Below are 56,042 nucleotides of genomic sequence, written 5' to 3'. Positions count from 1 at the left end.
TAAAGCTTCGTGTGCACCGCGATCGCCTGCCCGTAATAGTCCAGCAGCAGCGGATACTGGTCCTCGACGTCCACCTCGGTCCAGTCGATGCCCACACGTTCAAAGCCCAGCCGCAGCATCGGCCGCCCCCCGCGCAAGGCGGTCCCGGAATCCGTGGCCATCACCAGCGGATCGCCATGCCCCAGCGCGCGGAAACACGCATTGGCCGAGGCGAGGAGATCCGCCGCCGTGTCGGCCAGCGTCCCGTCCAGATCGAAGACCACCGTGCGCATTGAAACCTCCGGAAAGAGAGTGTGACCGGTCCGCCCCTTGCGGCGATCTGCCCAAGGGGTAAAACCACCCGCACAAGAAGACCAGAGGGACACATGGCCGGCACATCGCTTATCATCCTTGCCGCGGGGCTCGGCTCGCGCATGAATTCGGATCTGCCGAAGGTGCTGCACCCACTGGCGGGGGCCCCGATGCTGCATCACGCGATGCAGGCGGGCCGCGCGCTGGACCCGGTCCGCACCGTCATCGTGGCGGGCCACGGCGCGGCGGAGGTCGAAAAGGCCGCCCGCGTTTATGACCCGGATGTGGAGGTCGTGCTGCAAGCCGAACAGCTGGGCACCGGCCATGCGGTCCGGCAGGCGGCGGGCCTTCTGACCGGCCAATCGGGCGACGCGGTCGTGCTGTATGGCGACACCCCCTTCATCCGGGCGGAAACGCTGGAAGCGATGCAGGCCGCCCGCGCCCGCCACGCCGTTGTCGTCCTCGGCTTCCGGCACGAAGGGCCGGGCCGCTACGGCCGCCTTGTCACGCAAGGTGAGGCGTTGGAGCGGATCGTCGAATACAAGGACGCGACTGCCGAAGAACGCGCCATAACCCTGTGCAATTCGGGCGTGATCTGCGCCCAGACCTCGGTCCTGCTGGATCTGGTCGCGGCGGTCGGCAACGACAACGCGTCGGGCGAATACTACCTGACCGACATCGTGCAGATCGCCCGCGAACGCGGCCTGACCGCCGGCGTCGTCATCTGCGACGAGGCCGAGACGCTGGGCATCAACACCCGCGCCGAACTCAGCCAGGCCGAGGCCGCCTTCCAGGCCCGCGCCCGGGCCGAGGCGCTGGAGAATGGCGTGACCCTGACCGCGCCCGAAACCGTCTTCCTGGCGCTGGACACGGTGATCGGCCGCGACGCGGTGATCGGGCCGAACGTGGTCTTCGGCCCCCGCGTCACGATCGAAAGCGGGGCCGAGGTGCGGGCCTTCTGCCATCTGGAAGGGTGCCACATCTCGCGCGGGGCCACGGTCGGCCCCTTCGCCCGCCTGCGCCCCGGCGCCGAACTGGCCGAGGATGTGCATGTCGGCAACTTCGTCGAGATCAAGAACGCCGTGCTGGACGAAGGCGTGAAGGTCGGCCACCTGACCTATCTGGGCGACGCCCATGTGGGCGAGAAGACGAACATCGGCGCGGGCACCATCACCTGCAACTATGACGGCGTGAACAAGCACCACACGGAAATCGGCCCCCGCGTCTTCATCGGGTCGAACACCATGCTGGTCGCGCCCGTCACCGTGGGCCGCGACGCCATGACCGGATCGGGGTCCGTCATCACCGAGGATGTGCCGGCGGAGGCGCTGGCCATCGGACGTGCCCGTCAGGTGACCAAGCCCGGCATGGCCGTCCGCCTGATGGACCTGTTCCTGTCCAAGAAGAAGAAAGTCTGACAGATGTGCGGAATCATTGGCATTCTTGGAAAGAACGAAGTCGCCCCCCAGCTGGTGGAGGCGCTGAAGCGGCTGGAATATCGCGGCTATGATTCCGCCGGGATCGCCACGGTGGACGGCACGGCGCTGGACCGCCGCCGCGCGGTGGGCAAGCTGGTGAACCTGTCGGACCTGCTGGTGCACGATCCGCTGCGCGGCAAGTCCGGGATCGGCCACACCCGCTGGGCCACGCACGGCGCGGCGACGGTGGACAACGCCCACCCCCACAAGGCGGGCCGCGTCGCCGTCGTGCACAACGGCATCGTGGAGAACTTCCGCGAGTTGCGCGAGGAGCTGGCCGCCGACGGCTACACCACGACCAGCCAGACCGACACCGAGGTCGTGGCCCTTCTGGCCGCCCGCGCCATGGACCGCGGCGCCGCCCCCCGCGACGCGGCCTTCGCCACGGTGGACCGGCTGCACGGGGCCTTCGCCCTCGCCTTCCTGTTTGACGGCGAGGATGACCTGATGATCGGCGCGCGCAAGGGCTCCCCCCTCGCAGTGGGTCATGGGGATGGGGAGATGTTTCTCGGCTCCGACGCGATCGCGCTGGCGCCCTTCACCAACCGCATCACCTATCTGGAGGAAGGCGACCGCGTCGTCCTGACCCGCGCGGGGGCCGAGATCACGGACGCCGCCGGCCGCCACGCCAACCGCGCGCTGGCCCGGATAGAGGTGGGGGCGACCCAGATCGACAAGGGGGGCTTCCGGCACTTCATGGCGAAGGAGATCGCGGAGCAACCCGCCGTCCTCGCCGACGCGCTGACCCATTACGTCCGCGACGGGCAGCTTCAGGTGCCGCTGGACTTTTCCGACATGGACCGCCTGACGCTGGTCGCCTGCGGCACCGCCCATTACGCCTGCCATGTCGCGAAATACTGGTTCGAACAGATCGCCCGCCTGCCCGTCGAGATCGACATCGCGTCGGAGTTCCGCTACCGCGATCCCGTCCTGACGGACCGCCAATGGGCCGTCTTCGTCAGCCAGTCGGGCGAAACGGCCGACACGCTGGCCGCCCTGCGCCACGCCTCGGGTCAGGTGGGGAAAACGGTGGCCGTGGTGAACGTCGCCACCTCCTCCATCGCGCGGGACGTGGACGTGGCCCTGCCCATCCTCGCGGGGGTGGAGGTGGGCGTCGCCTCCACCAAGGCGTTCTCGTGCCAGCTTCTGGTGCTTCTGCTGATGGCGCTGAAGGCCGCGCATGACCGGGGGCGGATAGACGACGCGGCCTTGTCCGCGCATCTGGCCGATCTGGCCACCCTGCCCGGCCTGATGAACCAGACCCTGACCGTGGCCGATCCCATCGCCGCGCTGGCCGACCGCCTGGCCGAAGCGCAGGACATCCTGTTCCTCGGCCGCGGCCCGATCTACCCGCTCGCCCTCGAAGGCGCGCTGAAGATGAAGGAGCTGAGCTACATCCACGCCGAGGGCTACGCCTCGGGCGAGTTGAAACACGGCCCCATCGCCCTGATCGACGCGCATGTGCCGGTGATCGTGCTGGCCCCGCGCGACGCGCTGTTTGAAAAGACCGTGTCCAACATGCAGGAGGTGATGGCCCGCCACGGCCGCGTCCTCCTCATCTCGGACGAGACGGGGCTGCGCGAGGCGGGGGAGGATTGCTGGCGCACCTTGCGGATGCCGGACGTCCCCGCCTTGCTGGCCCCGCTGGTTTATGCCATTCCCGCGCAACTTCTGGCCTATCACACGGCCGTCGCGAAAGGGACCGATGTGGATCAACCGCGCAATCTTGCCAAATCGGTGACGGTCGAATGACCCCGCTGGACGCCTTGCGCGCCGCAGGCAGCCCCGACCGCGCCGCCGAAGCCGCCGCCCGGCACGAAACGGACCGCGAATACCTCGGCACCCCTCTTCCCGCGATCGACGCGCTGGTGGCCGAATGGCGGGCCGAACTGTCGGTGGAGGAGCGGGTCGCCCTTGCCGGCTCCCTTTGGCACAGCAACGTGCACGAGGCGCGGATCGCCGCCGCCCGCCTGCTGCTGCAAGCCCGCCTGCGCCCGGACGAGGCCGCGTGGCGGCTGGTGCAGGACTGGATCGGGCAGCTGGACAACTGGGCCATCGCCGACGCCGTGGGCAAGGCCGCCGAAAAGCGCGTCATGGCCGATCTGGCCCGGCTGGAGGAGGTGGCGCAGTGGCTGCCCTCCGAAAACCCCTGGGCCCGCCGCAGCGCGCTGATCGCCACGAACCCCATGGCCAAGAAGAACAACACCAAGCCCGAGGAGCAGGACGCAAGGGAAGAGGTGCTGGACTGGATGGTGGACCTGCTGGCCGACCGCGACTGGCATGTGCAGAAGGCCATCGCCACCTGGCTGCGGGATCTGGCCAAGCACGATCCCGAACGGGTGCGCGCCTTCCTGGCCGAACATGGCGAGGTGATGCGCGGTTTCACCCGCAAGGACGTGGCCAAGGCTGTATAACGCAAAAGGCGCCCCGCGGGGCGCCTTTCTGATTTCAGAAGTGGATCGCGCGGCCGTAGGCGTCCAGCACAGATTCGTGCATCATCTCGGACAACGTGGGGTGCGGGAAGACGGTGTTCATCAGGTCTTCCTCGGTCGTTTCCAGCGTCCGGCCGATGACATAGCCCTGGATCAGCTCCGTCACCTCGGCCCCGATCATGTGGGCACCCAGCAACTCGCCCGTCTTGGCGTCGAAGACGGTTTTCACGAAGCCTTCGGCCTCTCCCAACGCGATGGCCTTGCCGTTGCCGATGAACGGGAATTTGCCGACCCGCACCTCGTAACCCGCCTCTTTCGCGCGCGCCTCGGTCAGGCCAACCGACGCCACCTGGGGCGAGCAATAGGTGCAGCCCGCGATCGTGCCCGGCTTGATCGGGTGGGCATGCTTGCCCGCGATCAGTTCGGCGACCATCACGCCTTCATGGCTGGCCTTGTGCGCCAGCCAGGGCGCGCCTGCGATGTCGCCGATGGCATAGAGCCCCTCAACGCCCGTGCGGCAATATTCGTCCACCAGCACATGCGTCCGCTCGATCTTGACGCCCAACTCTTCCAGCCCCAGCCCCTCGACATTGCCGACGATGCCCACGGCCGAGATGACGGTGTCGAATTCCTGCGTCGTGGTCTTGCCGCCGGCTTCCAGATAGGCCGTGACCTTGCCGTTCGCCTTGTCCAGCTTCTTCACGGTCGTCTTTTCAAGGATCTTCATCCCCTGCTTCTCGAACGCCTTCTTGGCAAAGGCGGACACCTCGGCATCCTCCACCGGCAGGACGCGGTCCATCACCTCCACCACGGTCGTGTCGGCGCCCATGGTGTTGAAGAAGGACGCGAATTCGATCCCGATGGCGCCCGACCCGATGACGAGCAGCTTTTTCGGCATCCGTTTCGGTTCCAGCGCGTGGCGATAGGTCCAGACCAGATCGCCGTCCGCTTCCAGCCCCGGAAGGGTGCGGGCGCGGGCGCCGGTGGCCAGGACGATATTCTTCGCGGTCAGCTCCTTGCCGTCCACAAGGACCTTGCCCTTGCCGGCCAGTTTCGCCTCGCCCATCACAACGGTGATCTTGTTCTTCTTCATCAGGTGCCCGATGCCCGAGGACAGCTGCTTCGACACCCCGCGCGAACGTTTGACCACCGCGTCCAGATCGAAGTCCAGCCCGTCAGCCTTCAGTCCGAACTCCTTGGCGCGGTGCATCAGGTGGAACACCTCGGCCGAGCGCAGAAGCGCCTTCGTGGGAATGCAGCCCCAGTTCAGGCAGATCCCGCCCAGATTCTCACGCTCGATGATCGCGACCTTCAGGCCCAGCTGGGCGCCGCGGATGGCAGCCACATAGCCGCCAGGTCCCGCGCCGATCACGATCATGTCGAAATTGTCGGCCATCTGACTCTCCGATGAAAACTGGTTTAATATTAAACCATCAGTCCGCGACGCGCAACGCGGGGGTTGTGCGGAACCGTTCGACGAAGCCGGCATAGCCCCCGTCGTCCAGAAAGGCCTGCTCCTCGGGCGTGTTTTCCCGGCCGAGGGCTGCGTTCCGGTCGGGGAACCGGCCGAACTTGTGGATGATCGCCTGATGTGCCTCGGCGTGCAAAAGGTTGTCGGCCCCCGTTTCGGGCATCCGTTCGCGGAACAGGTGGACCGACAGCGACTGGTCGTCGGGATATTCCGAATGTTCGAACGGCAGGTAGAAGAACTGCCGTTCCGGCTCGGGCGCGCCCATGTCCCAGCCGTGGTCCAAGGCCCGCCGCGCGGCGGCCCGCGCCTGCCCGTCGGTCGCGAAGGCCCGCGCCTTGCCCCGCCACAGGTTGCGGGAAAACTGGTCGCACACCAGAAGATAGGCCAGCGTTCCCGCCGGTCCCGTGACCCAATGTTCCAGCCCGCCCTGCAAGGCGGCTTCCCACAGGTCCCCGAACCTTTCCCGGATCTCCAGATCCAGTTCCGGATCGGCGACATACCAGAAGTCGGGCGACACTTCGTCCAGCCAGAATTCGAGCACGCTTTGCGGATCGTCCATGGTTTCTCCTCCTCGGCTCAGGGTGACAGAGCGGGGCTTGCGTGGCAACCTAGCGCGGTTCCACCGTCGCGGCAGTGTCCTGCCCCGCCTCCTCCATCAGGACGCCGACGGCCACGGGGGCCGCCATGGGGGCCATGGCCGCGAACGTCCCCGTCTCCTCGGGGTTGGGGGCGTTGCGCTGGGTCATCCGATAGGCGGCATAGGCGGCGATGCAGGTCATCAGCGTCAGGATGAACACGAAGAACCCCTGCGGGCCGATTTTGTTCATCATCCAGCCCGTGATCAGCGGCCCGGTCGACGCGCCAAGCCCGTTCATCAGCAAAAGGCCCGCGCTGGCGCCCGCCATCTGCTCCTTGGCAAGGAAGTCGTTCGTGTGGGCGATCAGCAGCGCGTAAAGCGGGTTCGCGACCCCGCCCAGCAGCATGGCGGCCGGCACCAGCACCCAAATGGTGATGGGCAGAAAGGTCGTGACCAGCATCGCCACCGCCCCGAAGGCCGAGACGACGCAGATCACCAGCCGCCGGTCCATCCGGTCCGACAGCCAGCCGATCGGATACTGGAAGATCAGCCCGCCCAGATACATCGACCCGATGAAGAGGGAGATTTCGGCCACGCTGAGGCCGACGATCGTGCCCCAGACGGAGGCCATCCCGAACATCGCCGAAAAGATCCCGCCCGACAGGAACATGCCGACCACCCCCAGCGGCGATACTTCATACAGGCGGCGGAAGGGCAGACGTTCCGTCGTCTCGAACGTGGGGGCCTGCGTCACGGTCAGCAGGATCGGCAGGAACGACACGGACACCAGCACCGAGGGCAGCACGAACATGGCAAAGCCCGCCGGATCCCCGACGTTCAGCAGCAGCTGCGAGGTGATGATCCCCAGCATCTGCACAATCATGTAAAGCGACAGGGCCTGGCCCCGCGTTTCGTTGGTGGAGGTGTTGTTCAGCCAGCTTTCCGCCGCGATGTAGACGCCCGAGAAGCTGAACCCGATGGCCACCCGCATCAGCGACCACAGCATCCAGTCCGGCAGCACCGGAAAGCACACCAGCACCGCCGAGATGATGGAGCCCAGCGCCGCGAAGACCCGCACATGCCCCACCCGCTGGATCATCTCGGGCACCGCGCGCGACCCGAACACGAAGCCGAGGTAGTAGCAGGCCATCACGACCGACATCTGAAGGGTGGAAAACCCCTCGATCCCGCCGCGGATGCCCAAAAGCGAGCTTTGCAGGCCATTGCCCACCAGCAACAGCAGAACACCGACCAGAAGCGGCCAGGTGGAGGTCAGGACGGACAGCATGGGCACCTCAGCGGGCAGGGATCAGCAGGGACGCGTCCCCGTAGGAGAAGAAACGATAGCCTTCGGCCACGGCATGACCATAGATGCGGCGCACGGTATCCTCGCCCATCAGGGCCGACACCAGCATCAGCAGGGTGGATTTCGGCAGATGGAAGTTCGTCATCAGCGCGTCCGTCACCTGGAAGCGGTAGCCGGGATAGATGAAGATGTCCGTTTCCCCCCGCCACGGCTGAAGCGTGCCGGAGGCCGCCGCGCTTTCGATCAGGCGCAGGGCGGTGGTGCCGACCGGGATCACCCGCCCGCCGGCCGCGCGGGTGGCGTTGACCTCGCTCGCGGCCTCTTCCGTCACCTCGCCCCATTCGGCGTGCATCTTGTGGGTGGTCACATCCTCCACCTTCACGGGCAGGAAGGTGCCCGCGCCCACATGCAGCGTCACCTCGGTGAAGGTGACGCCCTTGGCGCGCAGGGCCTCCAGCAGGGGGGCGTCGAAGTGCAGGCTGGCGGTCGGGGCCGCCACGGCGCCGGAATGGCGGGCGAAGACGGTCTGGTAATCGTCGTTGTCCTGCGCGTCGGGCGCGCGTTTCGCGGCGATGTAGGGCGGCAGCGGCATCGCCCCCGCCTCGGCCAGCGCCGCGTCGAAATCGTCGGTGTCGAAGGCCAGCACCACCTCCGTTTCCGTCTTGGCGGCGACGGTGGCGGACAGGCGGTCGGAAAAGCGGATCACCTCCCCTTCGGCCAGCTTGCGCAGTGGCTTGGCAAAGGCGCGCCAGCCCTGGGCGCCGGGCTCCAGCAGCGTCACCTCGATCTTCGCCACCGCATCGCCCTGCCCGGTCGGACGGGTGCGCGTGCCGGTCAGGCGCGCCGGGATGACCTTGGTGTTGTTCAGAACCAGCCGGTCGCCGGGTTGGAAGATTTCAACTAGATCGCGGACATGCCGGTCGCGGATCGTGTCGCCTTCGGCCAGCAGCAGGCGCGCCGACGTGCGGGGCTTGGCCGGACGGGTGGCGATCAGCTCCTCGGGCAGGTGGAAGTCGAAATCGGACAGTTTCATTCGGCAAGCCTTGGTGCGGGGCCCCGGAACAGGTCGCGCATCGCGCCGGGGGCCAGAAGGGTCAGGGGGTTCACCCCGATCTCGGGGTCGTCGACGGTGCCGCGCAGGGTGTAGGCCGCGCCGAACACCCCCTCCCCGTCGTGGGAGCCGGCGCCGTTCAGGAACCAGACCGGCGACACGACGCCCTGAAGGAAGAACCGTTGGTCGGCCATGCGGTACACCCCTTCGGCCGTCACGCCAAGGGAGGGGCTGGTCGCCTCGCCGCGATGCACCTCGATCGCGTCGGGGGTCAGGCGGAAGGCCGCGGTGGCCTGATCGAAGAGGATGCCGCCATTGGCCAACTGGTCCGCCGCCCCGATACCGGACAAGGCGTTCACCACGCCGGCAGCCAGAGGAAGGTCGTTGATCCGCATCCCCTGCGCCACCGCCTGCCCGTCATATTCGCCCTTGGCCGCCCGCGGCGTCAGGCGCAGGTCGACGGCGCCGCCCGCGGCCTTTGAAAAGATGCCTGCCGATTGCAGCACGCCGCCCGCATCCTGCGACACCAGATGTACGGCGGTGCCGTGGGCGGCCGGCCCCACATCGCCGCTGACCGGGGTGCCGCCGTTGACGCGGCCGGTGAAGCGGCCCTGGAAGCCGCCGGCCGTGGCAAAGGTGCCGTCCATGTCGGTCAGGGTCAGCGTGTCGGTCACCCGCAACGTGTCAAGACGGGCGTCGATCGGGGTGTTGCCGCTGTCGCCGTCGCCCTCGCCGCCCCCATCCCCAAGGTCCAACCTGCGCAGGTCCACCGTCCCGCCCGTCACGGCCACGGCGGGCGTCGTCTGCCCCGCCCGGGCCGTCAGCACCACGGGCGCGTCCAGCCAACCGTTCAGCCGCACGCGGGACAGGCGCACATCCCGTAATCCGCCCTCGGCCGTCAGCCGCACCGCGCCCGTCGCGTCCAGCCCGCCGCCTTCGACATGCAGGCGGTGCACCTCGGGCACGTCGCCCAGCGTGGCCTGCACCTCCAGCGCGCCGGTGGCGTTGGCGGGCTTGGACCAGCCAATGGCCGCCAGCCCCGCCCCGATGCCTTTCAGGTCCGACGTCAGATGCAGTTCCGGCGCGCCGCCCTTCGGCAGGTCCACATGGAACGTCCCCGGTGCCCGACCCGAAATCAGGCCCTTCGGCAACCCGATGCGGAAGGCGTCCACCGCCCCCTGCGACAGGGTGGCGGTTCCGTCCACGGTGGGCGTGCCGCCCTTCAGCGGCAAGCGATAGGTCGCGCGGAAGGGCACGGTTTCCAGCTCCCCCTCCCCGCCCACGGTCAGGGCGTCGGGGTTGGCCGTCAGGCGCAGTTCGGGGGCGGTCAGGTGCTTCCCCTCGATCAGCGTGCTGGATGTGAAATCGGTGATCCGCCCCTGCACGTCGAATCCCACGTCGTCCGGGTCCAGATCCGGCACCACGGGCACGGTCAGAAGCGTCTGCACCTGCGCGCGACCGGTGCCGATGTCGGGCGACCGCCCTGCCCGCGACAGGAACCGGAACGGAGGCTCGTCCAGCAGCGACAAGGCGGCGGTCACGCTGCTGTCGGTCTTCAGGTTGATGTTCACGTGGATCGGCCGGTCGCGCAGGTCGGGCACCACCAGCGTCGAGCCGTCGGCCGTCACCGGGCCGCCCAGGGGCGGCGTGACATGGCCCCGCGCCAGCTTCATCGCGTAGCGTTCCGCGTGGATGGAGGCGTAGCCCTCCCCGCCCTCGATCGGCGGCAGGGTGCGCAGGAACCGCACGTCGCCGCCCTGGAAGCCATAGTTCAGGGACACCCGCGGTTCCTGCCCCGGGGCGATGCGGATGGCGGCGCGGACGTTGCGCAGATCGCCTTCCAGCACGTTCTCGTCCAGCCATTCGCGGGTGCGCGGCACCAGCCGCACGGGCCACAGCGCCAGAAGCTGGTCGCGCCGGATGCGGTTCAGGCTGGGATCGAAGGACAGCCGCCAGCCGCCTTCATCCGCGCTGACACGGCCATGGCCGCGCAGGATGCGGTCGCCTTCCACAAGCGCCAGCTGCCCGATCTCCACCGTGAAGGGGTCCAGACGCAGCCGCGCGTCCAGCATCCCCGAGGAGAAGCGGACCGGCTCGATGAACTGGCCCTTCAGGTCCACCGCGATGTCCTGAAAGCGCAGCTGCCCCAGGATCGTTTCGGGGATGCCGGCCTTCAGGTCGCGCAGATAGGCCTTGCCATCGGCCGTCACCCGCAGCATCGGCCCCTGCACGTTCAGCCGGTTCAGCGTCACGGTGCGCGCGGCGGGATCATAGGCCAGCGCCATGGCGGCGCTGTCGAAGGGGATTGGCTCCATACCCTCGCGCGGGGCAAGGGCGCCGGGGCCCAGATCCAGCGCGGCGTCAAAGCCGGTCAGCGTCCCCTCGCCGTCGACCGAGGCCGCCATGGTGCCCGCCACCTCGGCCCGCAGGACGTTCAGGGGGGCCAGCGGGGCCGCCTGCGCGGCGATGTCGGGCGCGGCGACGCCGTCCACCCGCACCTTGATCGCGGTGGTGCCGCTGGCGGGATCGACGGCAAGGCCGATGCCCACGCGCCCGGTGGAGGTTCCGTCCACATCGGCCGACAGCTCCGCCTGAAGGACGTTCTCGGGCCGGCGCAACGTCAGCGTCCCGTCGGCCAGTTCCCACACGCGGCCGGCGCGGGCGTCGTCGATGGTGACCCCCACGTTGCGCACGTCGATGAAGCGCAAGGCCTCGGCCACGGGAAGCGTCAGGATGCGGCGGATCTCGTCCAGCGCCTGCGCGTAGCTTTGGATCGGGGACTCCGAGGCCGCGACGCCGAAGGCCAGATCGAAGCTGCCATCCTCGCGACGGCGCACGTTCAGGCGGGCGCCGTCCAGGGTGATCGCCCGCGCGGCGGGCAGCGGTTCGGCCAGGGTCGGGTGGTTGAACGTCACGCGCGCGGCGGGCAGCACCATCATCGGGCTGCCGCCACGGTCCGACACGCGGATGTCGCTGATCTCGATCCGCGGGCGGAACGCACGGTCCAAGGCGATGGACACGCCCCCCACCTGCACCCGCGTGCCCACCGTTCCGGCGCGGCGCAGCGTCAGGTCGATCTGGGTCTGTGCCAAATCCAGCACCGCACGCGGCAAGGGAAGCGGCTGGCCCGACAGCGCAAGAAACCCGGCCACTGCCAGCGGCAGGCCGACCACGGGCACGGCCACCCATGCCACGATCCGCCACGCCTGTCCCCGCCTGCCTGCCACGCCTACCCCGATGCCTTTGATCTTGCGCTTGCCCCGATCCGCGGCAAAACACAACAGGACATAGATGCAGGAGAGGCCATGACCCGCCAAGCCCCGGATTTCACCCTTCCCTCCACCGACGGCGAAATCACGCTGTCGAAGATGGGCGGCAAGGTCGTGCTGTATTTCTATCCCCGCGACGACACGCCCGGCTGCACGCTGGAAGCGCTCGACTTCGACCGGCTGGCGGCGGAGTTCGCGGCGGCGGGCACGAGGGTCATCGGGATTTCGCGCGACACCCTCGCCTCGCACCAGAAGTTCTGCACGAAACACGGGCTGGGGATCACCCTTGCCTCCGACACCGGAGAGGTGACCGAGGCCTATGACGTCTGGGTCGAAAAGACCCTCTATGGCAAGAAAAGCATGGGGATCGAACGGTCGACCTTCCTGATCGATGCCGAAGGGCGGATCCTGCAGGAATGGCGCAAGGTCAAGGTCGCGGGCCACGCCGAGGCCGTTCTGGCCGCCGCGCAGGCCGTTTGATCGGCGGGATTTCGCCGAAATGGGCGGGGTTCCGCCACCCGATCCTGACAAGTTTCCAAATTGGTTGCCCCCCCATCGCCCTTGGTCTTATTCAGTCAGCGGACAGGATCTGGCGAGGGTCAGGCAGGATCATCCGTCGCGCACCGCATTGATCGTTCAGGATCACGCGGCGCCCGGTCCGGGCAACTAAGGAACCGAGACATCGTGCTGAAACGCATCTCCTACCGGCTCAACACGTCGCTGGAACACTGGCTGCCCGAGCAGCGCCTTTACTTGAAGTCCGACACCAACACGCGTTTCGTGCGCATCCGCCCCGCGACGCAGCTGGCCGCCCTGACGGGCAGCGTGGCGCTGGTGGGATGGGTGATGGTCGCCTCGGCCATGGTGTTCATGGACGGCATGGCCACGGGCCCGGGCAAGGTGGCGACGGCACGGCAACAGGCACTGTACGAGGATCGTCTGAACACGATCTCCTCGGACCGTGACACCCGGGCCGAGGAAGCGGCGACCGCGCAGCAGCGTTTCTCCCTCGCGTTGAACGAGGTGTCGGAGATGCAGTCCCGTCTTCTGGAGGCCGAGGATCGTCGCCGCGAACTGGAAAGCGGCCTGGCCGCCGTTCAGGACACGCTGCGCAAGACGCTGTCCGAACGCGACGAAGCCCGCGCCGAGGCACAGCGCATGATCGCCTCGCTGAACGATCAGGACGGCGGGACCGAGGCGACGGACACGCTTCAGATGATGACGGCCGCGCTGGACGACATCGCCCGGGAACGCGACGAGCTGGAACGGACCGCCCAGCAGGCCGGCGCCGAGACGGAAGAGATCCAGACCGCCAAGGCCGCGCTGGAAGCCCGCAATGACGCGATCTTCAGCCAGCTGGAAGACGCCGTGCAGATGTCCATGGAACCGCTGGACAAGATGTTCCGCGCCGCCGGCCTGAACACCGACGACCTGCTGCGCCAGGTACGCCGGGGTTACGGCGGTCAGGGAGGCCCGCTGGAGCCGGTGAGCCTCTCGACCATGAACGGCCGCACCTCCTCCGAAGAAAATCGCGCCAACGCCATCCTCGACGGGCTGGAGCGGATGAACATGTACCGCATCGCCGCCACGCATGTGCCCCTGGCCATGCCGGTGGAGGCCCGCTTCCGCTACTCCTCCCCCTTCGGATACCGCAACGATCCGAAGGGCCGCGGGCGCCGCTTCCACGCCGGTGTCGACATGGCGGCCCCCGTGGGCACGCCCATCCTGGCACCCGGGGACGGCGTCGTGATCCGCGCCGGTGTCGTCAGCGGTTACGGCAACATGATCGAGATCCGCCATGATTTCGGCATCGAAACCCGCTATGGCCACCTGTCCAAGATTCGGGTCAAAGTCGGCGATAAGGTGTCGCGCGGCGACCTGATCGGTGATATGGGATCGACAGGCCGGTCGACCGGCAGCCACCTTCATTACGAAGTGCGTGTCGGCGACAAGGTTGTGAACCCCATGACCTTCATCAAGGCGGGAAGAGATGTTTTCTAAGAGCAGAGTGAATGAGCCGGGTCCCAAGCACGAGGGTGATGCCCAAAGCTGGACCGAGACGAAGTCCGACACCGCCGCCCCCCGCGGGAAAGCGTCGCCGTCAGTGCTGTCGTCCGACCTGACGGTGGTCGGCAACCTGAAAACGACCGGTGACATTCAGGTCGAAGGCACGGTCGAAGGCGACATCCGCGCCCATCTGCTGACGGTCGGCGAAAGCGCCACCATCCGGGGCGAGATCGTGGCCGACGACATCGTCGTGAACGGCCGCGTCATCGGCCGCGTGCGTGGTTTGAAAGTGCGCCTGACCTCCACCGCGCGCGTGGAAGGCGACATCATCCACAAGACGATCGCGATCGAATCGGGCGCCCATTTCGAAGGATCCGTCCAGCGTCAGGACGATCCGCTGCAGCAGGGCAAGAAGGCGATCTCCCCGCCTCAGCCTCAGCCGCAGGTGGCGCCGCCCAAGCCTGCCGTCGACACGCAAGCCTGACCAAAGCGCCCCCCGGGGCGCTTTTTGCTGGCGGCGTTCACCTTCCGGCAAGGCAGCGGCGCGAAGATGCCACCGCGCCGGGGAAGGATCCGCAATGGGCATCAACTATTTCATGAAGACGAGCATCGTGGAGTTCACGCGTCAGGAGTTCCTGGACGTCGTGATCGCACTCGGTGATCCGACGGGCCGTACGGAGGCCGAGGACAGTCGGTAAATCGCACATTTCGACAGGTTGGTGAAACCGGATCCCGAGGCCGGGACATCCTTTTCTACCCCCAACCGGGCCGGGATTCCGAAGATGCCATGGTCGAGGAGGTCGAAACCTTTCGCCGTGAGAACGGCCTACCCGGTTTCCGGGACGCCTGACGTCGCCGGAACTCCCAAGGGCTGCGCGCCACCCTGCCTTCGGGTCGGGCATCGGGTGCCCTCTCCGCCCTGTGAGGGACCCTACTCCGCGTTCGCTTCGGCCCGGCTCTTGCCCGCCACGTCCTGCGCCAGCGTTGCCGCCATGAACAGGTCCAGATCGCCGTTCAGCACGCCCTGGGTGTCGGAGGTTTCCACGCTCGTCCGCAGGTCCTTCACCATCTGGTAGGGTTGAAGGACGTAGGACCGGATCTGGTTGCCCCAACCCGCATCACCCTTGGATTCATGCTGCGCGTTGATCGCGGCGTTCCGGCGGTCCAGCTCCATCTGGTACAGGCGCGACTTCAGCGCGGCCATGCAGTTGGCGCGGTTCTGGTGCTGCGACTTCTCGGAGGACGTCACCACGATGCCTGTCGGCAGGTGGGTGATCCGCACGGCGGAGTCGGTGGTGTTCACGTGCTGCCCGCCCGCGCCCGAGGACCGGTAGGTGTCGATGCGGATGTCGCGATCGGGGATCTCGATCTCGATGTTGTCGTCCACGACCGGATACACCCAGACGGACGAAAACGACGTGTGCCGCCGCGCCGCCGAGTCGTAGGGCGAGATGCGGACCAGCCGGTGCACGCCCGATTCCGACTTCAGCCAGCCATAGGCGTTCTTGCCCGAGATCTTGTAGGATACGGACTTGATCCCCGCCTCCTCGCCCTCGGACAGGGACTGCGTCTCGACCTTGTAGCCCTTCTTCTCGGCCCAGCGGACATACATGCGCGCCAGCATGGACGCCCAGTCGCAGCTTTCGGTGCCGCCCGCGCCCGCGTTCACCTCAAGGAAGGTGTCATTGCCGTCGGCCTCGCCGTCCAGCAAGGCTTCCAGCTCCTTCGCACGGGCCAGCGTCACCAGCTCGCGGATCGCGTTCTCGGCCTCGGTGACGATCTCCTCGTCGCCCTCGGCCTCGCCCAGCTCGATCAGTTCGACGTTGTCGCGCAGCCCCGCCTCGATCAGGTCGTAGGTGGAGATCTGGTCCATCAGCGCCTGACGTTCGCGCATCAGCTTCTGCGCCTTGTCAGGATCGTTCCAGATGTCCCCCGCCTCGATCATGGCGTTGAACTCCTCCAGCCGGTGCGGGGCCGTTTCGCGGTCCATCCGTTGCGCCAGCAGTCCCAGCGTCTTGCGGATCGTCTCGGCGTGGTGCTGGATCTCGGTGCGCATCGTCATCCTCGGGGGTTGGTTCGGTTCGCGGTCATACCCGCTGGATCGTGTCACGGCAAGCGGGGCGGCCTAGTAGAGGCCGCCCGAACTGAGGGTGCCGAAATCGGCGTTGTTCTTCGGAATGACCCGCTGCTGGCCGGTGGAGGTGGTGACCGTCTGCGTGTCGTCCGTCTCTCCCGGGGCGAACAGGGGAAGGTTCGCGCCCATGGCAAAGCCGCCATCGACCGCGCTGCCCCATTGCGGGATCACGCCATCGCGGAAGTATTCCGAAATCACGTTCGGCCCCGACGCGTCCGGCCCCACCGGCGCCCCCGAGAAGCGGTCCACCTTCTGGAAGTAACCACCCGGGGGCACCTTGAATTCGGTCCCGCCGAAGCGCTGCACGGCCTTTTCCATGAAGGCCTGAAACACGGGCACGCACAGCGTCCCGCCATAGGCCGACCGGCCCAGCGACCGCGGCTGGTCATAGCCCATGTAGCACCCCGCCACGATGTTGGAGGTGAAGCCGATGAACCACACGTCCTTGGCGTCGTTGGTCGTGCCGGTCTTGCCCGCGACGGGCACCGGCAGGTTCACGCCCGTGGCCGATCCGCGCTGCACCACCCCGCGCATCATCGACACCAGCTGGTAATCGGTGATCGGGTCCAGCACCTGCTCGCTCTGCCCCTCGATCTGCGGGGCAGCGCCGCTGGGCAGGGAGGCGAGCCCGCAGTTCACGCAGTTGCGCTGGTCGTGGCGGTAGATGGTGCGGCCGAAACGGTCCTGCACCCGGTCCACCAGCGTCGGCTCCACCCGTTTGCCGCCATTGGCGAACATCGCATAGGCCGTGATCATCTTCATCAGAGTCGTTTCCTGCGCCCCGAGGGAGTTCGCGAGGAACTGGCGCATCGGGTCATAGACGCCGAAGCGTTCGGCGTATTGTGCGACGGTGTCCATGCCCACCGTCTGGGCCAGGCGCACCGTCATCAGGTTGCGCGACTGCTCGATTCCCATGCGCATCGGCGCGGGTCCCAGCCATTTCCCCGAGGAGTTCTTGGGCGTCCACAGCCCTTGCGGGGTGTTCAGCTCGATCGGGGCGTCAACCACCGTCGTGGCGGGCGTCATGCCCCGGTCAAGTGCTGCGGCATAGACAAAGGGCTTGAAGGACGAACCCGGCTGCCGCTGCGCCTGCGTGGCGCGGTTGAAGCTGCTGTCCTGATAGGAATAGCCGCCCTGCATGGCCAGAACGCGCCCGGTGTTCACGTCCATCGCCATGAAGCCGCCCTGCACCTCGGGCACCTGCCGCAGGGACCAGCCGTCGCCCGTCCGCTTCACCAGAACCACGTCGCCCGGCGCCACAAGGTCCGAGGCCCCGTCGGCTCGTGGCCCCAGCTTGCCATTGGCGTCCAGCTTGCGCGCCCAGGTGACGTCACTGGCCGGTACGGTGCCGGTGGCGGTTTCACCCTGAATGCCTAGGGTGGCGGAAGACCCCGCCTCCAGCACCACGGCCACGTTCCATTCGGGGATGTCGCGCGGCACGTCGGCCTGCGCCAGCGCGGGGCGCCACGAGTCCTCGCTTTCCAGAACGTCGGCGGGAAGGGTCACGCGGGTGCCGCGCCAGACGCCGTTGCTGCGGTCCAGCTTTTCCAGCCCTTCGCGCAGCGCCTCGGCGGCCAGCGCCTGCAATTCGGGATCCACGGTCGCGCGGATGGTCAGGCCACCGCCGAAGAACTGCTCCTGCCCGAATTCCTGGCTCAGCTGGCGGCGGATCTCGTCGGTGAAATAGCTGCGCGGCGGCAGCGTTTCGCGATAGGGTTCGTAATCGCCGTTCTGCACGGATCGCAGCGGCTCCGCAGCAGAGGCGGTCATCGTCGCCTCGTCGATATAGCCGTTGTCCTTCATCTCGCGCAGGACATAGTTGCGGCGGTTCGTCAGATGCTCCTTGTCGGCCACGGGCGACAGGCTGGGCGCCTGCGGCATGGAGGCGAGGAAGGCCGCTTCCGCCGGCGTCAGGTCCGACAGCGCCTTGTTGAAATAGGTCTGCGCCGCCGCCGCCACCCCGTAGGAGTTCCGGCCGAGGAAGATCTCGTTCAGGTACAGCTCAAGGACCTTGTCCTTGGACAGCGCGGCATCGAGGCGCGTTGCAAGGATGATCTCCTTGATCTTCCGTTCCGCCGTCCGGTCCGACGACAGAAGGAAGTTCTTGGCCACCTGCTGCGTGATGGTGGATGCACCACGCACGTTCTTGCCGCCGGATTTCACGGCCTCGACCGCGGCGGCAACCATGCCGCGCGGGTCATAGCCGTGATGGATGTAGTAGTTCTTGTCCTCGGCCGAGATGAAGGCGTGCTTCACGAGATCGGGGATCTCCTCGGCCGGGACGAAGATGCGGCGTTCCTGCGCGAACTCGTCGATCACCGACCCTTCGCCGTTGTAGATGCGGCTGATGGTGGGCGGGGTGTACTGGGCCAGGCTGTCATGACTGGGCAGATCGCGCGAATACATCCAGAAGATGGTCGCGATCGTCAGCGCGCCGAAGATGGCGGCCAACGTGATCAGCGTGAAGATGGCCCCCAGGACGGAACCGATGAACCTGAACAATGGAAACGCCCCTCGCGACAGTGCAGAGGCGTATATACTCCGGGAGGGCGGCAAGGTCAAAACGCGCTTGCCCTGCCCGTGTGACAAACGCGCGATCTACCGCCGCAGGCCGGGGCGGATCGCGGCGTCCTTGGCCGCCCACATCTTCAGCCCGTCGCGGATCGCCGCCGCCATCCGCGCCCGCCACGCCGCGTCCCGCAGGTTCGCGCGGTCGGCGGCCGAGGACAGGAACCCCAGCTCCACCAGCGCGGAAGGCATGTCGGGCGCCTTCAGCACGGCGAAGTCGGCCGCCTGACGGGGGTGACGGTGCATGTCGATCCGCTGCGCCTTCATCGCGCTTTCCAGCGACCGCGCCAGCCGTTCCGTGCGGGGCGCGGTTTCCACGCGCGCCATGTCCATCAGCACGCCCGCCACGGTGTCGTCGTTGTGCGTCAGGTCCACCCCGGCCAGAATGTCCGTCCGGTCGTGCCAGGCCGCCATGATCTGCGCGGCACGGTCCGTGGCATGATCCGCGAGGGTGTAAAGCGTGGCGCCCGTCGCCTCCCCTTCCCGGACGGCGTCGGCGTGAAGGGACAGGAACACGTCGGCCCCCGCCTGCCGCGCCAGGGTCAGGCGCGTTTCCAAGGGCACGAAACGGTCATCCTCACGCGTCAGGGCCACGCGGAACCCCTGATCCGCCACAAGAAGGCGCTTCAGCTCCTGCGCGAAGGACAGCGTCAGGGCCTTTTCGGTCAGCCCGTCATGCTGGGCCCCGGGGTCGATCCCGCCATGACCGGGGTCCAGCATCACCAGGAGCGGCCCGTCGCCTTCCGGCACGGGGGGCGGCGGTTCCTTGGGCAAGGTCCATTCCTCCGGCTCGGGGCGAAGGGCAGCGACGCGAAAGGCGGCCTCGTCCGCCGGTTCCAGCGCGACCTGAACCGTCGCGTCATCGCGCACCCGCATCTCGGCCGCCGTGATGGCATAGGGGCCGCCCAGCGTCAGGACGATGCGCGACCAGCCGGGGCGGATCGCCCCCGCCTCCACCGCCGTGACGCGCTTGCGGGGGGCGAAGGGCACCTCCGCGATGCTGGTGTCGCGGAAATCCAGCACAAGCCGCGGCGGATCGGCCAGCATCCGGGCACGCCACGGGGCCGGTCCGCTCAGGATCAGCGACACCTCCACCCCGCCGCCCCAGCCTTCGCGCAGGGATCCGCGTTCCAGCTGCGCCTCGGCCAGCGCGATCGTGCCGAAGCCCAGCCACAGGGCCAGCGCCAGCCACACCCGCCTTGAAACCTGCATCCCCTGCCCCCAAACTTGTCCCAAGCCCCTGTTCGCCACATCCGGCGCCAAGGTCAACACTTGCCATTCCGGCGCGTCCGGTGTTCCCTGCCGCGCGACATTCAGGAGATCCCGATGAAACGCCTTGCACTTGCCGCGCTTGCCACGACGATCGCCCTGCCCGCCCTGGCCCAGGACATGACCGACGCCGAGCGTCAGGTCTTCCGCTCCGAAGTCCGCTCCTATCTGATGGAGCATCCGGAGGTGCTGATGGAAGCGATCCAGGTGCTGGACCAGCGCCAACAGCAACAGCAGGCGACCGCGGATGAGGATCTGGTCAGCCAGAACGCCGACGCGATCTTCCACAGCGGCGCGGACTGGGTGGGCGGCAACCCGCAGGGCGACGTCACGGTGGTGGAGTTCATGGACTACCGCTGCGGCTATTGCCGTCAGGCCTCGGCCGAGGTGGACAGCCTCGTGGCCAAGGACGGCAACATCCGCTTCGTGCTGAAGGAGCTCCCGATCCTGGGCGAGCAGTCGGTGCTGGCCTCGCGCTTCGCGCTGGCGGTGAAGATGACGGCGGGGGACGAGGCCTACAAGAAGGTTCACGACCAGTTCTACGCCCTGCGCGGCGACGTGAACGAAGCGGCGCTGAAGCGCATCGCGGGCGATCTGAAACTGGACTGGGCGACCGTGCAGCCGAAGATGGACAGCGCCGAGGTGAGCAAGGTCATCGCCGACAACCACGCGCTCGCCCAGACGCTGCAGATCCAAGGCACCCCCACCTTCGTCATCGATCAGACGATGCTGCGCGGCTATGTCCCCGAAACAGGAATGGCGCAGGTCGTGGCCGACCAGCGCAAGGGATGAAGGCCCGGCGGCGGGTGCTTATTCCGCCGCCTGAACCGCGTCGCCGGCGGCCTTTTCGGCCTCGATCTGGGCGGCCTTCTTTTCGACCTCTTCCACGATGTGTTCGATCATCTGGTCGTTGGACATCCGGTGGCTTTGCTTGCCTGCCAGATAGACCATGCCGTTCCCCGCCCCGCCGCCGGTGAAGCCGATATCGGTCATCAGCGCCTCACCGGGCCCGTTCACGACGCAGCCGATGATCGACAGGCTCATGGACGTGGTGACATGGGCCAGACGATCCTCCAGCGCGGCGACGGTCTTGATGACGTCGAACCCCTGACGCGCGCAGGAGGGGCAGGAGATGATCGTGACCCCGCGATGGCGCAAGCCCAGCGACTTCAGGATCTCGTACCCGATCTTCACCTCTTCCACCGGATCGGCCGACAGGGACACGCGGATCGTGTCGCCGATCCCCATCCACAGCAGGTTGCCAAGGCCGATGGCGGATTTCACCGTGCCCGACACGAGGCCGCCGGCTTCGGTGATGCCAAGGTGGATCGGCGCGTCCGTGGCTTCGGCGATCTGCTGATAGGCCGCCGCGGCCAGAAACACGTCCGAGGCCTTCACGCTGATCTTGAATTCGTGGAAGTCGTTGTCCTGCAGGATCTTGATGTGATCCATGCCGGATTCCAGCATCGCCTCGGGGCACGGCTCGGCGTACTTCTCCAGCAGGTGGCGTTCCAGCGAACCTGCGTTCACGCCGATGCGGATGGAGCAGCCGTAGTCCTTGGCGGCCTTGATGACCTCCTTCACGCGCTTTTCATCCCCGATGTTGCCGGGGTTGATGCGCAGGCAGGCCGCGCCCGCGATCGCGGATTCGATGGCGCGCTTGTAGTGGAAGTGGATGTCGGCGACGATCGGGACCGGGCTTTCGGCGACGATGTGCTTCAGCGCGGCCGACGATTCCTCGTCCGGGACGGACACGCGCACGATGTCGGCGCCGGCTGCGGCGGCGGCCTGGATCTGCGCGATGGTCGCCCGCACGTCATGCGTCAGGGTGTTGGTCATGGTCTGCACCGAGATCGGCGCATCGCCCCCCACCGGCACATTTCCCACCATGATCTGCCGCGACTTGCGACGGTAGATGTTGCGCCAGGGACGGACGTGATTCAAGGACATGGAAAACTCCGCTCTGCCTCAGCGCCCAACATAGGCGCAGGGCCGCACGGGGGCAACCGTCACTCGGTCGCCTGTGCGGTCAGAATGCGGGCCAGATCGGCGTCCTGATCCAGAACCGCCGCCGCGAACGTTCCCGTCAGGGCGTCCGAGGACAGCTCGATGTTCTTGACGACGCGTGCGCCTTCGGCCGCCGGACCATAGGTCTTGCCGTTCACCGCGAAATAGACCGAACCGGAATTGCCCGCCCGAAGGCGTGCCGGTTCTTCCATCTGCGGAACCTCGTACCGTTCGCCGGCGCCAAGGATCTTTTCGAACAGCACGGTGCCATCGGCCGATTGCACGCGCACCCATGCCGGACGCACGGCAAGGATTTCCACCGCCGGGGCCTGCGCCGCGATGACCTGCGGCGGTTCGGCGGCCGGAAGGGCCGGCCCGAACGGCTCGGCCGCGGCAAGCTGGGTCTGACGCGGATCGATGGCAGCAATCGGACCGTCGCGCGCCACCAGAACCGGCACGTCCAGCGCCTGATCGCGCGGACGGTACAGCCGTGTCATCAGGTCGGTCTTGGGAACGTCACCGGCCGCGGGAAGGACATCGGTCGCCACGTCCGTCGCGACGCCCTGCAGCGGGTCCATCTCGGCCACCACCTCGGGCGCGTGGTCGACGGGGGCCAGCTGCACGCGCTGCACTTCCTTCAGGACGGACCATCCGCCGTAACCGATGCCGCCGATCAGCAGCGCCAGAACCAGCACCGACCCGACGGCCCGCAGGTCGATCTGCGAGGCGAAGCTGCGGTTGCGCGGCAGGAACCTGGGATTGGGATCGGCCAGAGGATCCTTGGTGCGGACCGGCACCGGACGCTTGGGCGAGGCCTCCGTGGCCATGCCGTGATGCAGCGTGAAATTCGCTTCCAGACAGAACTTCTGATAGGCCGCTTCCGGATCCATCCCCAGATAGCGGGCATAGGACCGGATGTAGCCCGCGATGAAGCCCTGGCTTTCGAAAGCCGTCAGGTCGCAATTTTCGATGGCGGCGATGTAGGTGGCCTTGATGCGCAACTCCCGTTGCACATCCAGAAGGGATTTTCCGAGCGTGGCACGTTCGCCCCGCATCAAATCGCCAAGACGCAGTTCGAAATCGTCAAACCCCTTGGGTTTGTCGCCGTCCACCGTCGAAGGGGAGGTCCTCCGCCAGATCATTATTGTCTTCGTCCTGCCCCAGAGATGACCGAGTCGTTCGTTCCGACTCAGCGCGCGCCTTGCCGGATGGAATTATCACAGCGCAGAGAGCATTGCATCTGCGGATATCTTCAGGCTGACATCTCGGCACGATTTAGCGCACAGTGATTCCAAAGCGAGTCCATCGCCCGAATAAGTGCGTCCATCTGGCGCGGACCATGCACCGGGGACGGCGTGAAGCGCAGCCGTTCCGTGCCGCGCGGCACCGTGGGGAAGTTGATCGGCTGGACATAGATGCCGTGATCTTCCAGCAGCATGTCCGACAGCATCTTGCAGTGCACCGGATTGCCCACATGCACCGGCACGATATGGCTGCCGTGGTCGATGATCGGCAGACCCAGGCCTTTCAGGCGCATCTTCAGGACGCGGGCCTGCGTCTGGTGCGCCTCGCGCAGCGCGTTGTCGGCCTTCAGGTGACGGATCGACGCCGCCGCCCCGGCCGCCACGGCGGGCGGGATGGACGTGGTGAAGATGAACCCCGGCGCATAGGAGCGGACGGCGTCCAGCATCTTCGCGGTGCCCGCGATATAGCCGCCGAAGACGCCGAAGGCCTTGCCCAGCGTTCCGTTGATGATGTCGATGCGGTCCATCAGCCCGTCGCGTTCGGCCACGCCCGCACCGCGGGGGCCGTACATGCCGACGGCGTGCACCTCGTCCAGATAGGTCAGCGCGCCGAACTCGTCCGCCAGATCGCAGATTTCGGCGATGGGGCCGAAATCGCCGTCCATGGAATAGATCGATTCGAACGCGATCAGGATCGGACGGCCGCGCAGGCCTTCCAGGATCTCGCGCAGGTGGGCCACGTCGTTGTGGCGGAACACGACCTTTTCGCCGCGCCCGTTGCGGATGCCCTGGATCATCGACGCGTGGTTCAGCTCGTCCGAAACGATCACCAGGCCCGGGAACAGCTTCGGCAGCGTTTGCAGCGTCGCGTCGTTGGCCATGTAGGCGGAGGTGAAGACGAGGGCCGCTTCCTTGCCGTGCAGGTCCGCGATCTCGGCCTCAAGCTCCTTGTGATACAGCGTCGTGCCCGAGATGTTGCGCGTGCCGCCCGATCCCGCGCCGGTGGCGTCCAGCGCCTTGTGCATCGCCCCCAGCACGGCCGGATGCTGGCCCATGCCCAGATAGTCGTTGCCGCACCACACGGTGATGTCCTGCTCCGACCCGTCTGGCCGACGGCGCACCGCGTGCGGGAACGCGCCCTGCCGGCGTTCGATGTCGATGAAGGTGCGGTAGCGCCCTTCTTCGTGCAGCCGGTTCAGGGCCGTGTCGAGTGCAAGATCGTAATTCATCAACCATCTCCCTTGCGCCCTTTTGCGGGGGCTGGGTCATGGGCGGGCCGGGGTCCGTCCGATTCAACTGTGACCGTTTATTACGCGCAGGTCACGGGGGAAACTGGACAATATGACATACCCGACCCGACGGGACGTCAGTTCTGGATCAGGATCTGGCAGCCCGCACCGCAGGCCTGAACCGCGTCGGCCGCGGCGCTGCCGCCCTTGGCCAGACCCCATTCGCCCGTGGTCGGAGAGATGGCGAAGGCCTTGGGCGCGTTGCCCCGGAAATCGTCCACAAAGGCCTGCGTGGCGGCTTGCGACAGCTGCACCGGCTGCGGCTGCCATCCGGCGGGGCGGATATAGCCCACGATCTCGCACGCGCGGGGGGCCTTGCGCTTGGCGTTGCAGTCGCGCAGCGCGGCGACCGAGGCGGTGTCCGTGTTGTGGTAGTTCGCGGCTGCGACCGTGGCCTGCACCATGATCCCTTCGTCCGGGGAAATGGCGATCGCCCCGTAATAGGCCTGCTGCGCGCCCACTTGGCGCAGAAGCGCCGCCTGATCGGCGGGCAGGTAATCCTTGGGCAGGATCTCCACCTCGGCATCCGCTTTCGGATACAGCATGCCGCGCAGTTCGCGCAGCCCCATCGTCTGCGCAGATGCGGCGGTGGCCAGAAGCGTGGCGGCCAGAACCCAGTATTTCATCGTGAACCTCCGGTTTTGCGGCAAACATAGCGCAGGGGTGCGGGTCTGGACAGGGGCCGCCCGGCTGATAGGCTGCGCCCCACCAAGAAGGAGAACGCCATGTCGCTGCCATCGGTGCTGGACACCATCGACCATTCGCTGCCCGAGGCGACGGACCGCCTGCTGGAGCTGCTGCGCATCCCGTCGATTTCCACCGATCCCGCCTTCAAGGCCGATTGCGACCGCGCCGCCGACTGGCTGGTGGAGGATCTGAAGACCATCGGCTTCGACGCCGCCAAGCGCATGACTCCCGGGCACCCCATGGTCGTGGCCCATGCGGGCACGACGGGCCCGCACATCCTGTTCTATGGCCATTACGACGTGCAGCCGGTCGATCCGCTGAACCTGTGGGACCGCGACCCCTTCGATCCGCAAGTGCAGGACACCGCCAAGGGCCGCGTCATCCGCGGTCGCGGCTCGGCCGATGACAAGGGCCAGCTGATGACCTTCATCGAGGCTTGCCGCGCGTGGAAGACCGTCCATGGCACCCTGCCCGGCCGCATCACCATCTTCCTTGAAGGTGAGGAGGAGTCCGGCTCCCCGTCCCTCATCCCGTTCATGCAGGAGAATGCGGAGGAACTGCGCTCCGACATCGCGCTGATCTGCGACACGGGCATGTTCGATTCCAAGACGCCGGCCATCGTGACCATGCTGCGCGGCTTGTCGAAATGCGAGCTGACGGTCCACGCGGCCAACAAGGACCTGCATTCGGGCATGTTCGGCGGACCGGCGATGAACCCGATCCGGGTGCTGACGAAGATCCTCGGCACCCTGCACGACGATCAGGGGCGCGTCACGATCCCCGGCTTCTACGACGATGTGGAGGAGTTGCCGGACGCGGTGCGCCAGCAATGGCAGAACCTCGCCTTCGACCATGCGGCCTTCCTGGGTGACGTGGACCTGTCGGTGCCCGCCGGCGAACAGGACCGCACCCCGCTGGAACAGATCTGGTCCCGTCCCACGGCCGAAATCAACGGCATCTGGGGCGGCTATACCGGCGCGGGCTTCAAAACCGTGCTGCCGGCCGAGGCGCATGCCAAGATCAGCTTCCGCCTCGTGTCGAAGATGGACCCGGACAAGATCAACAACGCGTTCGAGGCGTGGTTCAAGGCCCAGCTTCCCGCCGATTGTTCTGTGGAATTCAAGGACGTCAACGGATCGCCCGCCAGCGTGATGTCCATCGACGATCCGGCCTTCGAGAAGGCCCGCAAGGCCCTGTCCGAGGAATGGGGCACGGAGGCCGCCTATGTCGGCGCCGGCGGGTCGATCCCGATCGCGGGGTATTTCAAGGACATCCTCGGCATGGACGCGATGCTGATCGGCTTTGGCCGCGACGACGACCAGATGCATTCCCCGAACGAGAAGTACGACGTGGAAAGCTTCCACAAGGGCATCCGGTCCTGGGCGCGGATTCTGGACAAGCTGATGTGACATCAACGGGGGCTTCGGCCCCCTTTTCCTGATCTGGAAAAGCGAAAAGGCGGCTCCTTGCGGAGCCGCCTTTTTCGTGGAATGGCGCGGTTGACGGGGCTCGAACCCGCGACCCCCGGCGTGACAGGCCGGTACTCTAACCAACTGAGCTACAACCGCATTCCAACGGCAACGGGCATTTCGGGTGAAAGTGGCGCGGTTGACGGGGCTCGAACCCGCGACCCCCGGCGTGACAGGCCGGTACTCTAACCAACTGAGCTACAACCGCAACTTTCACCGTCCGGACCCGCCGAACGTGAGGTGCGTATTACGCAGACCCGCGCGCCCCGTCAAGCGCTGATCCGCGGAAATTTCACGTCCCGCAGAAGGTTCTGTAGCGGCCGAACCCTTCGGAGGCCGGAAGGGCAAGGTTTTCAAGGCCCTCCCGCTCGGTGAAGGGATCGGACACGGCGTCCAGCAACCGCTCGAACGGGGCCATGTCGCCGTGATGGGCGGCGGCGAGCGCTTCCTCCACCTTCTCGTTCCGCGGAATGTAGAGGGGGTTCACCGCATCCATGCGCGTTGCCGCATCCGGCGCAAGGCGCGCGCGCCAGCGGGGCAGCCAGCTTTCCAGCCAATGATCCTTGAACAACTGCGCGCGCAGCGGCGTGTCATCCTGGATGCACTGCGACAGGCGGCGGAAGCACAGCGTCCAGTCCGCGCCCTCGATTCCATCCAGAAACTCCTCGGCCAGGGCGCGGTCGGCCGGCTCCGCCCCGTCCAGCCCCAGCTTCGCCCTCATCCCCGTCAGCCAGGCGTCCTGATAGGTGCCGGCCACGCCTTCGAGGATCTGGGTCGCCCGGTCCACCGCGCGGGTTTCGTCGGCGTCGATCAGGGGCAGAAGCGTTTCGGCCAGACGGGCAAGGTTCCAGCCCAGAATCAGCGGCTGGTTGGCATAGGCATAGCGGCCCTGCCGGTCGATGGAGGAATAGACCGTTCCCGGCGCATAGCCTTCCATGAAGGCGCAGGGCCCGTAATCGATCGTTTCGCCCGAGATGGTCATGTTGTCGGTGTTCATCACGCCATGCACGAACCCGACCAGCATCCATTGCGCGATCAGGCGCGCCTGCGCGGCGGCCACGTCGGCAAAGAACCCTTCGTAATCGCCCGCACGATGGGGATAGTGCCGCGCAATGGCATAGTCGGCCAAACGCTTCACCCCCTCCGCGTCGCCCTGCGCGGCCAGATACTGGAAGGACCCGACCCGCAGATGGCTGGACGCGACGCGCACCAGAACCGCGCCCGGCAGGGGACCATCCTCGCGCAGTACCTCCTCCCCCGTGGTCAGGACGGCCAGGGCACGGGTGGTGGGAATGCCCATGGCGTGCATCGCCTCGGCCACGATGTATTCGCGCAGGACGGGGCCCAGCGCGGCCTTGCCATCCGCGCCGCGCGAAAATGGCGTGCGACCCGACCCTTTCAGCGCGATGTCGTGCAGCCGCCCGTCCGGGCCCGTCACCTCGCCCAGCAGCAGGGCGCGACCGTCCCCAAGGCGGGGGGAAAAGCCGCCGAACTGGTGCCCCGCATAGGCCTGCGCCACCGGACGCGCCCCTTCGGGCAGCTCCAGCCCGGCCAGAAGCGTGGCGGGAAGGTCGGCGGGAAGGCCCAGCTCCTGCGCCAGCGCGCGGTTCAGCCGCAGCACCTGCGGGTGGGGCAGCGGATCGGCCTTCCAGTCGAGGAACATCCCCGGAAGGGCCGAGGCGAAGTCGTGGCGAAGCGGGATCATGATGGACACCTCCTGCATCCGGATATGGGGACGAGCCCTTGCGATGACCAGTACAAAGGCCTTTCGGGAACCAAAAGCGGGCCCAAAGCATTCACGCACCAGTCACGGGTGCATGACCCGGCGCGTGTCACAGGAGAACCACCATGAAACGTCCCCTTTTCCTCATCATCTCTGCCTTTGCGATCGCGGCGACCGTTTCGGCTTGCGGCAACACGCGCGGCCAGCGGGTGGCCACCGGCGCCCTGGGCGGCGCCGTCGCGGGTGAAGTGCTGGGCGGCGAACCGGTCGCCGGCGCTCTGATCGGCGGCGGCATCGGCGCTGTGAACTAAGCCTTTCCCGAGCATCGGAAAACGGCGCGGAGATCTCCGCGCCGTTTTTCGTTGCGCTTGACACTTCCGCAGCGCTTGGCCCTTAATCCCCGCGACTTGATCGCACGGGTTGCCAGACGCCGACATGACTTCCGACATCGCCTTCATAAGAAGTCATCGTTTCGGCGAGGTTGAGGATCGGCTGGCCACCCAGCTGGAAATCGCGTTCGGCGCGGGGAACGTCGCCCTTTGCGTGGATGAAAGCCGCGGGTCCGTCGACACCGGGCGCTGGCCCAAGGCCAGGCTGACCCGCGACCGCGCGGAAGGCATGGTGGGCGGCACCGTTCCCGATGACTGGGGCTGGCGGATGGGCGATCTGTGCCACATCGCCATCGCCGAGGATTTCGGCCCCCGCCGCCACCAATGGCTGATCGAAAGCGACGTGCATGTTCCGGCGGGACAGGAAGACGCGATCTTCGGACGGCTGAACGCCATCACCGCCGATTTCATGGCCTGCGCCCTACGCCCGAAAAAGGTGAAGCCGATGGCGGTCGGGGTGGCCACGGCCCTCCCCTCGGCCGGCTGGGGCTGCATCTTCGCGCTGAACCGGCTGAGCGGCCGGCACGTCCCGGCGGTGCGGCAACTGCGCCGCGACATCCGCGCCGCGATCGCGGCGGGCGCCAAGGTCCAGACCCCCAATGACGAGGCTGTGCTGGCCAATCTGGGGGTGGCGCTGGACTGGACGATGGTGGACCTGTGGGCCGCCATGCCCGACATGTTCAGCCACCGCTGGTTCGACACCAATCCCCCCTCCCTGCGGAGGGAGCTTGACGCGCAGACCGGCTCGCTGCGGGTCAGCCATCCGGTGCTGGAGGTGGATCAGGTGTTCCGCCGGCTGGAAGCCCCGCGGACCGAGGGCCATCCCCAGGCCTACAAGGTGTCGCGTCTGGGCCGCATCCTGGCCGCCATGACGCCCGAGGAAAAGGCCCGCGTGATGAAGCACCTGCAACCCGCGTCCGACACCGGCCTGTAAGGAGCGCGCGGCAATGTCCCCACCCGAGATTGCCAAGGCCCTTCCCACGGACTTCTTCGTTCCCGGCCTGGACGCCGGTTTCGCCCTGCTGCGGCCGGAGGATCTGACCCCGTGCCTGATCCCGCCCTTGCAGGCCGAAGGGCTGACGCTGGTCACCGACTTGGAACAGCGGTTGCGGACCTTCGGCGAATGGAACGACGTCCTTAAGACGCGCAGTTGGGCGCAGGGTGTCGCGTTTCCGACGGTTCTGGGCGTGGCCGATGATGTCGGGGTGATGAGCAATCATCTGACGGTGTGCGGCAAATATTACGTAAGTTCGGCCGGGGGCACGCGCGTGCGGAACCGCTATGCCGCCGCCGGCCCCACCCTCGACGGCGTGCCCCCCGACAAGGCGCTGATCACCTATTTCGAGGACTGCGCCGCCCGCAACACGGCCCCGCTGCCGGTGACGACCGAAGATGTCCGCCACCTTCCCTTCGTGATCGAGGTGAAGAACTTCGGCAACTTCTATCACTTCACGAAGGAATCGTTCCCCCTTCTGACGCTGGTGGAACGGTACGGGCTGACCGGCCCGATCCTTTTTGCCACCGGTTCGCGGGCGACGGCCTCGGGCTTCGTGCAGGACCTGATCGACACGTGGTTCCCCGAACTCGCCCACCGGATCGAGATCCGGCGCGGCTGGCAAAGTTTCGGCCGCGCGCTGGTGGCGCTGGACACGGGGCACTTCCGGTATCAGGCCGCGCTTGTTCCGGGGATCGAGGCGGCGAACGACCCGCCGATCCCGCGGGACGCCAACCGGCGCGGCGTGTATGCCGCCGCCTCCAACAGCTACGAGGAACCGGTGGACGCCCTGCGCCGGCACGTTCATGCCATCATCGGACCGCCGGAACGGCGGCGGCGGCTTTACGTCAAGCGCCGCTCCCAACGCGTGCGCGGCGTGCTGGGGGAGGAACGGCTGCTGGACCGCCTTGCCCCCCTGGGCTTCGAGACCGTGTTCTTCGAGGACATGACGGTTCGAGAACAGGCCCGCACCGTCGCCTCGGCGGACTGCCTGGTGACGCTGCACGGGGCGGGGATGACGAACATGCTGTTCGTGCCGCCCGGTTGCCTGGCGGTGGAGTTGTCGAATCGCCAGACGCTGCTGGCGCGTTACGGGGACTTCAACCCGCTGGCCCTGTCCGCAGGGGCGGTGTACCTGCACGCCTTCATGGATCACGACTTTCCCGACCCGACCGTTCTGCCCGTCTATTCCAAGCATGGGTTGCGCGGGGTCAGCATGACGGATTTCGCGGTGGACGTTCTCGCCTCCCGCATCCACGCGCATCTGGCGCCCGACGCCGCCGACCGCGCGCGGGAGGAGTGCCGCGCCCTGAACGCCGACGGGCGGACGGACCTTCTGCAGGACGCCCTGACGCGGCACGAGACGCTGATCTTCCACGATGCCGACACGCATGTCTGGCACGCCAACTGCGCGCAAACGCCGGAAGACACGCTGGTGCATCTGCGACGGGGCCTGCATCTGGCCCCCCACCGGCTTCCGCTGCTGAAGCGGGCGATGACGGTCGCGCGCAAGGCGGGGGACAACGCGATGTTCCTGGAGGCGCTGGCCTCGTTCCTGCAGGCGGCGCCGCGCCGGGCCAACGCCTTTCTGGCCGAAAAAGGATGGAGCGCGGAAGGCATCGCCTCCTGACGCTCAGCCCAGCATGGGGCGTGCGATCTTGTAGGGATGGGTGGCGGACAGTTCCGCCCCGGCGCGGCCCGACGTCCAGGACGCCCAGCCTTCCAGCCGCTGGCGGTCCGCGTCGGAAATCGCCGTCCGGCAAATGACGACCTGCTGCGCCAGAAAGCCCGACACGGTGGTCGTCTGGCTGGTCAGGTTCGCGCCGAACGAAGACCCGCCCTCGATCGTTTCCACGCCGGTGATGGAATGCGTGCCGCTCAACTCTCCGTCGATGAAGAAGCGGCCCTGAAGGCTTCCCGCCGCGCCGGACATCTGGTGGATCACCGTGCGTTCCGTGCCGGACCAGCTGGCCGACGACGCGATGTCGATCTGGTAGAAGGAGATGCCGATCTCGGTGTTCTTGGCGCGCACCTGAAGGGTGCGCGACTGGCCCTTGGCCTGCCCGCCCCAGCCTACGATGCCCCCATATTGCGTGTCCGCCCCCTGCGAATGCCCCGCCACCAGAAGGGTGTGCGGCGTCTGTCCCGTCGGCAGGCCCGTGCTGGCGCCGGTCATGAACTGCCCCGCCGTCAGGACAAGCCCACCCACCCCGTTGCGGGCCGCCGCGTTGAACACCGGCCGCGCCGACGCCGTCGCCTGCGTCCAGGCCAGCCCGCCGATGCGGTCGGTCCAGCGCTGCACCCGGCGGTCGGCGTCCAGGGTCATGGTGGCGGGATCGGACGCGTCGAACCAGGCCGCGATCCCGTCCAGCTGGGCGGGCGTCCAAGGCACGGCCCGCGCCGTCGACAGAAAGGACGATGTGGTCAGCCCAACATGAATCCCGAGCATTGATGCCTCCATTTTCCAGATGCGCGGAAGGTATGGGGGAAAGCGTTAAGGCGGCATGGGATAGGGGATCGGCGGCCTAACCCTTTGTTCATCATTTTCTGCTTGAACGCTGGACGATCCGAACGCAAAACGCCCAATCCTGCGGCGGGCGATCCGGGGCCGGCGACCCATGAAATCTTGATTGTACGATTCCAGACACTTGCGGGACTTTGACCCGCTTATCGCTTGCCAAGTGGTGGACAACCATCATTCTAAGAATATTTCACCCTGTCCTAAGCAAAGTTTTTCCAACGGATGAAGCCCGATCTGAACATATTTGCGGAAACGGACGTGCAGCGCCAGTTGGGCGGCCTGTGCTGGCGGATGAAGAACGACCGCGTGCAGATCCTGCTGATCACCAGCCGAGAAACCGGACGCTGGGTTCTTCCGAAGGGGTGGCCCATGGTCGACCGGTCCGATGAAAAGGCGGTCGCGATCGAAGCGTGGGAGGAAGCGGGCGTGACCGGCCGCGTGGGTCCCTGGATCGGTCACTACCAGTACGACAAGGTCCAGTACCGGGCCACGGACCGGCAGGTCGTTTTGCCCTGCCGCGTCGACGTTCATGCGGTGCGCGTCACGGACCTGTCCAAACGCTATCCCGAACGGAAACAGCGCCGTCGCAAATGGTTCGATCTTGCCGTCGCCGCGCAGAAGGTGCACGAACCGGATCTGGCAGTCCTTATCGCCGGTTTCGTTCCGCCGGGACACTAGGGCTGCGCGCCGTCGCAGGGGTGTGGGATGATCCGTTACGCACTGAAATGCCCGCAAGGGCACGGGTTTGAAAGCTGGTTCCAGTCAGCCGCGGCCTTTGACGCGCTGAAAGCGGCAGGCCATGTCGCTTGCCCCGAATGCGGCGATGCCAAGGTGGAAAAGTCGCTGATGGCCCCGTCAATTGGAACGGCCTCGAAGGCGCCGCCTTCCGACCGGGAAAAGGTCATCGCGGATCTGCGACGGCATGTGGAAGCGAATTCCGATTACGTCGGCATGAACTTCGCCGCCGAAGCCCGCCGGATGCACGACGGCGATGCCCCCTCGCGCTCCATTCACGGAGAGGCGCGGCTGGATGAGGCGCGCCAGCTGATCGAGGAGGGCATCCCCGTCGCCCCCCTTCCCTTCGTGCCGACGCGCCGCACGAATTGATCAGATCCAGTAAGGCGCCACGCCGTAATAGCCGTAGAAGGTCGTGGCCCAGTCGCGGTTATCCTGCCAGCCATCTGTGCGGGCGGGCGCGCCTTCCAGCTGATCTTTCGTCAGGTCGGTGATGAACCCGTTGCGTTCGGTGTCATAGCGCAGCTTCTGCCACGGCACGGGGTGATGGCCTTCCCCAAGGCCCAGAAAGCCGCCAAAGCCCAGCACGGCGTAGGCGACGGTTCCGCTTTTCTTGTCGATCATCAGGTGGTCGATCTGCCCCAGATGATCGCCGGTTGGGCTGTAGACGGCCGTGCCATTCACGTCACGGCTGGAAATGGTGGTGCTGGCCATGATGTCCTCCGTTGGTTGTCCAGATCAACCAAACGGCCCCCGCCCCGGTTCCCCTACGGCCCCAGCTTGTCGCGGCGGGCGCGGACGCGGACGCGCAAACCCTCGGGGGCGTAATCGACCTCCGACTCTCCATCTCCGGCCAAGCCCATGGACACGATGCGCGAGCCGAACCCCTTGCGGGAGGGCCGGGTGACGGTCGGGCCGCCCGTTTCGCTCCAGGACAGGCACACGTTCTCGCCCTCCAGCGTCCAGTCGATCCGCACCTGCCCTTCGGGCACCGAAAGCGCGCCGTATTTCATCGCGTTCGTGGTCAGCTCGTGCAGCAGCATCGAGGCGGTCATCGCCGCATCGGCCCCCAGCGCCACGCGCGGGCCAGTCGCCACCATCCGCTTGTCGCCGCCCGCCAACTGGATGGAGGCACCCACCACCGCAGCCAGATCCGTCGCCTGCCAGCGTTCATGCGCCAGGAGGTCATACGCCGCCCCGACCGCCACGAGACGTGAGGAGAAGCTTTTCAGCGCTTCCCGGTCCTGCCCGCCAAAGGTCTGCCGCGCGATGGCGGTGATCATGGCAAAGGTGTTCTTCAGCCGGTGGCCCAATTCGCGGTTCATGATGCGCCGGTCGTCCACCGCGCGCAGTTGCACGATCGTGGACTGGATGCGGTCGGCCACGTTACGGATGAAGGTGGCGTCGTGATCGCTCAGCGCGCGGGGCCAGTCGTAATGCACAAATCCCAGCAGAACGAGCCGTCCGTTCTGAAGGATAGGCACATTGATCAGAACGCGAACCCCGATGGCCGTCAGCGCCTTGGAGTGATGGGCCGTGCGCGAATCGGTCTGAACATCCGGGATGATAACCAGCTCCCCACGCTTCAGATCGTCGACAAAGGTGCCGTAATGCCGCAACTGGTGCAGCCCCGCCAACGAGGTGACGCCCGGCGCGCGCCATTCCGGATGCACCACCACCGCTTCCCGTTCCGGATCGACGATGCCGAACCCCGCGCGCGTGGCCCCAAGCGTTTCGGCCATGATGGCGGACCCCGCCTCCACCACCTCCTCCTGCGAGGTGAGGCCCTGCAGACGGTCGCCCAGCCGGATCAGCGCCGTCGCATGATCCGCCGACACGCGCAGCAGGGCATTTTGGGCCTCGATCTCGGCCATCCAGCGGCGGGCCCGTTCGCGCGCGCGGATCTGCGACACAACCTGTTCGGCCAGCGCCGACAGCGCCTGCGCCTGATCGGGGGTCAGCCCATCGGGGCGCGGGACCGTGTCGATCACGCACAGCGTGCCGATCGGAACGCCGTCCAGGATCAGCGGCGCCCCGGCGTAAAACCGCAGATGCGGGCTTTGGGTCACCAGCGTGTTGTGACGCGTCCGGGCATCCTGCGTCAGATCCGGGATCACCAGCAGGTTGCCCGCAACGACCGCGTGGAAGCATACCGACTGGTCCAGCGGCGTTTCCTGCGGATCAAAACCCGACCGCGCCTTGAACCATTGCCGGTCCTTGTGAACGAGGCTGATCAGCGACACGGGGGCCTGGCAAAGCGACCGCGCCACGATGACGATGTTGTCGAATTCCGGTTCGGCGGGCGTGTCCAGAATCCCGAGGGCGTTCAAGACGTCGAGGCGGTCCGTGACGCTGGGCAAAAATGGCAACTCCGCAAGGCAACAGGAACATTTCTTGCCCGGCTTCGTTGGCCCGACGCAAGCGAAAAAGGAAATGGCATGACGCTAGATAATCTGTTCCCACCCCTCGTCCATCCCCTTGGGGCGTGCGCCTGATGCGGTATTCCCTGCTGGCCGCGGCCGCCGTCGTCATCCTCATCCTGGTCTACGTCCTCTGATCTTGCGGCGCGGGGAACGGGCCGCTAACCCGGCAGCGTCCAGACAGGAGCTGCCGCAATGACCAACCGTCCCCGCCTTCGCGATCTTGGCATCATCCTCGGCCGCCACGCCCCCGGCCCCCTGAATGCGATCACGGACGTATCCGGGGTGTGGGTCGGCCATTCCACCGTGATCGAAGGCGACCGCATCCGCACCGGCGCGACGGCGATCCTTCCCCACGGCGGAAACCTGTTCCAGAACAAGGCACCCGCCGCGCTGGCCGTTCTGAACGGCTTCGGCAAGCTGGTCGGCGCCACCCAGATCCAAGAGCTGGGGGAGATCGAGGCCCCGATCCTGCTGACCAACACCCTTGCCACCGGCCGCGCGATCGAGGCGTCGCTAAACTGGACCCTGTCGCAGCCGGACAACGAACGCGTCACCTCGGTCAACGCCGTGGTGGGGGAAACGAATGACAGCCGCCTGAACGACATCCGCGCGGGGCGCCCCACGGTGGAGGAGATCACGGCCGCCCTGACCGCCGCCACGACCGGCCCGGTTCCGGAAGGCGCGGTGGGTGCGGGCACCGGAACCGTCGCCTTCGGCTTGAAGGGCGGCATCGGCACGTCGTCGCGCGTGGTGGAGGGGTGGACGATCGGCGTTCTGGTGCAAAGCAACTTCGGCGGATTGCTGAAGATCGACGGGCGGGCCGTCGCCTCGGACCCGAAACATGATCGCGACGGATCCATCATGATCGTGATCGCGACGGACGCGCCCTTGTCGGACCGCAACCTGCGGCGGCTGGCCGAACGCGCCTTCGGCGGACTAGCCCGCACGGGGGCGGCCCTGTCCAACGGCTCGGGCGATTACGCGCTGGCCTTTTCCACGGCCGAGGCGCTGCGCCGGACGCCCGAACGCCGCGCCGCCCTGACCGCTTGGCTGGAACTCTCGAATGACGCGATGTCGCCGCTGTTCGAAGCCACGATCGAGGCGACGGAGGAAGCGATCATCCACTCCCTCCTCGCCGCCGCAACGACCACCGGCTGGAACACGGCCGAGGCACGGGCGGCCACCATCCCCGCCTTGTCCGTGCCCCTGCCCTTTCTTCAGTCGTAATGCACCTTCAGCCCGCCGAAGGATTGGCTGACGGGCATCAGTTCCAGCGAGTTGACGTTCACATGGGGCGGCAGGTTGCCGATCCACCACATCGTTTCGGCCAGATCCTCGGACGTCAGGGGGTTCGCACCGGAATACAGCTTGTCATGCGCCTCGGCGCTGCCCTTGGTGCGGACCAGCGTGAACTCGCTGGTGGCCATGCCCGGCTCCAGCGACGTCACGCGCACGCCCTTGCCATGCAGGTCGGCGCGCAGGTTCAGGCTGAACTGCTTCACGAAGGCCTTGGTCGCGCCATAGACGTTGCCGCCCGCATAAGGCCAGCGTCCCGCGACGGAGGACAGGTTGATGATCCCGCCCCGCCGTTCGATCAGCGTGGGCAGCAGCGCCTGCGTGATGGCGACAAGGCCCTTGGTGTTCGTGTCGATCATGGTGAACCAGTCGTCCACTTCGACGTCCGGCACGGGGTTGATGCCCAAAGCCAGACCGGCGTTGTTGATCAGCAGGTCGATCCCGGCAAACTCGGCGGGCAAACGGCCGAGGGCGACGCGCATGGCCGCCACATCCGTCACGTCTAACACGACGCCGTGAAAGCCCGCGCCCAGCTCGTCCGACAACTCCTCCAGCCGTTCGGCGCGGCGGCCCGTGCCCACGACCTTCCAGCCGCCCGCGACGAAGCGGCGGGCCGTCTCACGGCCGAACCCGGCGGTGGCGCCCGTGATCAGAACGGTTTTCATCATGCTCTCCTTCTTGCGTCGGCGGCAGCGTAGGGTGGGGGTCCCGAAGCCGCAAAGCCTTTTTCGGGCCATGGGGGCTGTTGACAGGGTGCGCGGGCTGCCCCACTGATCCAGACGCGAAAGGTTTCCTTGCCAATGTCCGCCACATCCTCCGATCCCGCCTACGGCCAGGGCCTGTCCGACCGGCAGCGCCGCGTGGTCTTCGGCTTCCTCATGCTGTGCATGTTCATCTCCACGCTCGACAACCAGATCGTGTCGACCGCCCTGCCCACCATCATCCGCGAATTCGGCGGGATGGAGCGGTTCAGCTGGGTCGGTTCGGCCTATCTGCTGGCGACGGCCGCGATCATGCCGATCTATGGCAAGCTGGGCGATCTGTTCGGGCGCAAATACGTCATGATGACGGCGGTCGCGATCTTCGCGGCGGGCTCCCTCGCCTGCGCGGCGGCGGGGTCCATGAACCAGCTGATCGCGGCGCGCGTGCTGCAGGGCCTGGGCGGCGGCGGGATCATGGTGTCGATCTTCGCCATCAACAGCGACCTGTTCGAGCCGCGCGAACGTGCGAAATACCAAAGTTTCGCCAGCCTCGTCCTCATGGCGTCGGGCAGCATCGGGCCCACCGTGGGCGGCGTGCTGACCGATCACCTGGGCTGGCGGTCGATCTTCTTCGTGAACCTGCCCATTGCCCTGATCGCGCTGATTGGGCTTTACACGCTGCTCCCGCGCATCCGCCCCGACCGCCGCCCCGTCATCGACTGGGCGGGCGCCGCCACGCTGGCCGTGGCGATCACCGCGCTGGTCGTCTGGGCCGACAGCGGGCAGATCTTCGGTTCGTTCCGCGTACCGGCAGCGCTGGTGCCCCCGGTTGTCGCGATCATCGCCGCCCTCCTCTGGATCCAGATCGAGCGTCGGGCACCCGAGCCGATCCTGCCGCTGAGCCTGTTCCGCGACTCCGTTTATCCGCGCCTGCTGATCGTATCCATGACCTCGGGCGGGATTGCCATCGGGATGGTGAACTTCCACGCGCTGTTCCTGCAGATGACCACGGGCCTGTCGCCGGCCCATGCGGGCCTGTTCTTCATCGCCATCACCGGCGGGATCGCGACCGGATCGCTTGCGGCCGGGCGGCTGATCGCGCGCACCGGCGTCTACAAGCCCTTCCTGGTCACCGGAACCGCCGTCAGCGTCGTAATGCTGCTGCTGTTGTCGCGCATGGGCAGCGGCACCCCGCTGTGGGCCATCGCGCTGGTGCTGCTGGGCCAGGGCATCGCGATCGGGCTGGGCCAGCAGGCCCCCATCCTGGGCGTGCAGCTTTCGGCCCCGCGGCGGGATGTGGGCGCGGCCACGGGATCGGTTACGCTGACGCGGATGGGGGGTGCGGCCATCGCCATCTCCGTTTACGGGGCGGTGCTGGCGTCGGGCATGGATCCCCTGCAGCAGGCCACGCCCGAAGACTGGTCCCACGCCTTTTCCCGCGTCTATCTGGGCGCGGCGGCGATGGCGGTGGTTGGCCTGATCGCGGCCCTGTCGCTGCGCACCGTCCGCATGGATCAGGCGCCCGTGCGGGCCCCGCGCGACAGGTAACGCGCCAGCGTCGGCGCGGTCAGCACCACGAACAGGAACCGCCCGACCTGCATGGTCATCACGAAGGGCACGTCCACGTCCATGCCCGGAGAGGAGGCGATGATCGCCACCGTGTCCGCGCCGCCCGGGCTGGTCGCCAGAAGGGCGGTCAGAAGATCGATCCCCGCCACGATGTGCAGGACATAGCCGAAGGCCGCGCAGGCCGCGATCAGCGTCAGGATGGAGGCGAGCGTGCGCGGGAAGGCGCGTGCGGCGTGGCGCACCACCTCGGGGGTGAAGCGCAGGCCGACGCCGAAGCCGACCACGGCATAACACAGCGCCAGAAGCGCGGGCGGCAGCACCAGCGGCAGCCCAACGGCCTTCATCGTGACCCCGGCCAGCATCGACAGGACCAGCGGCCCGCCGGGAACCCGCACAAAGCGGCCCAGCACCACCACCCCGACCGCCACGGCCAGCGTCAGCGCCACCGGCCCCAAGGGCGTCGGTGGAAAGAAGTCATGCGCGGGGGCGGACGGGTCCAACCCCATCGTGCGCGCCAGGATCGTGGCCAGCAGCGCGCAGCAGGCGACCCGCAGATATTGCATGAAGGCCACCAGCCGCATGTCGGCGCCATGGGCTTCGGACATCAGGACCATGGCCGCCGCCGCCCCGGGGGAGGAGCCCCAGATCGCCGTCGTGCCGGGAAACAGCTTCGCCCGCGTCATGAAATAGCCAAGGATGCCCGCGGCCACGACGCTGAACAGGATGCCCGACACGAAGACGGGCCATTCGGTCCGCAACTCCCCCACCAGGTCCAGCGGAATGCTGGCGGCCATCATCAGACCGATGATGACCTGCGCGCCACGAAACGCCCCCTGCGGCACCCGCACCACACCGCCGCAGATCGCGAAAAAGATCGCGGACAGCATGGGGCCCAAAAGCAGGGCCGCGGGAAAACGCAGCATCTCGAACAGGATGACCGCCACGAAGGCCAAGGCGATCAGTCCCGCCCAGCGCCAAGGCGTGGGCCAGTGATCGAAGGTGATGCGGCCGTTCATCCGAGGATCCTTTTGTCATAAGCCCGTGGGCCGCCCCACCCGTTACGGCAGGGCGGCCCCGTCTTGTCAACCAAGACGGCCCGTCAGGCGGTCGTGGAAGGCGGCGCTGCGGGCGTCCAGCCCTTCGAAGGTCACCTCCGTCCCGTGCTCGGCATAGCGGGTGCGGATGGAATCCAGCGCCGCCACTGTTGAGGCGTCCCAGATCTGCGCCCGGCTCAGGTCGATGGTGACGCGGGCCGGATCGCCGGCGTAATCGAACTGCTCGAACAGGTCGTTGGAGGAGCCGAAGAAGAGCGGCCCCTCCACCTCGTACCGCGCGCCGTCCGAAAGGCGCCGGACGTCGATCACGTGGGCCACCCGGCGGGCGAAGAACATCACGGCCAGAACCACGCCGCCGATCACGCCGATGGCGAGGTTGTGGGTGACGACCGTCAGCACCACCGTGGCCGCCATGACCAAGGTTTCCGGCAGCGGCATCAGCCGCAGCGTCCCCGGCCGGACCGAGTGCCAGTCCATCGTCTGAACCGCCACCACCATCATGACGCCGGCCAGCGCCACCATCGGGATCCGCGCCATCACGGCCGACAGGCCCGTGACCAGCAGCAGAAGCACCAGCCCCGCCACGATCGTGGACACGCGGCTGCGCCCGCCCCCGATCTTCACGTTGACCACCGTCTGCCCGATCATCGCGCAGCCCGCGATCCCGCCATAAAAGCCCGCTGCGATGTTGGCGACGCCCAGCGCCCAGGACTCCTGCCCCTTGTGCGAACGCGTGTCCGTGATTTCGTCCACCAACTTGGCCGTCAGGAGCGATTCCAACAGGCCCACGAAGGCCACCGACAAGGCGGGTGCCCAGATGATCGCCAGCGTTTCCATGGTCAGGGGCACCGTCAGTTCGGTCAGGCCCGGAAGGCCCGGCGCCATCTCCCCTTCCCCGCCGACATTGGGGACATCGATGCCTGCGAAGACGGCGATGGCGGTGACCAGAACGATCGCCACCAGCGCCGAAGGCACGGCCGTGGTGACACGCGGCAGAACCAGCACGATCGCCAGCGTCAATGCCAGCAGCGCATAGACGGCGGGCGATCCGCCCAGGACGTGCGGCACCTGCGCCATGAAGATCAGGATGCCCAGCGCGTTCACGAAGCCGATCATCACCGAACGCGGGATGAAGCGCATCAGCCGCGCAAGTCCCGCCAGCCCGAAGGCGATCTGGATCGCGCCGGCCAGCAGGATCGTGGGCAGGATGTATCCGACGCCGTAACGGTGCACCATCGGGCCGATCACCAGCGCGATCGATCCGGCGGCCGCCGTCACCATAGCGGGGCGCCCGCCGATGACGGACATGATCAGGCACATCACCACCGATGCGACCAGCGCCGTCTTGGGATCCACGCCCGAGATGAACGAGAACGAGATCACCTCGGGCACAAGGGCCAGCGCGGTGACGATGCCCGCCAGCGTTTCCCGTGTCAGGATGGCGGGCGAGCGGAGAACGGACAGCGCCGACGGCGAGTCCTGGCCCCGGTGGGGGGCGGTTGCGGTCTGTGTCATGGGTCTTTCGAATCCTCTACGACAATGGCCCGGTCTGCCCTTGCGAGGGGTCGGCGTTCCTGCGACCATCGACCGGATGGGCCGCCGCACATGGGGGAAGCTGCCGGTCACGCAGATGCGATGATATGTCATCCCTGCGCGACGACAGAAAAATCTGTAACAATCGTATGGTTCTGGGAGGGACCATCATTTGGGAACGTGAAACATGACCGCATACCCACGCATCCGCGCAGGCATCCTGGCGCTGGCCGGCGTTCTGAACATTGCGGCCTTTCCGGCGGTCGCCCAAGGGCCCGCCGCGCCGGCCGCGCTTCAGGCGGGTGTGGTCACCCTTCATCGTGAGGCAGTCCCCGTTACCGTTCCGCTGACCGGCCAGGCCGCAGCCCGAAGCGAAGCGGAAATCCGTCCGCTGGTGGACGGAATCGTCACCGACATCCTTTATCAGCCGGGGGGCGAAGTAAAGATGGGCGCGCCCTTGTTCCGGATCGACCCCCGCAGCTATCAGGCCGAACTGGATTCGGCCCGCGCGGATCTGGAAAGTGCGCAGGCCGCCCTGCCCGCCGCGCAAGCCACTGTGAAACGCTATGAAGGACTGGTCGGCACCGGAGTCACGCAGGCCGATCTGGACACGGCCCGCGCCCAATTGCTGCAGGACCAGGCTGCCGTCAGCCGGGCCGAGGCGGCGGTGGACACCGCGCAGATCAACCTTGAACGCACCACCATCACCAGTCCGATCGACGGGGTGGCGGGCATTCCCGAAGCCTCCGTCGGCGATCTTGTCACCTCGGGGCAGACCGAGGGGTTGACCACCGTGACGGCGCTGAACCCGATCTACGTGGACCTTTCGGCCGCCAGTTCCCAGATGCTTCAGGCGCGCACCCGCATCGCCAATGGCGACATGGACCCGGGCGACCAGCTTCACATCTCCATCCGGCTGGAGAATGGGGAGGTGTATGACGGCACGGGCACCGTGATCGCCATTTCCTCCACCGTGTCCACCACGACCGGCACGATCCGCATCCGGGTGGAATTCGACAATCCCGACCGGCTGATCCTGCCCGGCATGTTCGTCCGCGCCTCGGTCACGCTGGGAACGGCGGATGCCTTCCTGATCCCGCAGCTGGCCGCCACGCTGGAACCCGACGGCACGATCAGCGTGTGGACGGTGGACGCCGAAGGCAAGGCCGCGCAGGCCAACGTCGTCCCCGTGGGCAGTAGCGACAACGCCTGGATCGTGACGCAGGGGCTGGACGATGCGCCGCAGGTCATTGTCGACAATCTGGAAGCCGTCAGCGCGGGCGCCACGATCACGCCGGTTCCGGTGCAGGTCGGCGCCGGTGGCATCATCGAAGCCGCGGCGAACTGATGGCCCGCTTCTTCATCCACCGTCCCGTCTTCGCCTGGGTCCTGGCCATCGTCACGATGCTGTTCGGCGTTCTGGGCATCACCACCCTGCCCATCTCGCAATACCCCGAGGTGTCGCCGCCCACGGTCCGCATCTCGGCCAGCTACACCGGCGCCTCGGCCGAAGCCGTGCAGAACTCCGTCACCACGGTGATCGAGGATGCGATGACCGGCCTTGACGGGCTTCTCTACATGACCTCCTCCTCCTCGCGGGGGAGTTCGTCGGTCACGATGGTCTTCGATGACAGCGTGGACGGCGACGACGCGCAGGTGGACGTGCAGAACCAGCTGCAACGCGTCACCAGCCAGCTGCCCGACGTGGTGCAGGACGATGGCGTGACGGTGCGCCAGTCCACCACTTCGATCCTGATGGTGGGCGCGCTGGTGTCGCGGGACAACACCTACAACGCGCTGCAACTGGCCGACATGCTGGAAGAAACCGTCGAAGGCCCCGTGCAGCGGACGCCCGGCGTGTCGGGGATCAACGTCTTCGGGTCGGGCTATGCGATGCGGGTCTGGCTGGATCCCGACCGGCTGGTGCAATACCAGCTGACGCCGGCCGACGTGACCAGTGCCGTGTCGGCGCAGAACAGCACCGTCACGGTCGGGTCGCTGGGCGACCAGCCCGTGAACGACGGCCAGCAGTTCACCGCCGAGATCACGGCCCAAAGCCAGCTGACCACGGTGGACGAATTCCGCAACATCCTGCTGAAGACCGGCGAGGATGGCGCCGCCGTCCGTCTGGGCGACGTGGCGCGGGTAGAGATCGGGCAAGAGGAATACGGCCGCGACAGCCGCTTCAGCGGGTCGAACGCGGCGGGCTTCGGGGTGAACCTGCAAACGGGCGCGAACGCGGTGGAAACCGCCGCCGCCGTTCGCGCCACGCTGGAAGGTCTGGCCAACGCCTTCCCCGAGGGCGTGGAGATCGCCTATGCCTACGACACCTCCCCCTTCGTGGAACTGTCGATCGAAAAGGTCGAACACACGCTGATCGAAGCCATCGTGCTGGTCTTCATCGTGATGTTCGTCTTCCTGCAGAACTGGCGCGCCACGCTGATCCCGACGCTGGCCGTGCCGGTGGTGCTTCTGGGCACCTTCGGCGTGCTGTCGGTGCTGGGCTATTCCATCAACACGCTGACCATGTTCGCGATGGTGCTGGCCATCGGCCTTCTGGTCGACGACGCCATCGTGGTCGTGGAAAACGTCGAACGCGTGATGGAGGAGGATGGCCTTGGCCCGGTGGAGGCGACAGAGAAATCCATGGGCCAGATCACCAGCGCGCTGGTGGGCATCGGCCTGATCCTGTCGGTGGTGTTCCTGCCGATGGCCTTCTTCGGCGGGTCCACGGGCATCATCTACCGCCAGTTCTCCATCACCATCATCTCGGCCATGGTGCTGTCGGTGCTGGTGGCGCTGATCCTGACGCCCGCCTTGTGCGCCACCCTTCTGAAGCCGCGCAAGCATGGCGAGGGGATCGCCCCCGCCCGCTGGTTCAACCGCAACTTCGACCGCTTCACCCACGGCTATGTCGGCATCAACCGCCGCCTTCTGCGCCGTCCCTTCCTTGCGCTGGCGGGGCTGGTGGCGGTGGTGGGCCTGATCTGGGTCATGTTCACGAACATCCCGTCCTCCTTCCTTCCGCAAGAGGATCAGGGATCGCTGATGGTGCGCGTGCGCCTGCCCGACGGATCGACCAGCGCCCAGACCAACGCCATCATGAAAACCGCCGAGGACTACCTGCTGAACGAGGAAGGCGACGCCATCGCCAGCACCTTCGCCGCCCTTGGCTTCGGCTTTGGCGGCAATTCGCAGAACAGCGGCATGATCTTCGTCAGGATGAAGGAGTTCGACCTTCGGGCCGGCAATGCCGATCTTGGGGCTGCGGCCGTTTCGCAACGCGCCAACGCGCATTTCCGCAAGACGCTGCGGGGCGGCACCGTTCAGGTCATGCAACCCCCGGCCATTCCGGGCATGGGCAACAGCGCCGGCTTTTCCATGTACCTGATCGACCAGTCCGGTCAGGGGCTGGCCGCCTTGCGCAAAGCCGCGAACACGCTGGTCGCCAATGCCGAAGCCGACGGCCAGGTCACCAACCTTCAGGGGAACGAGGATCAGGACAAGACCGCCATGCGCATCGACATCGACGCGCAGAAGGCCGAAAGCTACGGGCTGACGCTGACGGACGTGAACGCCATGCTCAGCGTCATCTTCTCGGGGCGCAACGTCAACGACTTCGAGATGGGGAGCGAACTTCGCCCCGTGATCGTGCAGGGCGACGCCCCGTTCCGCATGCAGCCCGACGACGTGCACCGCTGGCACGCCCGCAACGCGGACGGAGAGATGGTGCCCTTCCCGTCCTTCGCCTCGCTCAGCTGGGAAACGGTGCCCGCCTCGCTGTCCCGCTATGGCGGCAGTTCCGCGATCCAGATCCAGGGCGCGCCGGTGCCGGGCGTGTCGTCCGGCGAGGCGATGACCCGGATGGAGGAACTGGTGGCCGAACTTCCCGGCGGCTACGGTTCCGCCTGGACGGGGCTTTCGTATCAGGAACGGCTGTCGGGGTCGCAGGCGCCGTTCCTGTACGCCATTTCCGTGCTGGTGGTGTTCCTGTGCTTGGCCGCGCTGTATGAAAGCTGGACGATCCCGATCTCCGTCATGCTGGCGGTGCCGGTGGGGGTTCTGGGCGCGTTGGGGGCGGCCCTGCTGATGGGGCAATCCAACGACGTCTACTTCAAGGTGGGCCTGCTGACGACCATCGGGCTTGCGGCAAAGAACGCCATCCTGATCGTGGAATTCGCGGTCGACCTGCAAAAGCAGGGCAAGGGGCTGGTGGAGGCGACGCTGGAAGCCGCCCGTCAGCGCCTGCGCCCGATCCTGATGACCTCGTTCGCGTTCATTCTGGGCGTGGTGCCGCTGGCCACCGCCACCGGGGCCGGCGCCGGGGCGCAGAACGCCATCGGCATCGGGGTGCTGGGGGGCATGACCTCGGCCACCGTGCTGGGCATCTTCCTCGTGCCCGCCTTCTTTGTCTGCATCCGCCGAATTTCGACCCGCAAAGGAAAACCGCAATGACCCGCCCCCTTCTTGTTCTGCTGATGCTGTCCACGGCGGGCTGCGCGGTCGGCCCGGATTATATCGCGCCGCAGATCCAGATGACCTCCACCTTCGCCGAAGGCAGCGCGGGACCGATCGGGGAAGTGGCGTCGCGGCGCTGGTGGACCGGTTACAGCGATCCGGTGCTGAACGATCTGGTGGCGCGCGGGCTGGGGCAGAACCTGAACCTCGCGGCCTCGAACGAGCGGATCGCGGCGGCGAACGCGGCCCTGCGCCAGACGGGCCTGTCGGCCGCCGTGAACGGCAGCGCCACCTTCAGCAGCGACCGCAGCGGCAGCGACATCCAGCCCGTGACCACCCAGTCCGGCACCACCCTGAACGCCGAATTCGTGATCGACCTGTTCGGCGGCGTGCGCCGGGCCCGTCAGGCGGCGCTGGCCAATCTGGGCGCGGCAGAGGCCGATGTGGGCGTGACGCGGCTGGCCTACCTGACCTCCATCCTCGGGGCCTATATCGACGCGCGCTATTACCAGAACGCGCTGGAACTGACGCGCAAGACCATCGCCAGCCGCCAGCGCACGCTGGAGATCACGCAGAACCAGCGCGCCTCGGGCGCCGCGACGGAGCTGGACGAGGTTCAGGTCCAGGCCCTTCTGGACAGCGCGCAGGCCGATCTGCCGGGGCTGGAGGCGAACTTCCTGTCCAACGTCTATGCCGTGGCCACGCTTCTGGCCGAACCCGCACAGCCCTTGGTGGCGCGGATGCAGCGGGGTGCGCCCCAACCCTATCCGCGCGATTCCGTCGGCATCGGCATCCCGGCCGATCTGGTGCGCAACCGCCCCGACGTGCGGCAGGCCGAACGGCAGTTCGCGCAAGCCGTGGCGCAGGTCGGCGTGGCCACGGCGCAGCTTTACCCCTCGGTCACGCTGTCAGGCTCCGTGTCCGAAGGCGGCAACAACAACTGGAGCTTCGGGCCTTCAATCGCGCAGGCGATCCTGAACCAGCCGCAGCTGCGCGCGGCGCGACAGGAAGCCGCGTCCGAGGCGCGCCAGTCCGAGATCGCGTGGCGCCAGACCGTTTTGGACGCGGTGGAGGATGTGCAATCGGCCAACAGCACCTTCCGCCGCGACGGGCGGCGCGTGGCGCTTCTGAACCGGTCGGTGAATTCCTACCAGCGGGCGCTGGACCTGTCACAACAGAACTTCGAGGCCGGGGCCCTGTCGCTGCTGGACCTTCTGGACACGGACCGGTCGCTGGCCTCGGCGCGGCTCAGCCTCGCCTCGGCGCTGCGGGATCAGGCGGTGGATTGGGCGACCTTGCAGATCGCGCTGGGGGCCGGCGCCTATCCGGCCCCCTGATCACTTCGGCATCGCGCCGCAGAACCCGCCCGAGGTCGGCAGCCCCGACCCGAAGGCCAGCGCCGCCGGCGCGTGATAAGGGTTCGGCGGCGCGCCCGTGGCGTCCAGCGCCACGACGCCCAGAATGAAGGCCAGTGCGAGGCCCGCCGTCAGGTGCCGCGTCATGCCCGACCCTCCAGCCCCAGAAGCGGGCGCAGGCGGACGCCCACCATGCTGCCCGCGAAACCGGCCACGAACCACGCCCAGCCGTGCAGACTGCCGGTGGAGATGCCGGAGAAGAACGCCCCCACGTTGCAGCCGAAGGCAAGGCGCGAGGAGTAGCCGAGCAGCAGCCCCGCCACCACCGTCGCGATCCACGCGCGGGCCGGCAGCTTCGGCAAGGGCTGCGACAGCCCGCCCCGCTTCCACGCCGCGATCAGGAACGCCCCGCCGATGATCCCGAAGTTGGTGAGCGAGGTGATGTCGGTCAGCACGCTTTGCCCCACGCGGGCCGCGTTGCCCGGTGCCGACCAGAAGGCGGAACCCGACAGGTCCGCGCCCAGCGCCGTTGCCCCCTTGGCCACCCACAGCCCCAGACCGTAGACGACGCCCCAGGGCTGCCCGGCCACGGCGAGGTTCGCCAGCGCCAGCGCCGCCAGCAGCGCCGCCGCCACGATCAGCCGCGCCGGAACGCGGCGGGTGCCGGGCGCGGCGACAGCCAGCGCCACGACCGCCACCAGCGCCAGCAGCCCCAGCGTGACGGCCAGCCCGAAGGTCCCGTGCAGCACCAGGATCGGCAACGATCCAAGGTCCGTCCACCAGACAAGGTTCAGCGCGCCGAAGAAGCTGCCGATGCAGAAGAAGGGCAGCGCCAGAAGGCTGACGGGGTTGCCGCTGCCCGCGTTCACCAGCGTGCCCGACCCGCAGCCCAGCACGATCTGCATGGCCGCGCCGAAAACGAAGGCCCCGCCCACCATGGCAAAGCCGATGGGCGCCTGCGCGCCCGAAAGTTCGGCGCCATGCGTGCTCAGCATCGGAAAGGCCACGATCGCCACAAGGGCGATGGCCAGAAGCTGCGCCAGAAGGCCCGCAGGCTCCCTCCGCAGGATCATCGCGCGCCACGGGCCGGCAAAGCCGAAGCGCAGCCCTTCCAGCACAAAGCCGATGCCAAGGCCGATGGCCAGCAACAGCCCGTAGCGCACGCCCCCGGCCAGCGTCACCGCCGCCACGGCCCCCAGCGCACCCAGAACCAGAAGCCCCCGTTTCGCACCCACGCCCACAGGCGCGGCAGCCGTCATCGCCGTCATCAGTTGCCGCCCTTGATCTGCCGCAGAAGGTTGTCCATCACGCTGGGCACGTTCGCCATCTCCCCCTCGCCATGGCTGTAGCCGACGATGGAGTCGGGATAGAGCTTCACGTTCGGAAGGCCCGCCAGTTCGGACAAGGCAAACCATTCGGTCGCCGCCCAGTGGCCGGTGTTGCAGAAGGCCACAACCTCGGCCTGCTGATCCAGGCCCAGCTTGGCCGCGACGGTCTTGGCGCTGTTCGCGTCACCCATGCGCGGTGTGCCGTCGAACCAGACGGAATGCGGCACGTTTTCCGCACCCGGCAGTGTGCCCGGACGGTCGGCCGCCGGGTGCGACTGCTGCCCTTCGAAGAAGGCGGGCGGGCGGGCATCGATCAGCGCGGCGGGCTTGTCGCCGGCGACCACCTTGTCGACCTCCCCTTCCGTCGCCAGCCACTGGTCCGAGAAGGTGATGTCCACGTCCGACGGCTCCGGGGCCACCGCCTCGGTCTGCACCGGAAGGCCAGCGTCGCGCCACGCGTTCATGCCGCCGTTCAGGATCGCCAGCTGGCTGACGCCCGAGGATTTGAGCGTCCAGTACACCCGGGCCGCCGCGCCGAAGTCGCTTTCGTCCTTGCCTTGATGCACCACCAGAACGGGGCGGTCCAGCGTCACGCCCAGGGACCGCAGGGTGGCCTCCAGCTTGCCTTCGGGAACGAGCTCGCCCGGATTGTCGGCCGCGCCGCGGAACAGCGCATAGGGTGCGGGCACCGCGCCCTGGATATGGCCCTTGTCATAGCCCGCGTCACGGATGTCGAGGATCAGGGGATGTCCTGCCTCCGCCACCTCTCCGGGCGCAAGAAGCGGGCCGAAGGGGGCAGCGGATGCGGCGGCGGCCCAGCCGGTGAAGGCAAGGGCGGAAAGAAGAAACGTCTTCATGGGGATGTCCCGTCTGGTGGGTCGTCCTTCATGTCGTCCCTTTGCCGCCGGATCGCAAGTGCCGCCGTATCAAGGCGGTGCGGAGGGAGATGGCTGGCGTTTCAGGTGCCTTTCCCCATTCCGAACGATCCGAAGGATTCCCCGCCGGAAGCGGAAAGATGTTCCGCCGCTTGCGGATTTCACCTGCGAATGTCCCTTTTCCGAATTTGCCTTGCGGCGGGTCCGCCTTCTGCATAGCTTTGATCCGAACGCTTGTTGGGGTGTCCCGTCACGGGGCTGAGAGGTGCTTGGCATCGACCCATCGAACCTGATCCGGGTCATGCCGGCGGAGGGAACGAGTGGACCATCGACGCCGTCCCCCCGGGACGGGTCCGTCATGTGCCAGCCCCCATCCGTCATGCCCCTTTCGCGGAGGAGACGCATGACCAAGGCCGCACTGACCATTGCCGGTTCCGACAGCGGCGGCGGGGCCGGCATCCAGGCCGACCTGAAGGCCTTTTCGGCCCTGGGCGTCTATGGCGCCAGCGTCCTGACCGCGATCACGGCACAGAACACCCGCACGGTCGCGGCCGTGGAAACGGTCAGTCCCGCGATGATCCTGGCCCAGTTGCACACCGTGCTGGACGACATCGACATCGCTGCGATCAAGATCGGCATGGTCGGCGGGCCGGAGGCGATCGAGGCGCTGGCCCCCGCCTTGCCCGACCTGCCGCTGGTGCTGGATCCGGTGATGATCGCGAAATCGGGCGCGGCCCTGCTGCCCGACCGGGCGGTGGCGGCGCTGATCGCCGGCCTTCTGCCCCGCGCCACCCTTCTGACCCCGAACCTGCCCGAAGCCGCGCGGCTGCTGAACACCACCGTGGCCCGGTCCGAGGCGGAGATGCTGGAGCAGGCCCATGCCCTGCGCGCCCTTGGCCCCCGCTGGGTGCTGATGAAGGGCGGCCATGCCGAAGGACCCGTCTGCACCGACCTTCTGGTGGGGGATGGCGTGCTGCGCCTGACCGCGCCGCGCATCGCCACACGCAACACGCATGGCACCGGCTGTTCCCTGTCCGCCGCCATTGCGGCGGGGCTGGCGCAGGGGATGGACATGGAAGCGGCCGTTTCCCGCGCGCATCGCTGGCTGCAGGGCGCCATCGCCGCCGCCGACCGTCTGGGCATCGGCCAAGGGCATGGCCCCGTCCACCATTTCCACGAGGTGTGGGCATGATCACCATCCTTGGCGCGGGCGTCATGGGGCTGACCATCGCCACCGAACTGACCGCCCGCGGCGTGCCCGTCCGCATCGCCGGGCGCGCGGCGGGGCCGGAGGCGTGTTCGTGGTATGCGGGCGGCATGCTCGCCCCGTTCTGCGAGGGGGAAGCCGCCGAGGAGCCGGTGATCCGCCACGGCCAGAGCGCCGCTGGCTGGTGGGAGGCACAGGGCGTGCCGGTGGCGCGAAATGGGACGCTGGTCCTCAGCCCCGCACGCGACCGGGCGGAACTGGCCCGCTTTGCCCGCCGCACCACCCACCACCGGGACATCGTGCCGGAGGAGGTGGAGCCCGACCTTGACCGTTTTCCGCGCGGCCTGTTCTTCGAGGAGGAAGCGCATCTGACGCCCCGTGTCGCCTTGGCCACCTTGTCGTCGAACCTCTCGGCGGCGGGGGTCGCCTTCGGGGCCGAACCGCTGGGCCGCCTCATCGACACGCGGGGCCTGGCCGCGCGCGACCGGCTGCCCGACCTGCGCGGCGTGCGGGGGGAGATGCTGGTGATCCGCTGCCCGGACGTCACCCTTTCGCGCCCGGTCCGGCTGCTGCATCCGCGCATTCCGCTTTACATCGTGCCGCGCGGCGACGGCGTCTACATGCTGGGGGCCACGACTGTTGAATCCGACCGCCGCGGCCCCGTCACCGCCCGCGCGGTGCTGGAGATGCTGTCGGCGGCCTATGCCCTCCACCCCGCCTTTGCCGAGGCCGAGGTTCTGGAACTGGGCGCCGAGGCCCGCCCCGCCTTTCCCGACAACCTGCCCCGCATCCGCCGCATCGGCGACACGATCCACGCCAACGGCCTGTATCGCCACGGTTTCCTTCTGGCGCCCGCCGTGGCGCGGATGGTGGCCGACTACGTCACCACGGGCCAACGACCGGAGTTCATGGATGAAGATCACGATTAACGGCACCTTGCACGAGGTGTCCGCCACCACCGTCGCCGCAGCGCTGGAAGAGGCGGGCTTCACCGGCAAGCTCGCCACCGCGCTGAACGGCGACTTCGTGCCCGCCGGCCTGCGCGCCACCACCCCATTGATCGAAGGGGCCGCGCTGGAAGTGCTGGCCCCGATGCAGGGAGGCTGATCCATGCCACGCTTCTACGGAACCGACGTCAACAGCCCCCTGATGCTGGGCACGGCGGGCTATCCGTCCCCCGCCATTCTGGCGGAGGCCTTCCGCGCGTCCGGCGCGGGCATCGCCACCGTGTCCTTGCGCCGCGAAACCGGCGGCGGGCAGGATTTCTGGGCGCTAATCCGCGATCTGGGCGTGCGCGTTTTGCCCAACACCGCCGGCTGCCACACGGTGCGCGAGGCCGTGACCACCGCGCAGATGGCGCGCGAGGTGTTCGACACCCCCTGGATCAAGCTGGAGGTGATCGGCCATGCCGACAGCCTTCAACCCGACCCCTTCGCGCTGGTGGAGGCCGCGCGCCTTCTGACCGCCGACGGCTTTCAGGTCTTCCCCTACTGCACCGAGGATCTGATCGTGTGCGAGCATCTGGTTCAGGCGGGGTGCGAGGTTCTGATGCCTTGGGGCGCGCCCATCGGGTCCGGTCTGGGCCTGAACAACCCTTACGGCTTGCGGGCCATGCGGGCGCATTTCCCGGACGTGCCGCTGGTGGTGGATGCGGGCATCGGCCTGCCCAGCCATGCGGCCGCGGCGATGGAGCTGGGTTTTGACGCGGTCCTTCTGAACACCGCCGTGGCAAAGGCAGGCGATCCGGCGCAAATGGCGCGCGCCATGGCGCTGGCGATCCAGGCGGGCGCCGCCGCCCACGCCGCCGACCCGATGGAGGCGCGGGACATGGCCGTCCCCTCCACCCCCCTGATCGGGAGGGCGTTCCTGTGATCCTGCCCCGCTTCTATCCCATCTTCGACAGCGCCGACTGGATCGCCCGCGCCCTGCCCCTTGGCGTGAAGCTGGTGCAGCTGCGCGTGAAGGACCGCGACCCGACGGACGACATCCGGCGCGCCCGCGACCTGTGCCGCGCTGCCGGTGCGATCCTCGTGGTGAACGACCATTGGCAACAGGCGCTCGACCTTGGCTGCGACTGGGTGCATCTGGGGCAGGAGGATCTGGACATCGCCGATCTGGACGCGATCCGGGCCGGTGGCCTGCGTCTTGGCCTCTCCACCCATGACGAGGCGGAACTGGACCGGGCGCTGGCCTGCCGACCCGACTACATCGCGCTGGGCCCGGTCTGGCCCACCATCCTGAAGAAGATGAAGTGGGAACGGCAGGGCACCGAAAAGCTGACCGAATGGAAGGCGAAGATCGGCGACATCGCCCTGATCGCCATCGGCGGCCTGACCCCCGACCGCGCGCGCGAGGCGTTTGCCGCGGGTGCCGATGTCGTCAGCGCCGTGACCGACATCACCCTGAATCCCGACCCCGAGGCGAGGATGCGCGAATGGCTGATGGTGTAAGATACGCGCGGCAGGCGATGGTGACGGGGGTGGAGGGCGAGGTCCGTCTGCGGGCCGCCCATGTCCTGATCGTGGGCGCTGGCGGGCTTGGCGTTCCGGCACTGCAATATCTGGTCGGCGCGGGTGTGGGCCGGATCACCCTGATCGATCCGGACGTGGTGGAGGAAACGAACCTGCACCGCCAGCCGATCTATGGCCGCCACATCGGCGCGCCGAAGGCGCAGGCGGCGGCGGCGGAGATGGCGATCCTGAACCCATCGGTCGTGGTCGAATCGGTCGTCGCGTCGCTGGACCCGTCCAACGCCGGTCTGGTGGCGGGGGCGGATGTGGTGCTGGATTGCGCCGACAGCTTCGCCGCCTCCTACACCCTGTCGGACGCCTGCCTTGCGGCGGGGGTTCCGCTGATCTCCGCCTCGGTGCTGGAGATGGCGGGGTATGTGGGCGGGTTTTGCGGAGGGGCGCCGTCCTTGCGAGCGGTGTTTCCGGACCTGCCCGACAGCGGCGCCACCTGCGCCACCGCCGGGGTGCTGGGGCCCATGGTGGGCCTTTTAGGTGCCGCGCAGGCGCAGATGGCGCTGGCGGTGCTGCTGGGGTTGGACCCGTCCCCCATGGGCCAGATGCTGCGCTTCGACGGGCTGCGGCCGTCCTCGTTCCGGTTCGACACGGCGCCGGAGGCGACGGGCCACCGCTTCATCGCCCGCACCGACCTGCGCGACACCGACCTGATCGTGGAACTGCGGGGGGAAGACGAAGCCCCCGTCCCCGTGGCCCCCGCCGCCCTGCGCCAGCCCGCCACCGTCACGCCCGGCCCCGGCCAGCGCACCGTCTTCGCCTGCCGGTCGGGCCTGCGCGCCTGGCGCGCCGCCGACGCCCTTGCCGCCCGATGGTCGGGCGACATCGTTCTTCTTGCCGCCGGAGAGTCCGCATGAAACGCTTCCTTCTTCTGGGCCTTCTGGCCACCCCCGCCGGGGCCGAACCGGTGACGCTGGTGCTGGACTGGTTCGTGAACCCCGACCATGCGCCGATCGTGGTGGCCGAAACGCAGGGCTTCTTCGCCGATCAGGGGCTGGAGGTGACGATCGTTCCCCCCGCCGATCCGTCCGATCCGCCGAAGATGGTCGCCTCGGGCCAGGCCGGCATCGCGGTGGGCTATCAGCCGCAGCTGCACCTTCAGGTGCATGAAGGCCTGCCCCTGCGGCGGGTAGGCACGCTGGTGGCGACGCCGCTGAACTGCATCACGGTGAAGGCCGACGGGCCCATCCGATCCATCGCCGACCTGAAGGGCGGCAAGATCGGCTATTCGGTTCCGGGGACCGAGGAGGCGATGATGGGCGCCATGCTGCGCCACGCCGGCCTGACGCTGGAGGATGTGGAGATGGTGAACGTCAACTGGTCGCTCACGCCCTCGCTGCTGTCGGGACAGGTGGACGCGACGCTGGGCGGCTACCGCAATTTTGAGTTGACGCAGATGGCCGAAGCCGGAACCGAAGGCCGCTGCCTTCCGGTGGAGGAGAACGGCATCCCCGCCTATGACGAGCTTATCTATCTGGCGCGGCCCGACGCCGATCCGGCGCTTCTGTCGCGCTTCCTGGCCGCCGTCGAACAGGGCGCGCAGTACGCCGTGAACCACCCGGACGAGGCGTGGCAGGCCTTCATCGCCGCCCATCCCGATCTGGACGACACCCTGAATCGCGAGGCGTGGCGCCTGACCCTGCCCCGCCTGTCGCAAAGCCCCGCCGCGCTGGACACCGGCCGCTACGCCCGGTTCGAGACGTTCCTGAAGGACGCGGGCCTGATCGACGCCCCCCTGCCCGTGGCCGATCTGGCGCTGGATCCCAACGCATGAGCTATGGGCGCACATTCCCGCTGTGGCGGGCCGAAGCGGCCGCTTGGGATGATTACGTGGACGCGCCCTTCGTGCGGGCGCTGGCGGACGGGACCCTGCCGCGCAAGGCCTTCCTGACCTATCTGGCGCAGGATTACCTGTTCCTGATCCATTTCGCGCGGGCCTGGGCACTGGCCACCGTCAAATCCTCGGATCTTGAGGAGATGCGGGCCTGTTCCGCCACCGTCCACGCGCTGCTGCATCAGGAAATGCCGCTGCACGTGACGCTGTGCCACGAGGCCGGGATCGATCTTGCGGCGCTGGAGGAAGCGCCCGAAAACCTCGCCTACACCCGCTATGTGCTGGAGGCGGGGTATTCGGGCGATCTTCTGGACCTGCTGGCGGCGCTGGCGCCCTGCGTTCTGGGGTATGGAGAGATCGGGGCGCGTCTGGCCGCCGCCCCGCACGCGCCGGACTATGCCGACTGGATCGACACCTATGGCAGCGCCGGTTATCAGGCGCTGTGTCATGACACGGCGGCGCTGATCGACCGCGCCGTCGCCCGCCGGTTGGGCGACGCCCCGGAAACGCTGCCGCGCTGGCGCGAGATTTCGGGCCGCTTCGCCACCGCCACACGGTTGGAGGCGCAGTTCTGGACCCTCGCCCGCTGATCCGGGGGGCCGCGCTGGCGGCGGGCGCGGTGGCGCTGTGGCAGGGGGCGGTGACGCTGACCGGCCTGCCCCCCTATTTGCTGCCGGACCCGCTGCGGGTGGCGCAGGCGCTGTGGTCGGCGCGCGTGGCCTTGGCGCAGGCGGCTCTTGTGACAGGGGCCGAGACGGTGATCGGCTTCGCACTTGGAACGGCATTGGGTGTCGTTCTGGCGCTGGCCTGTGTCGCACCGGTGCTGCGGCGCGCGATCCTGCCCGCCCTGACCTTGTCGCAGACGGTGCCGGTCTTCGCGCTGGCTCCGATCCTGACCTTGTGGTTCGGCTATGGTCTGGCGCCGAAGATCGCCGTGGTGGTGCTGATCACTGTCTTTCCCGTGGCCGCCGCCTG

The 56,042-nt window shown here is 67.5% G+C and carries 50 protein-coding genes, 2 tRNA genes, 1 pseudogene and 1 riboswitch (2 of these 54 only partly in view); of the genes and pseudogenes, 28 read left to right on the top strand and 25 right to left on the bottom strand.

The features are described from left to right. A protein-coding gene (locus ACSHZY_RS07070; protein ID WP_435167370.1) for an HAD-IA family hydrolase crosses the window boundary here: on the bottom strand, positions 1-272 show its beginning. It extends 385 nt beyond the left edge of the window; the window shows 272 of its 657 coding nt (coding positions 1-272); its start codon is at positions 270-272; its stop codon lies beyond the left edge, outside the window. 93 nt (positions 273-365) lie between these two features. Here ACSHZY_RS07070 and glmU point away from each other — a divergent pair, with 93 nt between their 5' ends. From glmU to ACSHZY_RS07055, 3 genes are read left to right on the top strand one after another with little or no spacing between them, the layout of a single operon-like run. Further along, positions 366-1,709, top strand: coding sequence for a bifunctional UDP-N-acetylglucosamine diphosphorylase/glucosamine-1-phosphate N-acetyltransferase GlmU (gene glmU / locus ACSHZY_RS07065; protein ID WP_435167368.1), 1,344 nt, complete (start codon positions 366-368; stop codon positions 1,707-1,709). 3 nt (positions 1,710-1,712) lie between these two features. After that, entirely contained in the window at positions 1,713-3,521 is a 1,809-nt protein-coding gene (gene glmS / locus ACSHZY_RS07060) for a glutamine--fructose-6-phosphate transaminase (isomerizing) (protein ID WP_435167366.1), read from the top strand. Next, positions 3,518-4,183 (top strand): DNA alkylation repair protein, encoded by a 666-nt coding sequence (locus ACSHZY_RS07055; protein WP_435167363.1) that lies wholly within the window; start codon positions 3,518-3,520, stop codon positions 4,181-4,183. Before glmS ends, ACSHZY_RS07055 begins: the two co-directional genes overlap by 4 nt. A 34-nt stretch (positions 4,184-4,217) precedes the next feature. Here ACSHZY_RS07055 and lpdA read toward each other — a convergent pair whose 3' ends face one another. Genes lpdA through ACSHZY_RS07030 form a run of 5 tightly spaced genes read right to left on the bottom strand, consistent with a single transcriptional unit; the run spans position 4,218 to position 11,833 of the window. After that, positions 4,218-5,597, bottom strand: a complete 1,380-nt coding sequence (gene lpdA, locus ACSHZY_RS07050; RefSeq protein WP_435167360.1) for a dihydrolipoyl dehydrogenase — start codon at positions 5,595-5,597, stop codon at positions 4,218-4,220. 37 nt (positions 5,598-5,634) lie between these two features. Next, positions 5,635-6,231: a DUF924 family protein gene (locus tag ACSHZY_RS07045; protein ID WP_435167357.1), complete on the bottom strand. Its 597-nt coding sequence runs from the start codon at positions 6,229-6,231 to the stop codon at positions 5,635-5,637. Between the two features lie 49 nt (positions 6,232-6,280). Next, positions 6,281-7,537: an MFS transporter gene (locus ACSHZY_RS07040; RefSeq protein ID WP_435167354.1), complete on the bottom strand. Its 1,257-nt coding sequence runs from the start codon at positions 7,535-7,537 to the stop codon at positions 6,281-6,283. 7 nt (positions 7,538-7,544) lie between these two features. Further along, positions 7,545-8,588 carry a tRNA preQ1(34) S-adenosylmethionine ribosyltransferase-isomerase QueA gene (gene queA / locus ACSHZY_RS07035; RefSeq protein ID WP_435167351.1) on the bottom strand — a complete coding sequence of 348 codons (1,044 nt, stop codon included), beginning with the start codon at positions 8,586-8,588 and terminating at the stop codon, positions 7,545-7,547. After that, a complete protein-coding gene (locus tag ACSHZY_RS07030; protein WP_435167349.1) occupies positions 8,585-11,833 on the bottom strand; it encodes an AsmA-like C-terminal region-containing protein in 3,249 nt (1,082 codons plus the stop codon). The genes queA and ACSHZY_RS07030 overlap by 4 nt, the downstream gene beginning before the upstream one ends. A 78-nt stretch (positions 11,834-11,911) precedes the next feature. Here ACSHZY_RS07030 and ACSHZY_RS07025 point away from each other — a divergent pair, with 78 nt between their 5' ends. The 4 genes and pseudogenes from ACSHZY_RS07025 to ACSHZY_RS07010 form a co-directional block, all read left to right on the top strand. Beyond that, positions 11,912-12,355: a peroxiredoxin gene (locus ACSHZY_RS07025; RefSeq protein ID WP_435167346.1), complete on the top strand. Its 444-nt coding sequence runs from the start codon at positions 11,912-11,914 to the stop codon at positions 12,353-12,355. Between the two features lie 204 nt (positions 12,356-12,559). Continuing rightward, the gene (locus ACSHZY_RS07020) at positions 12,560-13,876 is read left to right on the top strand and encodes a DUF5930 domain-containing protein (RefSeq protein ID WP_435167344.1); all 1,317 of its coding nucleotides are present in this window, start codon (positions 12,560-12,562) and stop codon (positions 13,874-13,876) included. Further along, positions 13,866-14,366 (top strand): bactofilin family protein, encoded by a 501-nt coding sequence (locus ACSHZY_RS07015; RefSeq protein ID WP_435167341.1) that lies wholly within the window; start codon positions 13,866-13,868, stop codon positions 14,364-14,366. Before ACSHZY_RS07020 ends, ACSHZY_RS07015 begins: the two co-directional genes overlap by 11 nt. A 225-nt stretch (positions 14,367-14,591) precedes the next feature. Further along, a pseudogene (locus tag ACSHZY_RS07010) lies at positions 14,592-14,732 on the top strand (bacteriocin immunity protein); the annotation flags it as partial. Between the two features lie 81 nt (positions 14,733-14,813). Here the strand turns inward: ACSHZY_RS07010 and prfB are convergent. The 3 genes from prfB to ACSHZY_RS06995 form a co-directional block, all read right to left on the bottom strand. Beyond that, the gene (gene prfB, locus ACSHZY_RS07005) at positions 14,814-15,938 is read right to left on the bottom strand and encodes a peptide chain release factor 2 (protein WP_435167867.1); all 1,125 of its coding nucleotides are present in this window, start codon (positions 15,936-15,938) and stop codon (positions 14,814-14,816) included. Positions 15,939-16,007: 69 nt separating this feature from the next. After that, positions 16,008-18,518, bottom strand: coding sequence for a penicillin-binding protein 1A (locus tag ACSHZY_RS07000; RefSeq protein WP_435167338.1), 2,511 nt, complete (start codon positions 18,516-18,518; stop codon positions 16,008-16,010). 96 nt (positions 18,519-18,614) lie between these two features. After that, positions 18,615-19,796: an N-acetylmuramoyl-L-alanine amidase gene (locus ACSHZY_RS06995; RefSeq protein ID WP_435167335.1), complete on the bottom strand. Its 1,182-nt coding sequence runs from the start codon at positions 19,794-19,796 to the stop codon at positions 18,615-18,617. 114 nt (positions 19,797-19,910) lie between these two features. Here ACSHZY_RS06995 and ACSHZY_RS06990 point away from each other — a divergent pair, with 114 nt between their 5' ends. Further along, positions 19,911-20,645, top strand: a complete 735-nt coding sequence (locus ACSHZY_RS06990) for a DsbA family protein (protein WP_435167332.1) — start codon at positions 19,911-19,913, stop codon at positions 20,643-20,645. An 18-nt stretch (positions 20,646-20,663) separates the two neighbouring features. On the opposite strand, the gene ispG is transcribed toward ACSHZY_RS06990, so the two are convergent. From ispG to ACSHZY_RS06970, 4 genes are all read right to left on the bottom strand, one after another. Beyond that, positions 20,664-21,803 carry a flavodoxin-dependent (E)-4-hydroxy-3-methylbut-2-enyl-diphosphate synthase gene (ispG, locus tag ACSHZY_RS06985; RefSeq protein ID WP_435167329.1) on the bottom strand — a complete coding sequence of 380 codons (1,140 nt, stop codon included), beginning with the start codon at positions 21,801-21,803 and terminating at the stop codon, positions 20,664-20,666. A 59-nt stretch (positions 21,804-21,862) separates the two neighbouring features. Next, positions 21,863-23,002, bottom strand: coding sequence for a helix-turn-helix domain-containing protein (locus ACSHZY_RS06980; protein ID WP_435167326.1), 1,140 nt, complete (start codon positions 23,000-23,002; stop codon positions 21,863-21,865). 110 nt (positions 23,003-23,112) lie between these two features. Continuing rightward, positions 23,113-24,333: a 5-aminolevulinate synthase gene (gene hemA / locus ACSHZY_RS06975; protein WP_435167323.1), complete on the bottom strand. Its 1,221-nt coding sequence runs from the start codon at positions 24,331-24,333 to the stop codon at positions 23,113-23,115. Positions 24,334-24,470: 137 nt separating this feature from the next. Then, positions 24,471-25,019: a 5-aminolevulic acid synthase gene (locus ACSHZY_RS06970; RefSeq protein WP_435167320.1), complete on the bottom strand. Its 549-nt coding sequence runs from the start codon at positions 25,017-25,019 to the stop codon at positions 24,471-24,473. Positions 25,020-25,118: 99 nt separating this feature from the next. Between ACSHZY_RS06970 and ACSHZY_RS06965 the strand changes: the two genes are divergently transcribed. After that, positions 25,119-26,489, top strand: a complete 1,371-nt coding sequence (locus ACSHZY_RS06965) for a M20/M25/M40 family metallo-hydrolase (RefSeq protein WP_435167318.1) — start codon at positions 25,119-25,121, stop codon at positions 26,487-26,489. An 82-nt stretch (positions 26,490-26,571) separates the two neighbouring features. Here ACSHZY_RS06965 and ACSHZY_RS06960 read toward each other — a convergent pair. The 3 genes from ACSHZY_RS06960 to ACSHZY_RS06950 all read right to left on the bottom strand — a co-directional run bounded on the left by ACSHZY_RS06960 (position 26,572) and on the right by ACSHZY_RS06950 (position 28,254). Further along, positions 26,572-26,648: transfer RNA gene (locus ACSHZY_RS06960), tRNA-Asp, on the bottom strand. A gap of 32 nt (positions 26,649-26,680) precedes the next feature. Continuing rightward, a tRNA-Asp gene (locus ACSHZY_RS06955) sits at positions 26,681-26,757 on the bottom strand. 84 nt (positions 26,758-26,841) lie between these two features. Beyond that, complete coding sequence (locus ACSHZY_RS06950) at positions 26,842-28,254, bottom strand: protein adenylyltransferase SelO (RefSeq protein ID WP_435167315.1); 1,413 nt, start codon at positions 28,252-28,254, stop codon at positions 26,842-26,844. Between the two features lie 143 nt (positions 28,255-28,397). On the opposite strand from ACSHZY_RS06950, the gene ACSHZY_RS06945 reads away from it, so the two are divergent. From ACSHZY_RS06945 to ACSHZY_RS06935, 3 genes are all read left to right on the top strand, one after another. Further along, the gene (locus tag ACSHZY_RS06945; protein WP_435167312.1) at positions 28,398-28,583 is read left to right on the top strand and encodes a hypothetical protein; all 186 of its coding nucleotides are present in this window, start codon (positions 28,398-28,400) and stop codon (positions 28,581-28,583) included. A gap of 124 nt (positions 28,584-28,707) precedes the next feature. Continuing rightward, positions 28,708-29,595, top strand: a complete 888-nt coding sequence (locus ACSHZY_RS06940) for a hypothetical protein (RefSeq protein ID WP_435167309.1) — start codon at positions 28,708-28,710, stop codon at positions 29,593-29,595. A gap of 13 nt (positions 29,596-29,608) precedes the next feature. Then, positions 29,609-31,285 (top strand): glycosyltransferase 61 family protein, encoded by a 1,677-nt coding sequence (locus ACSHZY_RS06935; RefSeq protein ID WP_435167306.1) that lies wholly within the window; start codon positions 29,609-29,611, stop codon positions 31,283-31,285. A 3-nt stretch (positions 31,286-31,288) separates the two neighbouring features. On the opposite strand, the gene ACSHZY_RS06930 is transcribed toward ACSHZY_RS06935, so the two are convergent. Continuing rightward, positions 31,289-32,104, bottom strand: a complete 816-nt coding sequence (locus ACSHZY_RS06930; protein WP_435167303.1) for a hypothetical protein — start codon at positions 32,102-32,104, stop codon at positions 31,289-31,291. Between the two features lie 294 nt (positions 32,105-32,398). On the opposite strand from ACSHZY_RS06930, the gene ACSHZY_RS06925 reads away from it, so the two are divergent. After that, positions 32,399-32,854 carry an NUDIX hydrolase gene (locus ACSHZY_RS06925; RefSeq protein ID WP_435167301.1) on the top strand — a complete coding sequence of 152 codons (456 nt, stop codon included), beginning with the start codon at positions 32,399-32,401 and terminating at the stop codon, positions 32,852-32,854. 27 nt (positions 32,855-32,881) lie between these two features. Further along, a complete protein-coding gene (locus tag ACSHZY_RS06920; RefSeq protein WP_435167298.1) occupies positions 32,882-33,283 on the top strand; it encodes a DUF1178 family protein in 402 nt (133 codons plus the stop codon). On the opposite strand, the gene ACSHZY_RS06915 is transcribed toward ACSHZY_RS06920, so the two are convergent. Continuing rightward, positions 33,284-33,625: a PRC-barrel domain-containing protein gene (locus tag ACSHZY_RS06915; protein WP_435167295.1), complete on the bottom strand. Its 342-nt coding sequence runs from the start codon at positions 33,623-33,625 to the stop codon at positions 33,284-33,286. 53 nt (positions 33,626-33,678) lie between these two features. Then, positions 33,679-35,271, bottom strand: coding sequence for a GAF domain-containing protein (locus ACSHZY_RS06910; RefSeq protein ID WP_435167292.1), 1,593 nt, complete (start codon positions 35,269-35,271; stop codon positions 33,679-33,681). A 255-nt stretch (positions 35,272-35,526) separates the two neighbouring features. On the opposite strand from ACSHZY_RS06910, the gene ACSHZY_RS06905 reads away from it, so the two are divergent. Further along, complete coding sequence (locus ACSHZY_RS06905) at positions 35,527-36,561, top strand: P1 family peptidase (RefSeq protein ID WP_435167289.1); 1,035 nt, start codon at positions 35,527-35,529, stop codon at positions 36,559-36,561. Here ACSHZY_RS06905 and ACSHZY_RS06900 read toward each other — a convergent pair. Further along, the gene (locus ACSHZY_RS06900) at positions 36,552-37,295 is read right to left on the bottom strand and encodes an SDR family NAD(P)-dependent oxidoreductase (RefSeq protein ID WP_435167286.1); all 744 of its coding nucleotides are present in this window, start codon (positions 37,293-37,295) and stop codon (positions 36,552-36,554) included. The two genes, ACSHZY_RS06905 and ACSHZY_RS06900, sit on opposite strands and share 10 nt — an antisense overlap. Positions 37,296-37,430: 135 nt before the next feature. On the opposite strand from ACSHZY_RS06900, the gene ACSHZY_RS06895 reads away from it, so the two are divergent. Next, positions 37,431-38,879, top strand: a complete 1,449-nt coding sequence (locus ACSHZY_RS06895; protein ID WP_435167283.1) for an MDR family MFS transporter — start codon at positions 37,431-37,433, stop codon at positions 38,877-38,879. Here ACSHZY_RS06895 and ACSHZY_RS06890 read toward each other — a convergent pair. Then, positions 38,846-39,916 carry an AbrB family transcriptional regulator gene (locus ACSHZY_RS06890; protein WP_435167280.1) on the bottom strand — a complete coding sequence of 357 codons (1,071 nt, stop codon included), beginning with the start codon at positions 39,914-39,916 and terminating at the stop codon, positions 38,846-38,848. The genes ACSHZY_RS06895 and ACSHZY_RS06890 overlap by 34 nt on opposite strands. A 66-nt stretch (positions 39,917-39,982) precedes the next feature. Then, positions 39,983-41,470 carry a SulP family inorganic anion transporter gene (locus ACSHZY_RS06885; protein WP_435167277.1) on the bottom strand — a complete coding sequence of 496 codons (1,488 nt, stop codon included), beginning with the start codon at positions 41,468-41,470 and terminating at the stop codon, positions 39,983-39,985. Positions 41,471-41,675: 205 nt separating this feature from the next. Here ACSHZY_RS06885 and ACSHZY_RS06880 point away from each other — a divergent pair, with 205 nt between their 5' ends. Genes ACSHZY_RS06880 through ACSHZY_RS06870 form a run of 3 tightly spaced genes read left to right on the top strand, consistent with a single transcriptional unit; the run spans position 41,676 to position 47,283 of the window. Next, the gene (locus tag ACSHZY_RS06880; protein WP_435167275.1) at positions 41,676-42,836 is read left to right on the top strand and encodes an efflux RND transporter periplasmic adaptor subunit; all 1,161 of its coding nucleotides are present in this window, start codon (positions 41,676-41,678) and stop codon (positions 42,834-42,836) included. Then, complete coding sequence (locus ACSHZY_RS06875; RefSeq protein ID WP_435167272.1) at positions 42,836-45,943, top strand: multidrug efflux RND transporter permease subunit; 3,108 nt, start codon at positions 42,836-42,838, stop codon at positions 45,941-45,943. The genes ACSHZY_RS06880 and ACSHZY_RS06875 overlap by 1 nt, the downstream gene beginning before the upstream one ends. Further along, positions 45,940-47,283 (top strand): efflux transporter outer membrane subunit, encoded by a 1,344-nt coding sequence (locus ACSHZY_RS06870; protein ID WP_435167269.1) that lies wholly within the window; start codon positions 45,940-45,942, stop codon positions 47,281-47,283. The genes ACSHZY_RS06875 and ACSHZY_RS06870 overlap by 4 nt, the downstream gene beginning before the upstream one ends. Here ACSHZY_RS06870 and ACSHZY_RS06865 read toward each other — a convergent pair whose 3' ends face one another. Genes ACSHZY_RS06865 through ACSHZY_RS06855 form a run of 3 tightly spaced genes read right to left on the bottom strand, consistent with a single transcriptional unit; the run spans position 47,284 to position 49,486 of the window. Then, on the bottom strand, positions 47,284-47,448 hold the full coding sequence (locus ACSHZY_RS06865; protein WP_435167266.1) for a hypothetical protein: 165 nt from the start codon (positions 47,446-47,448) through the stop codon (positions 47,284-47,286). Then, positions 47,445-48,560: a YeeE/YedE thiosulfate transporter family protein gene (locus ACSHZY_RS06860; RefSeq protein WP_435167865.1), complete on the bottom strand. Its 1,116-nt coding sequence runs from the start codon at positions 48,558-48,560 to the stop codon at positions 47,445-47,447. Before ACSHZY_RS06860 ends, ACSHZY_RS06865 begins: the two co-directional genes overlap by 4 nt. An 8-nt stretch (positions 48,561-48,568) precedes the next feature. Then, on the bottom strand, positions 48,569-49,486 hold the full coding sequence (locus ACSHZY_RS06855; RefSeq protein WP_435167264.1) for a sulfurtransferase: 918 nt from the start codon (positions 49,484-49,486) through the stop codon (positions 48,569-48,571). Between the two features lie 246 nt (positions 49,487-49,732). After that, positions 49,733-49,837: riboswitch (TPP riboswitch) on the top strand. 70 nt (positions 49,838-49,907) lie between these two features. Here ACSHZY_RS06855 and thiD point away from each other — a divergent pair. The 9 genes in view from thiD to ACSHZY_RS06810 are tightly spaced (at most 3 nt apart) and all read left to right on the top strand, a layout consistent with a single transcriptional unit that may run on beyond the window. After that, positions 49,908-50,696: a bifunctional hydroxymethylpyrimidine kinase/phosphomethylpyrimidine kinase gene (thiD, locus tag ACSHZY_RS06850; protein ID WP_435167261.1), complete on the top strand. Its 789-nt coding sequence runs from the start codon at positions 49,908-49,910 to the stop codon at positions 50,694-50,696. Next, positions 50,693-51,640 (top strand): FAD-dependent oxidoreductase, encoded by a 948-nt coding sequence (locus ACSHZY_RS06845; RefSeq protein ID WP_435167258.1) that lies wholly within the window; start codon positions 50,693-50,695, stop codon positions 51,638-51,640. The genes thiD and ACSHZY_RS06845 overlap by 4 nt, the downstream gene beginning before the upstream one ends. Then, the gene (gene thiS, locus ACSHZY_RS06840; RefSeq protein WP_435167255.1) at positions 51,624-51,818 is read left to right on the top strand and encodes a sulfur carrier protein ThiS; all 195 of its coding nucleotides are present in this window, start codon (positions 51,624-51,626) and stop codon (positions 51,816-51,818) included. The genes ACSHZY_RS06845 and thiS overlap by 17 nt, the downstream gene beginning before the upstream one ends. A gap of 3 nt (positions 51,819-51,821) precedes the next feature. Continuing rightward, positions 51,822-52,583, top strand: a complete 762-nt coding sequence (locus ACSHZY_RS06835; protein WP_435167253.1) for a thiazole synthase — start codon at positions 51,822-51,824, stop codon at positions 52,581-52,583. After that, on the top strand, positions 52,580-53,161 hold the full coding sequence (locus ACSHZY_RS06830; protein ID WP_435167250.1) for a thiamine phosphate synthase: 582 nt from the start codon (positions 52,580-52,582) through the stop codon (positions 53,159-53,161). Before ACSHZY_RS06835 ends, ACSHZY_RS06830 begins: the two co-directional genes overlap by 4 nt. Further along, positions 53,146-54,090 (top strand): HesA/MoeB/ThiF family protein, encoded by a 945-nt coding sequence (locus tag ACSHZY_RS06825; protein ID WP_435167247.1) that lies wholly within the window; start codon positions 53,146-53,148, stop codon positions 54,088-54,090. The genes ACSHZY_RS06830 and ACSHZY_RS06825 overlap by 16 nt, the downstream gene beginning before the upstream one ends. After that, positions 54,087-55,007 (top strand): ABC transporter substrate-binding protein, encoded by a 921-nt coding sequence (locus tag ACSHZY_RS06820; protein ID WP_435167244.1) that lies wholly within the window; start codon positions 54,087-54,089, stop codon positions 55,005-55,007. The genes ACSHZY_RS06825 and ACSHZY_RS06820 overlap by 4 nt, the downstream gene beginning before the upstream one ends. Continuing rightward, a complete protein-coding gene (gene tenA, locus ACSHZY_RS06815; RefSeq protein ID WP_435167241.1) occupies positions 55,004-55,657 on the top strand; it encodes a thiaminase II in 654 nt (217 codons plus the stop codon). Before ACSHZY_RS06820 ends, tenA begins: the two co-directional genes overlap by 4 nt. Then, positions 55,657-56,042, top strand: the 5' portion of a protein-coding gene (locus ACSHZY_RS06810; RefSeq protein WP_435167862.1) for an ABC transporter permease. The gene runs 331 nt beyond the window's last position; only the first 386 of its 717 coding nucleotides appear in the window; its start codon is at positions 55,657-55,659; the stop codon falls past the right edge of the window. Before tenA ends, ACSHZY_RS06810 begins: the two co-directional genes overlap by 1 nt.

It is taken from the genome of Falsirhodobacter sp. 1013, from assembly GCF_051195255.1.
Taxonomy (GTDB): Bacteria; Pseudomonadota; Alphaproteobacteria; order Rhodobacterales; family Rhodobacteraceae; genus Falsirhodobacter.
The sequence above is the reverse complement of the archived record's forward strand: the minus strand, read 5'-3'. Positions and strand labels throughout refer to the sequence as shown.

Bases quoted from the DNA above. Each gene is read 5' to 3' on its own strand.
- glmU (WP_435167368.1), top strand. From the start codon at position 366: ATGGCCGGCACATCGCTTATCATCCTTGCCGCGGGGCTCGGCTCGCGC.
- glmS (WP_435167366.1), top strand. From the start codon at position 1,713: ATGTGCGGAATCATTGGCATTCTTGGAAAGAACGAAGTCGCCCCCCAG.
- ACSHZY_RS07055 (WP_435167363.1), top strand. From the start codon at position 3,518: ATGACCCCGCTGGACGCCTTGCGCGCCGCAGGCAGCCCCGACCGCGCC.
- lpdA (WP_435167360.1), bottom strand. From the start codon at position 5,597: ATGGCCGACAATTTCGACATGATCGTGATCGGCGCGGGACCTGGCGGC.
- ACSHZY_RS07045 (WP_435167357.1), bottom strand. From the start codon at position 6,231: ATGGACGATCCGCAAAGCGTGCTCGAATTCTGGCTGGACGAAGTGTCG.
- ACSHZY_RS07040 (WP_435167354.1), bottom strand. From the start codon at position 7,537: ATGCTGTCCGTCCTGACCTCCACCTGGCCGCTTCTGGTCGGTGTTCTG.
- queA (WP_435167351.1), bottom strand. From the start codon at position 8,588: ATGAAACTGTCCGATTTCGACTTCCACCTGCCCGAGGAGCTGATCGCC.
- ACSHZY_RS07025 (WP_435167346.1), top strand. From the start codon at position 11,912: ATGACCCGCCAAGCCCCGGATTTCACCCTTCCCTCCACCGACGGCGAA.
- ACSHZY_RS07015 (WP_435167341.1), top strand. From the start codon at position 13,866: ATGTTTTCTAAGAGCAGAGTGAATGAGCCGGGTCCCAAGCACGAGGGT.
- prfB (WP_435167867.1), bottom strand. From the start codon at position 15,938: ATGCGCACCGAGATCCAGCACCACGCCGAGACGATCCGCAAGACGCTG.
- ACSHZY_RS06995 (WP_435167335.1), bottom strand. From the start codon at position 19,796: ATGCAGGTTTCAAGGCGGGTGTGGCTGGCGCTGGCCCTGTGGCTGGGC.
- ACSHZY_RS06990 (WP_435167332.1), top strand. From the start codon at position 19,911: ATGAAACGCCTTGCACTTGCCGCGCTTGCCACGACGATCGCCCTGCCC.
- ispG (WP_435167329.1), bottom strand. From the start codon at position 21,803: ATGTCCTTGAATCACGTCCGTCCCTGGCGCAACATCTACCGTCGCAAG.
- ACSHZY_RS06980 (WP_435167326.1), bottom strand. From the start codon at position 23,002: ATGATCTGGCGGAGGACCTCCCCTTCGACGGTGGACGGCGACAAACCC.
- hemA (WP_435167323.1), bottom strand. From the start codon at position 24,333: ATGAATTACGATCTTGCACTCGACACGGCCCTGAACCGGCTGCACGAA.
- ACSHZY_RS06970 (WP_435167320.1), bottom strand. From the start codon at position 25,019: ATGAAATACTGGGTTCTGGCCGCCACGCTTCTGGCCACCGCCGCATCT.
- ACSHZY_RS06965 (WP_435167318.1), top strand. From the start codon at position 25,119: ATGTCGCTGCCATCGGTGCTGGACACCATCGACCATTCGCTGCCCGAG.
- ACSHZY_RS06950 (WP_435167315.1), bottom strand. From the start codon at position 28,254: ATGATCCCGCTTCGCCACGACTTCGCCTCGGCCCTTCCGGGGATGTTC.
- ACSHZY_RS06945 (WP_435167312.1), top strand. From the start codon at position 28,398: ATGAAACGTCCCCTTTTCCTCATCATCTCTGCCTTTGCGATCGCGGCG.
- ACSHZY_RS06940 (WP_435167309.1), top strand. From the start codon at position 28,708: ATGACTTCCGACATCGCCTTCATAAGAAGTCATCGTTTCGGCGAGGTT.
- ACSHZY_RS06935 (WP_435167306.1), top strand. From the start codon at position 29,609: ATGTCCCCACCCGAGATTGCCAAGGCCCTTCCCACGGACTTCTTCGTT.
- ACSHZY_RS06930 (WP_435167303.1), bottom strand. From the start codon at position 32,104: ATGCTCGGGATTCATGTTGGGCTGACCACATCGTCCTTTCTGTCGACG.
- ACSHZY_RS06925 (WP_435167301.1), top strand. From the start codon at position 32,399: ATGAAGCCCGATCTGAACATATTTGCGGAAACGGACGTGCAGCGCCAG.
- ACSHZY_RS06920 (WP_435167298.1), top strand. From the start codon at position 32,882: ATGATCCGTTACGCACTGAAATGCCCGCAAGGGCACGGGTTTGAAAGC.
- ACSHZY_RS06915 (WP_435167295.1), bottom strand. From the start codon at position 33,625: ATGGCCAGCACCACCATTTCCAGCCGTGACGTGAATGGCACGGCCGTC.
- ACSHZY_RS06905 (WP_435167289.1), top strand. From the start codon at position 35,527: ATGACCAACCGTCCCCGCCTTCGCGATCTTGGCATCATCCTCGGCCGC.
- ACSHZY_RS06900 (WP_435167286.1), bottom strand. From the start codon at position 37,295: ATGAAAACCGTTCTGATCACGGGCGCCACCGCCGGGTTCGGCCGTGAG.
- ACSHZY_RS06895 (WP_435167283.1), top strand. From the start codon at position 37,431: ATGTCCGCCACATCCTCCGATCCCGCCTACGGCCAGGGCCTGTCCGAC.
- ACSHZY_RS06890 (WP_435167280.1), bottom strand. From the start codon at position 39,916: ATGAACGGCCGCATCACCTTCGATCACTGGCCCACGCCTTGGCGCTGG.
- ACSHZY_RS06885 (WP_435167277.1), bottom strand. From the start codon at position 41,470: ATGACACAGACCGCAACCGCCCCCCACCGGGGCCAGGACTCGCCGTCG.
- ACSHZY_RS06880 (WP_435167275.1), top strand. From the start codon at position 41,676: ATGACCGCATACCCACGCATCCGCGCAGGCATCCTGGCGCTGGCCGGC.
- ACSHZY_RS06875 (WP_435167272.1), top strand. From the start codon at position 42,836: ATGGCCCGCTTCTTCATCCACCGTCCCGTCTTCGCCTGGGTCCTGGCC.
- ACSHZY_RS06870 (WP_435167269.1), top strand. From the start codon at position 45,940: ATGACCCGCCCCCTTCTTGTTCTGCTGATGCTGTCCACGGCGGGCTGC.
- ACSHZY_RS06865 (WP_435167266.1), bottom strand. From the start codon at position 47,448: ATGACGCGGCACCTGACGGCGGGCCTCGCACTGGCCTTCATTCTGGGC.
- ACSHZY_RS06860 (WP_435167865.1), bottom strand. From the start codon at position 48,560: ATGACGGCTGCCGCGCCTGTGGGCGTGGGTGCGAAACGGGGGCTTCTG.
- ACSHZY_RS06855 (WP_435167264.1), bottom strand. From the start codon at position 49,486: ATGAAGACGTTTCTTCTTTCCGCCCTTGCCTTCACCGGCTGGGCCGCC.
- thiD (WP_435167261.1), top strand. From the start codon at position 49,908: ATGACCAAGGCCGCACTGACCATTGCCGGTTCCGACAGCGGCGGCGGG.
- ACSHZY_RS06845 (WP_435167258.1), top strand. From the start codon at position 50,693: ATGATCACCATCCTTGGCGCGGGCGTCATGGGGCTGACCATCGCCACC.
- thiS (WP_435167255.1), top strand. From the start codon at position 51,624: ATGAAGATCACGATTAACGGCACCTTGCACGAGGTGTCCGCCACCACC.
- ACSHZY_RS06835 (WP_435167253.1), top strand. From the start codon at position 51,822: ATGCCACGCTTCTACGGAACCGACGTCAACAGCCCCCTGATGCTGGGC.
- ACSHZY_RS06825 (WP_435167247.1), top strand. From the start codon at position 53,146: ATGGCTGATGGTGTAAGATACGCGCGGCAGGCGATGGTGACGGGGGTG.
- ACSHZY_RS06820 (WP_435167244.1), top strand. From the start codon at position 54,087: ATGAAACGCTTCCTTCTTCTGGGCCTTCTGGCCACCCCCGCCGGGGCC.
- tenA (WP_435167241.1), top strand. From the start codon at position 55,004: ATGAGCTATGGGCGCACATTCCCGCTGTGGCGGGCCGAAGCGGCCGCT.